This is a genomic window from Martinezella sp. CNPSo 3957 (genome assembly GCF_057784395.1).
On sequence record NZ_JBXSOU010000012.1, the window covers coordinates 57517 to 112694 of the forward strand.

A 55178-nucleotide genomic window follows, 5' to 3' on the forward strand; every position below is an offset into this window, starting at 1 on the left:
GTCGATTCGATCTCTGCAATTCCGCCTTCGCCGGTCCGCAGCACGCAGGCTGCCGCTCCATCGCCGAACAGCGCGGTGGCAATGATGTTGGGCCGTGTCAGTTCGTCCAGCCGAAAGGCAAGGGAGCAGAGTTCGATCGAGATAAAAAGGACGACGGCGCCCGGCCGGCTTCGTGCCATCTTCGTCGCGACCGCGAGACCGGATACGCCGGCTGCACAGCCGAGCCCGAAGACCGGCACACGCTCGATATCGGTACGGAAGCCCATCAAGCCGGCGAGCCGCGCGTCGAGGCTCGGCGTCGCAAGTCCGGTGGATGAGACTGTAACAACGCAGTCGACATGCCGGGCCTCAAGACCAGCGCGTTGCAGCGCCGCCGTTGCCGTCCGGCAGAAAAGCTCAGAGGCCACCTCCGTATAGGCAGCCATACGGTCCTGCCAGCCATGCGGCTGTTCGAACCAGGACAGAGGCCGCGCCACATGGCGCTTGCGAATGCCCGTGCTCTCGAAAACGCGGGCGAGATATTTGAAATCTTGAAAGCGGCTCGAGAAGAGGCGGCTCGCCGTCTCGGCGGCGTCAGTCTGGAGGATGATGTTATCGGGCGTTGCGACGGCAAGGCTTAGAAGTTTGACGGTATCGGTCACGAGTTTCTCCTGCGCCCTTGAGGGGCCTGGGATGGAAACACGTGGCGAGGGTGGTCTATTCGATGCCGGGGCGGTCACAAAAGAGTGACGGCGTCCCGGCTTGGGATGCGCCGAAAAAATTTTGCGCATCGTCCGAATAAAAGATGCCGATGGTGTGTTCTCCCCTCGCAACGTTCATTTTGCAAGGAGACATTCCATGACGACCAAAGCAATTCGCCTGGCTTCCATCGCTCTCGGCGCAAGCCTGACCCTCGGCGCTTTCGCCATCCCGGTCTTTGCTGCCGGCGACGATTCCAGCACGACGCCGACCTGCAAGAAGGGCGAGATCTACGACCAGAAGACGAAGAAGTGCGTCAAGCAGCAGGGCGCCAACGTCACGGACGAAAACCGCGCGGATTATGCCTACTCGCTCGCCAAGAAGGATCATCGCTACGAGGAAGCCCTGGCTGTGCTCGACACGATGAAGAATCCGAATACGGCAGAAGCGCTGAACTATCGCGGCTACGCCACCCGTAAGCTCGGCCGTACCGACGAAGGCATCTCCTATTACCAGAAGGCCGTCGCCATGGACCCGAAGTATACGCTGGTTCGCGAGTATCTCGGCGAAGCCTATGTCATCAAGGGCCAGATGGACCTCGCCAAGGATCAGTTGAGCACGATCAAGACGCTCTGCGGCAATACGAGCTGTGAGGAATATCGCGATCTCCACGCCGCGATCATGAATCCGTCCAGCCTGTGATCGCAGGTCAGCGCCGGAGATAAAGACGAGAAGCAGGGAGCTTTGCGAGGGATATGGGAGTGATGCCAGTCGCTCGTGGCGCAATTTCTGCTTATAGTCTGACGGCAGCGGAGCCGCCAAAAAGATCGGCGGCTCCCGGACATGCGAAAGTGGCGGAGGATGTCATAGCGAGCGAAGAGGATATCAGGGCGGGCCTGTCCCAACATCTGACGCGGCTGTGGCGCTATGGCGTGGTGCTATCGCGTCAGCGTGACGTGGCCGACGATCTCGTGCAGGCGACCTGCGTCAGGGCTCTGGAGCGAGCGGCTCAGTTCACATCGGGCACGCGGCTCGATCGCTGGCTCTTTGCCATCCTGCATTCGATCTGGCTGAACGAGGTCCGCTCGCGCCGAGTGCGTATGGGGCAGGGCTTTGTCGATGCCGACGACACGCTGGTTTTCGACGGTGCTCGGGAAACCGAAACGCATATTTTGGCTGGGCAGGTGTTGCAGCGCGTTCAGGCCCTGCCGGAGGCGCAGCGCACTGCGGTGTTCCTGGCCTATGTCGAAGGGCTTTCCTATCGCGAGGTGGCTGACGTTCTTGATGTGCCGATCGGAACGGTCATGAGCCGGCTGGCGGCGGCGCGGGCGAAACTCGCCGAGGGCATGGGAATGGCGGCTGACGGAAAATCGTCCGGAGGTGAGCGACTGGGGAATGGAAATGAGTGAATTGCATAAAGGACAGATGCCCTCGGACGAGCAGCTCACCGCCTTCATCGATGGCGAGCTGAATGCCTCCGAGCGCGAGCGGATCGAACGATTGATCGCCGACGACGAGCGCGTGGCGGAACGATTTGATTTTCTGTCGCGCAGCACCTTGCCCTTCGCAGAGGCATTCCAGCCGATGCTTGCCGAGGCTCCGGCTGCGAAGCTGGATGCCATGCTTGCCGGCATTCCCTCGAGAGAGGAGAGCAAAGCCAGCACTGCCGGCATCGGCCGCCGCGGTTTCCTTGCGGCCGTCGCCGCAAGTTTCGTCGCTGCCATTGCCGTCGACCGTGCCGTGATCGGCATCGGCCACCGGCTTTCGAAACCGGACGAAGATACAGAATGGCGTGCCGTAGTGGCGGAATATCTCTCGCTCTATACGGCGGATACGCTGAGCGCGCCGGCCGGTGATCAGGCGCAGCAGGTTGCGCAATTGAATGAAGTCGGCGCCAAATTGAATCTGTCGCTGGCGCCCGAAGCCGTCGCCATGCCGGGTATCGAGTTCAAGCGTGCTCAGATCCTGAATTATGACAGCAAGCCGTTGGCTCAAATCGCCTATCTCGATCCGGAAAGCGGTCCCATGGCGCTCTGCATCGTCCGATCCGCCAAGGGTGCGGCGGCGCCGGACACGGAAAATCGCAAGGGCATGAATGTCGTCTATTGGTCGAGCGCCACCCACGCCTTCATGCTGATCGGGCATGCGCCGATCGACCGGATGGAGCAACTTGCGGCTGATGTCAGGGCGCATCTGGTCGCCTGAGGGCTGTTTGGCGCGCGACTAAAATGGCGTGATTCAAAAAGAATTTGGCGAAAACCCATCCTGCTGGTATTCTTTGCCCAACGAAAATCGAACGAGCGCCAGCAGCATACCTTCAGGGGCCTTGCGCGGCGCGGTGGAAAAGATACGTGAGTGACCCCGACAGCGGCCTAGCGCCGCAGGCAGACGGGGCGTCGGCAGCAGAGCGCAGGAAGGGTAAATCCTCCCGGCGCGCGAAGCGTAAGCGCGGTCACGGCCGTCCGAACGCTCATTCTGCGGAGGCCGCCCAGGCAGGCAAGTCCAGCCAGGTGGCGCAACGCCCAGCAGAGGATGAGGCCGGCTTACCGGCCAAAAAGCGTAAGCGGCGGCGCCGTGCACGCGCAGCCCAAGGTGGCGCGCAGCCTGCTTCCCAGACACAGCAGCTTTCGGCACCGGCTGAGCATCGTGCCTCGCCGGATCATGGCCATCCGTCTTCGTATAAAAGCGGCAAGAACCGGCGCAAGCATCGCAGCAAGCGTGGCCTGCAGGGCCGGCCTCTGGTGCATGAGAAAGTGGCGCAGATCGTCGCTCCTGCCAATGCGCCTTCGAACGCGCATGCGTCAGTGGCCCATGACGAGCATCGCCAGATCAGGCAATCGCCGCCGCGCCGTGAAGGGCAGGGCCAACATCACCACTATGCCGACGCCGATTCCCGGCCACTCGACCTCTATGCGGCCCTTGACCTTGGCACCAACAATTGCCGCCTGCTGATCGCGCAGCCGACCCGCCCCGGCCAGTTCCGGGTGGTCGATGCATTTTCTCGCATCGTGCGCCTCGGTGAGGGGCTCGGTGCCAGCGGACGTCTGTCGAGCGATGCCATGGATCGGGCTGTGGAGGCGCTGCGCATCTGCGCGGCCAAGCTGAAGACACGCGAAATCCGGCGCATGCGGCTGATCGCGACCGAAGCCTGCCGCGCCGCCGACAATGGCGAGGCATTCCTTGCGCGCGTAACTGAAGAAACAGGACTCCAGCTCGAAATCATTGATCGCGAGACCGAGGCGCGGCTTGCCGTTTCCGGCTGCTCGTCGCTGGTGGGACCGGAGGCGCGCTCCGTCGTGCTGTTCGATATTGGCGGCGGCTCTTCCGAGATTGCCGTCATCCGTATCGGCGAGAATCGCTCAAGCCGGCTGGCCAATCACATCACCCATTGGACCTCGCTGCCAGTCGGTGTCGTCACACTCTCCGAGCGGCATGGCGGTCGCGACGTGACGCCTGAACTGTTCGAGACGATGGTGTGCGAAGTTCAGCGCATGCTCGAGCGTTTCGATTGCCCGCCGGTGCATGGCGCCGCACGCGACAGCGGCGACTTCCACCTGATCGGAACTTCGGGCACGGTGACGACGCTCGCCGGCGTTCACCTCGATCTTCCGCGCTACGACCGGCGCAGGGTCGACGGCGTCTGGCTGTCGGATGACGAGGTGAGTGCGATGCAGGCGAAGCTCTTGTCCTGGGATTTTGCCGGCCGCGCTGCCAATCCCTGCATCGGGCCGGATCGCGCCGATCTCGTGCTGGCAGGATGCGCCATTCTAGAGGCGATCCGCCGCCGTTGGCCGAGCCCGCGCATGCGCGTTGCCGATCGCGGCCTGCGCGAGGGATTGCTGACCGATATGATGGCAGACGATGGCGTTTGGCGGCGGGGCCGCTCGCGCCGGGGTCATCGACCGAGGGATATGAAGGGGCCGCAGACGTGACCAAGCCAACCATCGCCGGCAACCGCACGGGCCGCAAGCTCGGCCAGCGCGTCAAGAAAAAGAAGCTGAAGGCTTCGTCGCGCCAATGGCTGCAGCGCCATATCAACGATCCCTATGTGCAGCGCGCCCAGCTTGAAGGTTATCGCGCCCGCGCCGCGTTCAAGCTGCTGGAGATCGACGAGAAGCATCAGATCCTCAAGGGTGCTCGCCGCATCATCGATCTGGGTGCCGCTCCGGGCAGCTGGTCGCAGATCGCCGCCAAGGTGACCGATTCGACCGAGGAGGATATTCGCGTCGCCGCTATCGACTTCCTCGAAATGGCGCCGATCCCTGGCGTCAGCATCCTGCAGCTCGACTTTTTGGAGCCGGATGCGCCGCAGCTGCTGATCGATGCGGTCGGAGGTACGCCCGATCTGGTGCTGTCGGATATGGCCGCGCCGACGACCGGTCATCACCGGACCGACCATCTGCGCACGATGCATCTTTGCGAAGTCGCAGCGCATTTCGCCGTCGAGGTGCTGGCCGAAGGCGGGCATTTCCTCGCCAAGACCTTCCAGGGCGGCACGGAGCGAGACCTGCTGACCTTCCTCAAGCAGAATTTCCGTCAGGTCGTCCATGTAAAGCCCGGCGCATCCAGAGCCGAGTCGGTGGAAATGTTCCTGCTGGCGAAAGGCTTCAAGGGCCGGAAGCCGGAAGGCGAGACGGAAGAAGAGCAATCCGCCGCCGACCGCTGAATCCGGCGACCCTCAATCGCTAAACTGACGAAACCCTCATTGCGCTGCCGTTTAGCTGAAGCGCAAGGAGGGCTGGACCGTCACTTTGCGACCGTCTGCTCCACCTGCGGCTGTACCGCTGCGACACGCTTGAGGCCAGCCTTGTGGCCGGAAACCATGGCGCCGGCGCTGCGATCCATGCGGATGAAGGGGATGGTGGCGACCACGGTCAGGATCGAAATGCAGAAGAACGCGATATGGAAATCGCGAACCTGCAGCTGCGTGCCGCTAAAGAAGGTCGAGGCTTCCAGGATCATGGCGGCGACGGCAACGCCGAGCGCCAGGCTGATTTGCTGCATGACCGAGCTCATCGATGTCGCCTGGCTCGCCTGCTTGTCGGTGATATCGGCAAAGGCGAGTGCATTGATGCCGGTGAAGAAGAACGAGCGCGAGAAGCCGCCGATCAGCAGGATGCCGACGATGATGAGGTGCGGCGTCCACGGCTGGAAAAGACCGGTGCAGATCGTCGTCACTGTCGTGACGGCAGCAGCTGAAAGCAGCGCCGTTTTGAAGCCGACGGCGGTGAAGACGCGGCGCGCGATGAACTTGGTCGAGATCGCACCGATCGCGCCGGCAAAGGTGATGAGGCCGGACTGGAACGGATTAAGGCCGAAGCCGAGCTGCAGCATCAGCGGCGTCAGGAACGGCATGGCGCCGATGCAGATGCGGAACAGCGTGCCGCCCGTCACCGAGGCGCGGAAGGTGGTGTTCTTCAGCAGCGTGAGATCGAGGATCGGCGCCGGGTGTCGGCGCGCATGACCGACATAGAGGAAGCCGCAGACAAAGCCGATGATAACAGCCGAGATGCCGACATAGGGCGGCAGCGCCGGCAGGCTGATGACGGACATGCCGAAGACGACCCCGGAGGCGGCAAAGGACGTCAAAAGGAAACCGATGACATCGAGTTTCGGCGGCTTGGTCGCTTCCACCTCCGGCAGGAAGATTGACGCCAAGATCACGCCGAGGATGCCGACGGGAACGTTGATCAGGAAGATCCAGTGCCAGGAAGCATAGGTGGTGATGAAACCGCCGAGCGGCGGGCCGGCAAGCGGGCCGACGAGCGCCGGGATGGAAAGCAGCGCCATGGCCGAAACCAGGTCGCTTTTCTGCGTGGTGCGCACCAGCACAAGCCGCCCGACCGGAGTCATCATCGAGCCGCCGACGCCCTGCAGGAAGCGGGCGAAGACGAATTCCAGCAGGCCGCCCGAAAAGGCGCACATGATGGAACCGATGACGAAGACGCAGATGGCAACACGGAAGATGTTCTTCGCGCCGAAGCGATCCGCCATCCAGCCGCTGATCGGGATGAAGACGGCCAGCGACACCATGTAGGAGGTCAGGGCCAGCTTGAGCGTGATCGGGCCGACATGGAGATCGTTGGCGATGGCCGGCAGCGCTGTCGCGATGACGGTGGAATCCATCTGTTCCATGAAGAGTGCGACGGCGAGGATCAATGGAACGATGCGATTCATAGGCATCCGCCTTGATAGGTCTGTCTCGGTAAGGCTATCGCTGTTGGCGCGATCAGCCGCTCTGTAGTCCTATGCGAGGCCGCTGCCAATCCCGGATCTTGCTCCATGAATGCTTGGGGATCACGTCTTCGTGACGGCCGCCGTCGCTGGCGCAGAACACAGGGTTTGACATATGCTAAGAGCATGTAAATGCTAAACGCATAAAACATCGTTCGGTGTATTAGCGGATTCGGATCGTCTTGTCATGACCAATTTTCGGTCAAGCAGCATGTGTTCCAGGCCGTTGCTACCGACGACGTCGATAGGCGCAGCTTACGTTGCGCATCAGCACAAGGAGTAAGTTCATGACTGCCGTCCTGCCCCCGGATACGCATCAGTTCAAATTGGGATCCTGCACCGTAACAGTCGTCAAGGACGGCGCCAGCATCATGGATAATCCCTGGGAGACCTTTGGCTCGAACCAGGCCCCCGATACGGTTCGCAAATTGCTGGAGCAGAATTTCCTGCCGACGGAAAAGCTCGTGAACACCTATGCGCCCGCCATCATCGATACCGGTTCCGACGTGATCGTCGTCGATACCGGCTTTGGTGCAGCCGGACGCGCGCGTGGCCTTGGCCGTTTTCGCGAGGGGCTGAAGGCAGTCGGCTACACGCCGGAGCAGGTCACCGTCGTCGCGCTCACGCATCTGCATGGCGATCACATCAACGGACTGATGGAGGAGGGCGGCCCGGCCTTTCCGAATGCTCGCTATGTCAGCGGCGAGATCGAGTATGGGTTCTGGACCGATAAGGCGCGCGAGGGAACGCCGGCGGAAGGCGGTCACAAGGCCGTGCTCGCCAATGTCGCGCCCTTCGCCGAGAAGATGACCTTCTTGAAGGATGGTGACCAGATCGTCAGCGGGATGACCGCCATGCTGGCGCCGGGCCACACCCCCGGCCATCTCGTTTTTCACCTGGAATCCGGCGGCAGGCAGCTCGTCATCACCGGCGACACCGCCAACCATTATGTCCTGTCGCTCGGCCGCCCGGACTGGGACGTGCGTTTCGATCTGGACAAGCCGCAGGCGGCCAAGACCCGCCGCCGCATCTTCGACATGATCGCCGCCGACCGCATCCCCTTCCTCGGCTTCCACATGCCTTTCCCCGCCGTCGGCTTCGTCGAAAAGCAGCCGGAAGGTTTTCGCTATGTGCCGAAGTCCTACCAGTTCGATGTTTAGCGCGAGCTGGGGAAGATTACGGCCTATTTTCAAAGTAAGATCACAAGGCTGATCGGCAACGAATATGCGGATAGTTTCTGTCGTGAAAGTCAGTAGCGCAAATCGGGTTTTCGAGAGCAGGCTTGCGACAGAATTGTTCCTGACGTCTCATTATTGGTAGCTTGTCGCTGACTTTAGGAGTTTGGCGACAGCATCACCGCTGCTTGGAAAGCATCTGGTCGTGCTGCGAGATGCTTGGCCACGAAATCCACAAAGGCCCGGACCTTCGGGGACAATTGGCGATTGGACGGCCAGACGAGCGATAATGAGCCAAACGCGACCATATGTGAGGTCAGCACAGGAACAAGCGACCCTGCGCGGATATGTGCCGCCGCGACATAGATCGGCAGGTGGGCGATCCCCAAGCCGTCCAATGCTGCCCGCAAGCTCGCGTCTGTATTGTTGAAGATCAGGCTCCTCGGCAAGGTCAGCTTTTCGTTTGAAGGAGCAAAGGCCCAGGGTGCCAGCCGGCCGCTCGTTGGATATTTAAAATGGATGCACGCATGTAGGGCGAGGTCGGCCGGCGTCGTCGGAAGAATGTGGCGATCGAAATAGGCAGGGCTTCCACAAACAGCGAAATGCTGCTCCCCGAGGTGTCGGGCAATCAGACGGGTATCGGCGAGTTCGCCGCTGCGAACGGCGACATCCACTCCTTCCGTCACCAGATCGGTGACGTGGTCTTCAAAGTCGATTTCCAGCTCGATCTCGGGATATCGTGCGACAAAGGTCGGCAGTATGGGCATCAAGAGGTGATGACCGACGATATGCGGGACGCTGATGCGCAGGCGCCCCCTCGGGCGCATCCGGCTTTCTATAAGGCTGGCCTCCGCATCTTCGAGGTCGTCGATGATACGCTTGCAGCGTTCATAGAACGCTGAACCTTCCTCAGTCAGGCTGATGTTGCGCGTTGTCCTGTTGAACAACCGGACGCCAAGCCTGGCTTCGAGGCGTGCGATGGCCTTGCCGATGGCCGATGGCGACAGGCCGGCGACGCGAGCCGCCGCCACATAGCTGCGTTGCTCGGCAGCGCGAACGAAGGCGGCAAGACTACTGAAGCTATCCATAGCGATACCAATTGAAGACTTATTGTCCTTAATGAAAGTCCATTTCCCATAATTGATCAATATTCAAGACTGGATATCGTTTCTCCCACGGGAAGCCCAACCCCACCCTGCTTCCCCTAAGCCGGAGATACAAATGAAGTTGGTTAGGAAAGAGCCTCGCTGGGCAGGGGCCAATTCATCGCTCGCAGTGTTACTGACCGGAAATTTCGTCACCATCCTCGATCTTTTCATCGTCAACGTCGCGCTCCCGAATATTCAACGGGACTTGCACGCCTCGAACGCCGAGTTGCAGATGATCATGGTGGCTTACAGCGTCTCCTATGGCGCAATGCTGCTCAATGGCGCCCGGTTGGGCGATCTCTACGGCCGGCGGCGGATGTTTCTCTCCGGCATGGCCATCTTTGCGGTCGCATCTTTGCTGTGTGGCCTCGCTTCATCGCCCTGGAGCCTGATTGCTTCGCGAGCACTGCAGGGGATCGGCGCGGCGCTGCTCATGCCGCAGATCTATGCGTCGCTGCGATTGCTGTTCGATGGGGACGAGCGTCGCCGGGCGTTTGGGATGATGGGAGGGGTACAGGGCGCGGCCGGTGCCGCCTCGCAAGTGCTCGGCGGTGGCTTGATGGCGCTCGATATCGGCGATCTCGGCTGGCGCCTGATCTTCTTCGTCAATCTACCGGTTGCCGCCTACGCCATCATTGCCGGGAAGTGGTTCATCGTTGAAACCAAAGAAACTGCATCGGCGAGGCTCGATGTTGTCGGAGCATTCCTAGGGGCTTCCGCTCTCACGGCAATCCTCCTGCCAGCGATGATGGGGCGAGAGCAGCATTGGCCGTGGTGGACGATCATCGGCCTCTTGTCATCCGTGCCCTTGTTCGCCGCCTTCATCGCCTATGAAAACCGCCTGACGCGGCGAGGCGGTGTCCCGATTATTGATCCCCTGCTGTTCAAGAACGGCGGCTTCGCCTTCGGTATGCTGGCGTCGTTCCTGTTTTTCTCTGCGATCAGTTCCTTCTCGCTGTCGCTGACGATCTTTTTACAGGTCGGCCTCGGCAGGACCCCTTTGCAGGCGGCGATGCTGTTTCTCCCCTCCACGATCGCTTTCTTCGCGGGTTCCCTGGTTTCGGCCTTCTTGGCGAAGCGGATGGAGCATCAGGCGCCAATCTTCGGCATGGGCATCTTCAGCTTGGGCTTGCTAATCGCGGTTGCTGACGGCTTTCTCGGCGGAGAGACGTCGACCTTGACTATCTCGGTGATACTGCAAGGATTTGGGCAGGGAATTGTCATTCCGCTTTTGCTCAATATGGTTCTGAGCACCATTGCCGATTCGGAAGTCGGGATGGCGTCCGGCGTCTTCAGCGCCATTCAGGCGGCAGGTTCGGCCTTCGGCCTGACGATTGTCGGCATCATCTTGTTCGGCGTCATTGACGACAGCGGTGTGCAAGCAAACTCTATAGTCCCGGCCGCCGGCTATGGGGCGGCATTCGCAGTCGCGACGCTCTATAATTTGGCTGCCGTCACTCTAAGCCTTGTTCTCTTCCATACGTTACGTGGGCGAAGGAGATCATACGCATAAATCAAGGGGTTACGCAGTTTCGAAAACCCCGGTCAAAGCGTCCGTCTTGCATCTGATCTTTCTACTGTTTGCGAAACGGGCGTTTCCGGCGGGCTGCCTCTCGCACACCTTGTATGGAAATCTTTTCAAAGTTCCATCATGTCACAATGGGACGCCGTGAATGGCTTCGATCCTGATGCTGCAACCGAAGACAGGGTTTGGCATAGCTGCCCATCGCTTTTTGCTATTCCCTTCCTGTCATAGACGTGTTACCAGCCCTCGCCAACTTCCAAGCAACACTTGCAAGATCGCCCGGTAGACGATTCGTTCCGGGCTTTCCTGTTTTTCACAGACGAAGGAATTGGCCATGGCACGCATCATTGAAACGTCAACCGGGTTGGATGCTCTGACATTCGACGACGTGCTCCTGCAGCCGGGACACTCCGAGGTCATGCCGGGCCAGACGAATATCGCCACCCGCATCGCCCAGGACATCGAGCTCAATCTCCCGATCCTCTCCGCCGCCATGGACACTGTGACGGAAAGCCGCCTTGCGATCGCCATGGCCCAGGCCGGCGGCATGGGTGTTATCCACCGTAATCTGACGCCGGTTCAGCAGGCCGAAGAGGTCCGCCAGGTCAAGAAGTTCGAAAGCGGCATGGTGGTCAATCCCGTGACCATCGGTCCTGACGCCACACTTGCCGAAGCGCTTAGCCTGATGAAGGCGCATGGCATTTCCGGCATCCCGGTCGTCGAAAAGTCGCACCGCCTCGTCGGTATCCTCACCAACCGCGACGTCCGCTTCGCCTCCGATCCCGAGCAGAAGATCTACGAGTTGATGACCCGCGAGAATCTCGTGACGGTCAAGGACGGTGTTCAGCAGCATGAAGCCAAGCGCCTGCTGCACACGCACCGCATCGAAAAGCTACTTGTCGTCGATGGCGACAGCCGTCTCGTCGGCCTGATCACCGTCAAGGATATCGAGAAGTCGCAGCTGAACCCGCATGCTTCGAAGGATGCCCAGGGCCGTCTTCGCGCCGCAGCCGCCATTAGCGTCGGCGACGATGGTTATGAGCGGGCCGAGCGCCTGATTGACGCCGGCGTCGACCTTCTGGTCGTCGATACCGCCCATGGTCACTCGCAGCGCGTTCTCGATGCCGTCACCCGCGTCAAGAAGCTGTCCAACTCCGTCCGCATCATGGCCGGCAACGTCGCGACCTATGACGGCACCCGCGCGCTGATCGATGCAGGTGCGGATGCCGTCAAGGTTGGTATCGGCCCCGGCTCCATCTGCACGACCCGTATCGTCGCCGGCGTCGGCGTGCCGCAGCTGGCCGCCATCATGTCGGCTGTGCAGGCCGCGCAGGATCAGAACATCCCTGTCATCGCCGATGGCGGCATCAAGTTCTCCGGCGACCTTGCAAAGGCGATCGCCGCCGGCGCATCCGCTGCGATGATCGGTTCGCTGCTCGCCGGCACGGATGAAAGCCCGGGCGAGGTCTATCTCTATCAGGGTCGCTCCTTCAAGGCCTATCGCGGCATGGGCTCCGTTGGGGCCATGGCGCGCGGTTCGGCGGACCGTTACTTCCAAGCCGAGGTCCGCGACACGCTGAAGCTTGTGCCGGAAGGCATCGAAGGCCAGGTTCCCTATAAGGGGCCTGTCTCTGGCGTGCTGCATCAGCTCGCAGGCGGCCTCAAGGCCGCCATGGGCTATGTCGGCGGCGCCGATCTCAAGGATTTCCAGGAGCGCGCCACCTTCGTGCGAATCTCCGGCGCGGGTCTGCGCGAAAGCCATGCCCATGACGTGACGATCACCCGCGAAAGCCCGAATTATCCGGGCGCAGGCGGCTGATCGATGACAGATCGCGCTTTGGACAACGCCAGGTCCTTACTGCATAATTCCTTAAATCGTGATCGATTTAAGGAAAAAATTATGCAGCAGATTAAAAGTGCTACAGCGACCTTTGCGTGTCACATATGACACGCGGCGCTGTAGAGGGCCTGGCGGCGATCCTTGCGGCTCTTTCCCTCGCACTTTTTGCCTGGATTCAGGCTGGCTTCGTAAGGGTATTCAGCGATGCCGCAGCCGGCCAGCAGATGCTCGATGCGCGTATCGGCGGCTATGAGCGCGAAGACGTCGTCGCCATGCTGCGCTATCTCAGGGATCATCCCGATCCGGCCGCGATCCTGCATTCCATGTATCTCGGGCCGGAGCTGATCTTCCCGCTGGTATTGGGCGGCTTGTTGTTCTGCCTGATGCGGCTGGTCGGCCCCGGCGGCTTTTTCTTCGGCCGGCCGATTCCACCCGGCGCGACCGCAGTCATCTTCTGCCTGCCGATCTTCTACACGCTTGTCGATTATGCCGAGAATATCGCCGGCCTGATGCTCTATCCGCCGGCAACGCCCTCCGATGCCACAATATCGCTGCTGGGGGCCTTGCTGCCGATCATCGTGCGGCTGAAATTCCTGACGCTGGTTGTGACGGTTATTCTACTGGCCCGTTTTGCGATTTTTCGCTACCTCTCGCCGGACGGTACGCGGTCGTCCTGATTGTCCCTATCCGCTTTCGAAAGTTCCAAAGGAGTTGGCGGCGTGACTGGCTATGAAATGTTCTGGCCCATGATGGCGCATGCGGTACTGGTCTTCATCCTCTATGCGCTCCTCGGATGGCGCCGCCGCGTGCTGGTGAAGGCCGGCCGCATCCAGCCAGCGCAATTCCGCGAAAACCATACAGCCGACGAACCGGCGGAAAGCCTGGTGGTGCGAAACAGCCTCGCCAATCAGTTCGAGCTGCCCTTGCTCTTCCATGTCGGCTGTATCGTCCTCTACACCGCTCAAGCGGATAATCTGCCGGCCGTAATCCTCGCCTGGATCTTCGTTGCCACGCGCTACGCTCATGCCTTCGTGCATGTGACCAGCAACGATCTGCGCTATCGCAGCCCGCTCTTCACTCTCGGCTTTGCAGCCCTGGTCTGCATGTGGGGCTGGCTTGGCATCTGGCTCGCCTTCTCCTGAGGCTGCCTGCATTCCGCAAGCCGCAACCTGCGGTAACGCGTTTGTGTTTTTCCTTTGCCGTTGCGCTGAGACCCACTGACCTATCTTGTCAGCGGGTGGCCGGTCGTTTGTTGCCCGCTGCCGGGGAAACAGGGAGAAGAGGATTATGAGCACGGAAAAGCCGGTCGTGACGCAGGCGATGATCAACGCCTATGACGAATACACGCATCTGACGCTCGATCGTCGGGGCTTCATGGAAAAGCTGACCAAGCTCGCAGGTTCGGCCGGTGCCGCCGCTGCCATCGCGCCGCTGCTCGCCGCCAACAAGGCAAGCGCCGAGATCATTGCCGCCGATGACAGCAGGCTGGACGCAAGGGATGTGACGTTCGCCGGCAGCAAAGGCGAGATGAAGGGCTATCTCGTCCGCCCGAAGGACGCGGCCGGCAAGCTCGGCGGTGTCATCGTCATCCACGAGAATCGCGGCCTCAATCCGCATATCCGCGATGTCGCCCGCCGCATGGCGCTGGAAGGCTTCGTGGTGCTGGCGCCCGACTTCCTCTCCCCGCTCGGCGGCACGCCCGAGGATGAGGACAAGGCGCGCGACATGTTCACCAATCTCGATCCGGCATTGACGGCCGCTAACGCCGAGGCGAGCCTGACCTATCTCGCCAAGACGGATGGCGCCAACGGCAAGGTCGGCGCGGTCGGCTTCTGCTGGGGCGGCGGCCTCGTCAACCGTTTCGCGACCATCTCGCCGGAGCTGAAGGCGGGCGTTGCCTATTATGGTGTGCAGCCGCCGGCGGACGACGTGCCTGACATCAAGGCTGCCCTCTTGTTGCACTATGCCGGGTTGGACGATCGCATCAACGCCGGCATCGAGGCCTATCGCAAGGAGCTGCAGTCAGCCGGCAAGACCTTCGAGATCTTCGTCTATGAAGGCGTCAATCATGCCTTCAACAACGATACCTCGGCTGCGCGCTACGACAAGAAGGCGGCCGATCTTGCCTGGGGCAGAACCATCGATTTCCTGAGGAAATACCTGTCCTAGAACGGCACAGGTTCAGGAGGCGGGCTTACCGATTACGAGGGCCGAAACCATGTTTTGGCCCTCGTTCCGGAGTTCGCGCCGGCTCCTAAGTGATGATTAAAATTGGACTTTTCCCGTTTACGCGCATTGAACCCGCCAAGTGTCATAGCGTCGAGCGCACTGGCGCGCCGTTCAGTGTGAGAATGAAACGGGAAGAGCATGAATCCGGATAATCCCGACCGCATTACGCTCCGAAAGAGGCCACAGCAGGAGCGAAGCATCCAGCGTGTCGATGCCATCCTGTCGGTTGCGGCCGCGCTGATCGCCGAGAAGGGGGTGAGCGCAATGAAGATGACCGAGCTGGCTACGGTTGCCGCAATCCCGATCGGCTCCGTCTATCAGTATTTTCCGGACAAGGCGGCGATCGTCCGCGCCTTGCTCGAACGGCATTCCAGCCGCATCCGGCAAAAGGTTGGAGAGGCTTTTGCCTTCGTGGCATCGCTCGATCATGCTATCGAGCTCGTCTGCACCATGATCGACTGGTATTATCGCGAGTTTCGCGGCGATCCCGCCTATATCGGCGTCTGGCTCGGCACGGATATCGACAGGGATATCCTCCAGCTCAACATTCAGCACAGCAATCGTGTCGCCGAAATTTTTCTAGAGAGCATCCGGCCTTTCCTGCCCGCTGAAAGTCGCATCGACCTTGAAGCACGCACGCAACTGTTCAGCCATCTGATCGGCGCATCCATCCGCTTCGCCATCGTGAGCGAGGACGAGATGGCGCTACGTATGCTGTATGAATTGAAGCAGGTGATCCGCGCTACCTTGCTGGCAGAGCCGGCGCAGTAACGATTCCCGAAGGCGATTGGCTGGTGATCCCCGAGCTCACCAGCCCGGCAGAATGTGCCCGGCGCGCAGTCGCGGATAGAAGCGCGTATAAGTTTTCACCTCGCCATCGAGATCGTCATCCACCGCAGCCGGCGTGATGTTGTCCAGGCAGGCCGAGATATGGGCGGTGATGGCGTTCATCAGCGACACGGATAGGCCGGCCCGCTTCATGATGCCGATCTGCACCGGCGGCAGCGGTGGGAAGCCATCGGCCTGGGTCAGCACCTTCATGCCGGTCCTGAGCGCTGATTCCGGCATGACCGAGACTGCCATGCCCGCGAGCACGGCCGCGGCAACGACGGTGCAGGACCAGCTGGTGAACAGGATCTGATAGTCGCGGCCGCCGGCATCGAGAGCCGAACAGGCGAGTTGGCGCCACTGACAGTCGCGACGGCCGACGGCGAGCGGAATGGGCGCATCGTCGCGCAACGGATGATTGGCCGAGCCGACCCAGCAGAGCGGCTCCGTTCGCACGACATCGGACATGCGTTCGCGCGGATTGTGGGTGACGAGCGCGATATCGAGCTCGCCGCGATGCATGCGCTCGGCGAGATCGACCGAGGGTTCGCAGACGATGTAGAGCTCGACATTCGGGTGCGTCTTGGCAAAACGGCCGATGATTTCGGGCATGTAGCGATCGGCATAATCGTCCGGCGTGCCGATGCGCAGCGTACCCTCGAGCCGATTGTCGTCGAAAGCCGCCATCGCCTCATTGTTCAGGCGAATGATGCGGCGCGCATAGTTCAGCAGCTTGTCGCCTTCCGCCGTCAGGCGGTTGCCGCGGCCATCCTTGATAAAGAGTTGCTTGCCGACGCGCTCTTCCAGCCGCCGCATCTGCATGGAGACGGCCGATTGCGTCTTGAACACGCGGTCGGCTGCCTTGGTGAAGCTTCCCGAATCCACGATTGCGATGAAGGTCTGCAACTGATCGATATCAAGCGGCGCGGACATGGGTTCACCTATAAAGGAGTTTGATAGTTATCATTAGAAACATTCGTTGGACTGATCAATAGGGCTTTGGCATCTTGAATGCAATTCAGCATACCAATCGAACAGAAACACCTGTCGAACTCCTCCCGGCCTACGCCCCTTTTCCGGATCATCGGAAAGGGGCTGGGCTCGCGTGTGCCCAAAGAAAGGAACACGGAAATGCGCACGACAGATCGGACCCTTGACCTCGGCCTAGCAACGCCATCGCTGTCGCTGACGGCACGCGTGGGGCTTGCTTTGAGCAATGTCGCATCGATCTGGCGCGCAATCCGAAATCGTAACGAAATCGAATATCTGAATGAGCTGAACGACAGTCAGTTGAGCGACATCGGCCTCACCAGGCAGGATTTGAACGCCGCGCTGACCACCTCGACCTTCTTTGGGGATCCGTCCGGCCATCTTACCAATTCCGCGCGGCGCTGCGCGCGCCTCTCCGCCTTCAGCAGCTTTAGAGGCTGATCGCGGACATAGTTTCCCCGCAGGGTGATAGCCAATAAGCCCTGCCTCTTTCCCGGTGTTCGGCCCAAGGGCCAACACCGGGTTTTTTCTTTCTGAAGACCGGGTTTTCGTCATGGATCACGCGGGCAAGTTGCCTCCTGCAGCAACTGTCTTATCTAACGACCTGATCCGAACACCAGGGAAGCGATGATGGCAACGGTGATCTTCTTCCACTCCGTCTATGGTCTGCGGTCGCTCGAGCATGAGGCAGTGGAGCGCGTGCAGGCCATGGGACACAAGGCCTTCGCGCCGGATCTCTATGATGGGCTGATCGCCCGATCGATCGAAGAAGGGTTCGAATTCAAGGACGAGATTGGCTGGGAAACGATCTGCGAGCGCGCCGAATGGGCGTTGGCCGGTCTGCCGGCCTCGACCGTATTGGCCGGGTTTTCAATGGGGGCCGGCGTTATCTCCAGCCTCTGGCCGAAACGGGAAAAGACGGCCGGCATCCTTTTACTGCATGGCGTCGCCCCGATCGCTGAGAACGCGCGCAAGGGTCTGCCCTTGCAGCTGCATCTGGCCGAACCGGACCCGTTTGAACCGGAGGAAGATGTTGCCGCCTGGCGGCAGGCCGTCGAGCGCTCCGGAACCGCGGCAGAGATTTTTCGATATCCGGGCGGCGGCCATCTCTACACCGATGCCAGCCTGCCCGATTATGACGCCAGGGCTGCCGATCTTACCTGGAAGCGGGTCATCGACTTCCTTGACGCCATCGATGCCAACGCGTGAAATGCTTGCATCTTCACTCGCAGGACTTGAACTGAAGATACTGCTCGCCTAATTTATGAGCATCGTTGATACCAACAGGATGTGTGCAGCAATGGATTCCACCTCGACCGCAATGCCGTTCAGCCTTGCCATCGAGGACATTCTTGCTCATGCCCATATCCATCGTTCTATCCAATCTTTCGTGGTCCACGCCTGACGGCCGGCCGCTTCTTTCCAATCTCGATCTGAGCTTCGGCGCCGAGCGCACCGGCCTTGTCGGACGCAACGGCGTCGGCAAAACGACGCTGATCAAGCTCATCTCCGGCGAGCTGCAGCCGCAATCCGGGAGCATCTCGTTCAACGGACGATTGGGGATCCTGCGCCAGAGCGTGCAGGTGGAGGCGGACGAAACCGTTGCCGATCTTTTTGGCGCAAGCAAAGCCCTTGCCGTCCTGAAGCGGGCGGAGGCCGGCGAGGCGACTAATGATGAACTCGCTTCAGCGGACTGGACGCTCGAGTCGCGCATCGCCGCGGCCCTTGATCGCGTCGGGCTCGACGTCACCCCGGAAACGCGTCTCGTGACACTGTCGGGAGGACAGCGCACCCGTTGTGGTCTTGCTGCCCTCATTGTCGACGATCCCGATTTCCTCATTCTCGACGAACCCACCAACAATCTCGATCGCGACGGTCGCGCCGCTGTCATCGATCTGCTTGCGGGCTGGAGGGCAGGCGCCATCGTCATCAGCCATGACCGCGAGCTGCTCGACACCATGGATGCGATCGTCGAACTGACCTCGCTCGGCGCCTCGCGCTATGGCGGCAACTGGAGCCAATATCGCGAACGCAAGGCGCTAGAGCTTTCCGCGGCCGAGCACGATTTCGCCGAGGCGGAGAAGCGTGTCGCCGAAGTGGAGAGAAGCGCACAGGCCGCCGTCGAGCGGCAGGCGAGGCGGGACAAAGCCGGCCGGAAGATGGCGGCCAAGGGCGGTATTCCGCGCATCATGCTCGGCGGTTTGAAGGAGCGGGCCGAAATGACGAGCGCCGAAAAGACGCGGCTTGCCGAACGGCGTCGTGGCCAGGCCTTAGAGGATGCCGCCGCCGCTCGCGAGAAGATCGAGATCCTGCAGCCCCTGACCGTGAAGCTGCCGACATCGGGATTGCCGGCAAACAGGATCGTCCTCAGGATGGAGGGCGTCACCTCTGGCTACGAGCCAGAACGACCGATCCTGCGCGACTTCAATTTCGTCATGACGGGGCCGGAGCGTGTTGCCGTTACCGGGCCGAACGGCTCAGGCAAGACGGCACTGCTGGCGCTGGTCTCCGGCACGCTAAAACCTTGGAGCGGCACGGTGCGGGTCCTCCATTCCGCCCTGCTGGATCAGCGAGTGAGCCTGCTTGATCCATCGCTGTCAATTCGCGACAATTTCCGGCGGATCAATCCGGAGGCTGACGAAAATGCCTGCCGAGCCGCCCTGGCGCGCTTCATGTTTCGGGCTGATGCCGCGCTGCAGATTGTCTCCAGCCTGAGCGGCGGCCAGCTTTTGCGGGCTGGACTTGCTTGTGTCCTCGGCGGCGCGGTGCCGCCTTCGTTGCTGATCCTCGATGAACCAACCAACCATCTGGATATCGACTCCATCGCCGCGGTTGAAGCCGGGCTGCGGGCCTATGACGGCGCGCTACTGGTTGTCAGCCACGACGAGGTGTTTCTCAACAATATCGGTATCGAGAGACGGCTCGAGCTCTCTGCCCGAGCCGTCTCGGATCGGTGAGGAGGCGCCTCAGGCGTGGCTGGTGTTGGCGATGCGATCGAGTTCTGCGATCGCATCCTCCGGCAGCTTGAGTTCAGCGGCCGCGATATTTTGCCTGAGGTGAGCAAGCGACGAGGTGCCTGGGATGAGCAGGATATTCGGCGCGCGCTGCAGCAGCCAGGCAAGCGCCACCTGCATTGGCGTGGCGTTCAGGCGCGCGGCCACATCGGAAAGCGCCGATGATTGCAGCGGTGTGAACCCACCGAGCGGGAAGAAGGGCACATAGGCGATGCCGTCGCGTTCCAGTTCATCGACCAGTGCGTCATCCGTGCGCTGCGCCAGATTGTAGAGGTTCTGCACGCAGACGATCTCGGTAATCCTGCGCCCTTCGGCGATCTGGTCTCGCGTGACGTTGCTAAGCCCGATGTGACGCACCAGACCCTGCTGCTTGAGCTCCGCAAGGGCGGTCAGCGGTGCCTCGATCGAACCCTCGGTCGGGTGATGCGGATTGATCATGACGCGAAGGTTGACGACATCGAGCACGTCGAGTTGCAGATTGCGCAGATTGTCGTGCACCGCCTGCTTCAGCTCATCGGCGGAAAAGGCCGGCAGCCAGGAGGCGTCAGCGCCGCGCCGCGCACCGATTTTGGTGACGATAACGAGATCGTCGCGATAGGGATGGAGCGCTTCCCGGATCAGCTGGTTGGTCACATGCGGGCCGTAAAAGTCGCTGGTGTCGATGTGGTTGATGCCGGATGCGATTGCTTCGCGCAGGACTGTGAGCGCCGTGTTATGGTCCTTCGGCGGGCCGAATACGCCGGGGCCTGCAAGCTGCATGGCGCCGTAGCCGAGCCGTTTGACCTTGCGGTCGCCAAGGGTAAAGCTGCCGGATTGATCGATGCTGGACATGGCTATCTCCTTTTCAAGATGAAATAAGAAATAGGCTCAGTCTTAGTGTGTGATAATCGGGTGCAATCCGCACGGCCTGTACGGAACAGCGAACAATGGAACGGAACACGACCAGCCGCGCCTCACTTCCGTTCCGGCGCTGGCTTATCCTCGGTCTTCAAATAGCTGTCGAAGATCGCTTCCATGTTCTTTTGATAATTCTTCTGCACTTCGAGACCGCTGTCGAACATGGCGTTGAACATCTCGGTATAAGCGGCCATGTCGATGCCGGGGGCAGGCTTGGCCTTCGGCTCTTCCTTCGGCGGCTCTGCCGGCATGGGGAAGTTCTTCATCATGTCCTGAAAGGCCTTGGCGAAGGGATTGTCGAGGAAAGGGTTGGTCGGCGCCGGCTTCTCGCGCTTGACCGCATCGGCGCCGAACATCAGCTCCATCGCCTGCGTGAAGGGGTTGTCGAAGATGCTCGCCTGCGGTGTTGGCTGCTGCTTGGGCGCAAAGCCGATGCTCTGCAGCCAGCCTTGCATCATCTCGCCCATATCGGTGTTGAGGAAGGGATTGGCCATCTGCGGGATCTGGCCGCTTGTTTCCTTGAAGAGACCGCCCATCAGCGTATCGGCCATGACGGGCAGCATGCGCTTGTAGATTTCCTGCCCGATGCCGGTCATCTGCGCTGCCTGCGCCGCGATCGCCCGGGAAACGTCTTTGGAACCGAACAGCCGTCCGAGCACCGCATTGCCGTCGGCAATGCCCTCGGGCGTAAAGGCCTTGGTCATGTCTTCGAAATATTTGGCGTAGTTGCCGGAACTGATGTCCTGCATCACGCCCATGAAATTATAGGGATCGGTGGCGCTGCGCTTGAAGCCGGAGGAAAAGGCCGGCATCAGCGCGGCCATCGCCTTCGCCGCCTGCTCCTGCGCAAGACTGAACTGCTTGGCCATGGCCTCCGTGGCGGCGCCATTCTGTGCCTGCATCATCATGTCGAAGAGTGGCAGCATCGAAGTCCCTTTCCCCGCTAGAGCGTGATGCCGAAAAGTGTAGGCGGTTTTCGGATGACATCACGCTCTACTTCTTTGATTCTAGAGCGGATTCAGATTTTAGGTCGATTCGACCTAAAATCATCCTGCTCTAGGAGGCCGCTTCGGAATCAGGCGGCGCTTGATTCCAATAGTATAGCGGAAAAAAGAGGGCGCATACCGGTTTCTGCCGTGAACTCGCCAGGCCGCGACGGCAGATAACCGCCTATCAGTATTGATACTCCTCGAAGATCGGTTCGACAGACTGGTTCCAGCGGCCATTGTAGAGCATCAGCAGATCGTCGGCGAGAGTACCCTTCTTGGCAAGCACTTCGTCAAGCGGCGAAAGGAAGACGGTTTCGTCTTGGCCGTCGCCATTCAAGCGATTGCGGTTCTTCAGGCCAAGGCGCGAAATGCCGACCACTTCGCGTGCAATATCAAGCAGACCGTGGCCCTTGATGGAAGCCTTTAGGCTCTGCGCCGGCACCGCATCACGCAGTGCGTTGACCTCCTGAAAGTTCCAATCCTTGGTCAGCTCGTCGGCCGCCGTCAGCGCCTCGTCGTCATAGAGCAGGCCGACCCAGAAGGCCGGCAACGCGCAGATGCGGCGCCACGGGCCACCATCTGCGCCGCGCATTTCGAGGAAGCGCTTGAGGCGAACATCCGGGAAGAGGGTGGAGAGATGGTTCGTCCAATCGCCCATCGTCGGTTGCCAATCGGCGATTTCGCCCTTCAGCGCTCCATCCATGAATTGACGGAAAGTGACATGCGTACAGTCGTGATAACGGCCGTCGCGAACGACGAAATACATGGGAACGTCGAGCGCCCACTTCACATAGTCTTCGAAGCCGAAATCGTCGCGGAACGTGAAATCGAGCAGGCCGCCGCGGCGGTTGTCAGTATCTTTCCAGATTTCGCCGCGCCAGGAGGAAAGCCCGTTCGGCTTGCCCTCGGTGAAGGGAGAGGAGGCAAAGAGCGCCGTTGCCAGCGACTGCAGTTTCATCGACACGCGCATCTTGCGGCGCATATCCGCTTCCGAGGAAAAGTCGAGATTCACCTGGATCGTGCAGGTGCGATACATCATATCGAGACCCATGGTGCCGACCTTCGGCATGTAGCGAGTCATGATGTCGTAGCGCGATTTCGGCATGCGCGGCGTTTCGGCAAGGGTCCACTTCGGGCTGCCGCCGACACCGAGGAAACGGATGCCCATCGGTTCGGCGATCTCGCGCACCGTTGCCAGATGATTGTTGGATTCCTTGCAGGTCTGGTGGATGGTTTCGAGCGGCGCGCCGGAAAGCTCGAACTGACCGCCCGGCTCGATCGAGATCGCGCCCATGCCTGTAGGTTCGCCGAGCCCGATAATGTTGTCGCCGTCCATGATCGGATCCCAGCCGCTCTTCTTCTGCAGTCCCGTGAGGAGCGCGGAAATGCTGGCTTCGCCGAAATAGGGGACCGGGCTGTTGTCGGCGCGGAAAAACACGAATTTCTCGTGCTCGGTGCCGATACGGAATTTCTCCCTCGGTTTGTTGCCGGCGGCCAGATAGGCCGTCATTTCCGAGACCGAGGAGAGCGGAGTCTGGTCGGTGGTATCGCGCGCCATGGTATTACCTTAGATCTCGGAGCAGAGCCCGCGTCAGTCGCAGGTCAATTGGAGGGTGATTGACGCGGATTGACGTACGGCGCAAGTGAATTTCTTTCAAGGGTCGTTCAAAAAAATAGGATTTTATGTCTCGCAAGGGCATCACGCCAGTGGCAGGCACAAGCATATTTGCACAAGCGTTCAAGACGCCTCTCTATTCACGCCGCTAGTTTTGCTTCCACTGACATCAAGTGGAGCACATCGATGAACGGTCCGAACGCCCTTTACTATTCCATACTGACACTGCTACTTGCTTCGGTGGTCATCATGGGCAGCCCAGGCCCGTCCACGATCAGCGCGACGGCGATGGGCGCCGCCTACGGTTTCAGGCGGTCGCTCGCTTACGTTTCCGGTCTCATCGCAGGCACCGTAGCGGTCTTGCTGGCCGTCGCCGCCGGCGTCGTTGCGATTCTGCTGTCCGTGCCCCACGGCGCATTGCTGCTGACGGTGGTTTCCGCCGTCTATATCCTCTACCTCGCCTTCAAGATCGCCACGGCGCCGCCGCTGTCTCGCCGCGACGATCAGGTCGCGGCGCCTGCCTTTTCTGGCGGTTTCCTGCTCGCCGTCGCCAATCCCAAGGCCTATCTGGCGATCGCGGCCGTCTTTGCCACTGTCAGCCTCTTTCAGGATCGGCGGCTGCTCGACGTCGCTGTCAAGATCGCGCTGCTGACGGCGATGATCGTTGCCATTCACATGGTTTGGCTGCTCGTCGGTGCTTCGCTATCCCGTTTCCTCCGAGATCCGAAGATCTCGCGGATCGTCAACATCTCGCTCGCAATCCTGCTGGTCGTTGCGACCATCGTTGCCGTCTTGGAGTAAAGGGTCAGTTCCAGTCGCCGATCGCGGCCTGGATTACCGCCATGGCGGCAACGGCGGCCGTATCGGCGCGCAGGATGCGCGGCCCGAGCGGAATGGCGGTGACGAAATCGAGGCTGCGCAGGAGGGCACGCTCCTCTTCCGAAAAGCCGCCTTCGGGGCCGACCAGCAGCGCCAGATGTTTCTCCTTCACTTTGGTCAGCAGTGGCAGCGGATTCTGGCCGGCATCGCCCTCGTCGCAATAGATGATGCGGCGCTCGCGCGGCCAGCTTGCCAGCAGATCGGTAAGCTTGACCGGCTCGGCGACGTCGGGAATGCCAAGAATGCCGCATTGCTCGGCAGCCTCGATGACATTGGCCCTGACCTTGTCGAGATTGGTGATCTTGCCTTGCACATGCTGTGTCATGACCGGCTGCAGAAGGCCGGCACCCATCTCCACCGCCTTTTGAACGAGGTAGTCGAGGCGCCCGACCTTCAGCGGCGCGAAGAGATAATGCAAATCGGACCGGGCAGGCTGAGGCCGCGTTTCCTCCAGCGGCGTCAGCAGGATGCGCTTGCGAGAGGGGAAGGAGACGCCGGCTTTCCATTCGCCATCGCGGCCGTTGAAGATCAGGAGTTCGGCGCCATCGTCCATGCGCAGCACATTGGCGAGATAGTTGAATTGATCATGATCCGTCTCGATGGCGGCACCTGCCTTGATGTCGGACGTCACATACAGCCTCTGCATGCGGAAATTGGCGCGCATGGATGATCCCCGGAATTACCTAGAACAATGAGATAGAGCGGTTCGGAGGGATCGAACCGCTCTAAATGAAGAGCGCGACCATAACCCAATATACGACGGCAGCAAGCAGAGCTGCGACCGGCACGGTGATTGCCCAGGCGGCGATGATGGTCATGAAATGCGAGCGGCGCACGAGCCTGCGGCGATGAACCTCATCGGGATTGCGCTCGTCGGTGGCTTCCGGCTCACTCCAGGGTATGCCCGCCGCCTCGGCCTTTTTGCGCATGTACTCGAATCGCCGCTTGGAACGGACGGTGGACCACTCGCGAAAGAAGCCGACGCCGAAGACTGCGCCAACGGTAATGTGGGTCGAGCTCACCGGGAAACCGAACCAGGCGGCCACGATGACGGTGAGGGCCGCAGACACGGCGACGCAATAGGCCCGCATCGGATTGAGTTTGGTGATCTGCTCGCCGAGAAGACGAATGAGCCGTGGCCCGTAGAGGAGAACGCCGACAGAGATGCCGCAGCCGCCGATCATGACCACCCAGAAGGGAGCCTTCTGCGTCGTCGTTTCAGCGAAGACGTTCAACGAGCCGCCAAGCCCGATATCGCGGACGATCGCGGCCAGTGGCCCGATCGCGTTGGCGACGTCGTTGGCGCCATGCGCAAAGGACATCAGGGCTGCCGAACAGATCAGCGGCAGGCGGAAAAGCTTGCGCAGCGAGCTGTTCTTGTTTTCCAGCCCGACCGATTGCATCTTGACCAGCGGCCGCGCGCCAAGCCAGGCGATGATGCCGACCCCGAGGCCGATCGCCAGATTGAGGATATTGGGTATCGCGCCTTTAGGTTCGAGCTGGACCACGAGATAGCCCGAGAAGGCACCAGCCATCAGCCCGATCAGGATGGGAATCCAGTATCTGGCGGCGGCAATCTTGTCGTCGCGATAGATGATGCATGTCTCGATGAAATAGAGGATGCCGGCGGCGATGGCACCGCCGAGAAAGGGAGTTACAACCCAGCCTGCGGAAATGGCCGCCAGCGTGTTCCAGTTCACGAGCTCGGGGCCGACGGCGGCTGAACCTGCGCCGACAACGGCGCCGACGATCGTATGCGTGGTCGAAACGGGCGCTTTCAGCCAGGTGGCGAAATTGATCCAAAGGGCTGCGGCGAGAAGGGCTGCCATCATCAGCCAGGCAAGCTTGCCGACACTGATGATGCGGTTGGTGTCGACGATATGGGTCGAGATCGTGTTGATGACCGGACCGCCGGCGATCGTCGCGCCGAGAATCTCAAAAATCGCCGCCATGACGAGCGCCTGCGCCATGGTGATCGCCCGCGCACCGACGGCGGCGCCGACATTGTTGGCGACGTCCTTGGCGCCGATGTTCATGGCCATGTAGCCGGCAAGCGCCACCGCAGCAAAGATCAGCGTCGCCCCCGGCTGGTCGAGCACATAGATGCCGGCAAAGACCATGGCGAGACCGAGGAAGATCAGGCCGATGCCCGGCGCCACCAGACGCCTCGTGACGTGATGCGTCGCGTCCTCGACATAGGTGAATTTGTCGAGGTCCTTGTCGAGCGTCCTTTTTATAGGTGTGGCCGGTCGGTCGGGCATGCAATTCCCTGAATCAAAACTCTCGTATTGCGGTGACCGATGAGGCGCGCAATATCCACCATGCACACTGGCACAGTTTTTTGTGCCGAATGTGGCTTATTTCGCTTGGATCGCAGCGGAAGGTGCCGTCACCCGCTGAGCGAAGGCAAGAATGAGATCGTGCAGCTCCGGTTCGCGAACACGTTCGGCGGCTTCCTCGAAGGACACCCACTCCATGGAGCGCTCGCCCTTTTCCTTGAAGTTCTTGACGAGTTCGCTGACTTCGAGGGCATAGACCTGCACCCGGCACGGCACCTGAATGCCGTCCTTCAGCAGCTTGTCATAGCCGAACGAGCCGAGCGGCTCGGTTTCCACCACACCGCGCACACCTGCCTCTTCATAGGCTTCGCGGGCGGCGACCTCGTGGGAGAGCTTGCCCGGCATCGGCCATCCCTTGGGAATGACCCAGCGACCGGTGTCGCGGCTGGTCAGCAACAACATCTCAAGATGACCGGTTTTCTTCTTCACTCGATAGCAGAGCGCAGCATATTGCTGTCGCGGCGGACGCCGAAACATGAGTTGCACATCATTTGCTATACGGCTGAGAAAGGCCAATTGTCGGTTCACCTTTAGGAGTTGGAGTGACAGCTTGATTCTATATTATCACTTTGGGGAAAAATTTTGCGTTCCACAGAACGCTATATGGTATTTCCCCACATATTTATTGAGTGCTACGTAGATAAAAATACAAAGTTTTGCCTTCTGATATTCGCCAACGCTTATGCTGAAAGCGACATTCCACAGCGTTTCCGTGCCGCATATGGCGCAATTGCTTGGATGTGGCTGCTATCGTTTTGGAAAGAGAGAAAAAATTTATTATGTCCGGACGCATCCCGCCTCGACGCTTTGCCGCCTTTGAACGCGCTGCGTGCCTTCGATGCGGTGGCGCGCTGCGGCAGCATTCTGAAGGCGGCTGATGAGCTTGGCGTCGTGCGCGGGGCTATCAGACAGCAGCTGAACCTGCTGGAGGCACATTTTGGCGTACCCCTGTTCGACCGGGAGAATGGCCGGCTGGTGCTGACAGCGAAGGGCCGGGCATTCGCCGATTCCGTTGGCGTCGCCTTTGGCATCCTGACGCGGGCCTCCGCCGAACTTTCCGTTGGCCAACGGCGGTCGATCCGGCTCGGCGTTCCCTCGGCCTTTGCCGTCTGGTGGCTGATGCCGCGTCTCGCGGCGCTTCAGGCGGCACTTCAGGATATCGATATCGACATCGTGCCGATGGTTACGGTCGAGCCGCTTGCCAAGCGCGCCGACCTGGAAGCGGTCATCATGGGCGGCGAATACCGGCCGATGCGCGATATCACGGCCATTCGTTTCATGGAGGATGAGTTCGGTCCCGTCACAACGCCGGATATCGCCGATCGCCTCGGGCTTGCCAGTGGGGTTTCGGCACTTGCCGGAGCCGTCGGCCTTGCCAGCCGTTCCGCCCCGAGCCTGTGGGAGGATTGGTTTGCTGAAAGCGGTCGCGCGCCCATCCCCTTTGCCGTCGATCGCGAATTCGAGGATTTGCTGCTTGCGATCGGCGCCGCCCGCTCGGGCCTCGGGGTCGCCATCGCCCCACGCACCGCCATTGGCGAGGATATCGATCGCGGTACTCTGGTCGCCCCCTTCGGCTTCATCCGCAGGCCGGCGGGCTACAGCCTCAGCATTCGCAGCGGCGACGTGAAGGACCCGGCGTTGGTACGATTGGCGGATTGGCTAAGCGAGATAGGGGCCGAACCGGCTTAGCAAAACATCAAAACGAAGCACATCGACATGGCAGATTTTCTGCCATGCAGCGCATTGCAATGTCCATCGACACCTCCTTTGCGATCATGCCAGATCGCGGCATCGAACCAACCGGCAAGAGCGCATCATGGATCAGTCTTCTTCTCTTTCGCGTATCGACTGGGTGGCGCGCAGCTGCCGGCTGCTGGCCGCAACGGCCGCGGAATTCCGCGACACAAAACCCTTTGCTGGCCTCACCATCGGCACGGGTATCCATCTAGAGCCGAAGACGGTTGCGCTGCTGATGACGCTGCGTGCCGGCGGCGCCGATCTCGTCTGCACTGGCAATCTCAACAGCACCCAGCCGGAAACGGTGGACTATCTGCGCGCTCAGGGCATCAAGGTTTTTGCGACGCAGACCCGCGACGCAAAGGAGCATGGTGCAAGCCTCGATGCGATCCTGGCGGAAAAGCCTGACCTGCTGCTCGACAATGGCGGCGATCTCTTCGCGCGCGCGGCCGACAGGCCCCGTGCCAACCTGCTTGGCGGCACCGAGGAAACCACATCCGGCCGCACCCGCCTGATGCCGATGCGCGACAAGCTCAACATGCCGATCCTCGTCATCAACGACAGCCCGATCAAGCAGTTCGCCGAAAACCGGCATGCCGTCGGGCAAAGTCTGTTCGAGAGCTATCTGCGCTTCACCAACCGTTCCACCAACGGTAAACGCGTGACCGTCTTCGGCTACGGCGCTTGTGGCAAGGGCACGGCGGCGTGCTTCCGCAACGCATTCGCCGCCGTCAGCGTCGTCGATATCGATCCGGTGACCACACTCGAAGCTCATCTCGATGGCTTCACAACGCCGCTGCGTGAATCAGCGATCCGCTCTGCCGATGTGCTGGTCACCGTGACGGGCTATCCGGACATCATCACGGTTGCCGACCTGCCCTCGATCAAGGACGGTGCGATCCTGATGAATGGCGGCCACTTTCCGCATGAGATCAATGTCGAAGGCTTCCGCAGCAGTCCCGATGTTGTTGGCGTCGATGGTTACGAAGCTGAGCAGATCGAGACTGTTCGCATGCGAGACGGCCGAGCCTTCCACATTCTCGGCGGCGGCCACATGGCCAATCTGGCCGGTCCGCGTCCGCTGGGGAATACCGTCGAATCCATGGATCTCGGCTTCGCCCTGCAGGCGCGATGCCTGGAGCGGGTCGCCAAGGGCGGCCTTGGCAAGGAGGCCTGCGTCATCCCCGTTCCCACGGATATCGATGCCCTCGTCGCCTCCGCCTATCTCGATCTGGCGCGATAGGCATCAGGCTCGGGATAGCGCCTGCGGCAGCAATTCGTCGTAGAGTGCCGCCGTCTCGTCGCCGAAGCAGCAGAAGATGATTTCATCGAAGGCACCATCCTTGCTCTCGGCAAGGGTGGTGCGGATCGCAATCCTAGCCGCCGGCTCGGCGGGAAAGCGATAAACGCCGGTGGAGATAGCCGGGAAGGCAATGGTCTTCAGACCGTGTTGCCGGGCAAGGCCGAGGCTGTTGCGATAGCAGTCAGCAAGCAGCTCCTCTTCGCCGCCGTTTCCGCCATTCCAGACGGGGCCGACCGTATGGATCACATGCTTTGCCGGCAGGCGATATCCGCCGGTCATCTTCGCCTGGCCGGTCTTGCAACCATTCAGCGTCCGGCATTCGGTGAGGAGATCCGGCCCAGCGGCGCGATGGATCGCCCCGTCTACGCCACCGCCGCCGAGCAGGCTGCTATTGGCGGCATTGACGATGGCATCGACCTTGAGCTTCGTGATGTCGCCAAGCGCCACGGTGAAGTGTGTCTTCGAATTCGAGATGAGATCGGAACGGATGGTTTCAGGCGCGGACATGGCGGTCTCCTCAAGCCTCCAGGTGGCTTTATCGCTCCCAATCGGGAACAGGCCCGTAAAGTTCCGCCAGAAAATCGATGAAGACGCGCACTTTTGCCGGCAGGAACTGTCGGCTGGGATAAACGGCCGAAAGCGTGACGTTGTGCGAGCCTTCATAGGCCGGGAGCACCTGCACGAGGCGGCCGTCGCGCAATTCCCTCCCGATGTCCCAGGTCGAGCGCAGCGCAATGCCGAGGCCGGCAATGACGGCTTCGCGCACGACTTCGCTGGAATTGGTGATGAGCCTGCCCTCGGGCCGAAAGATCAGGCTGCCTTTCGGCCCCTCCAGCCGCCACGGATCGAGATTGTGCGCGGGCAGGCAGATATGCCGGCGCAGATCGTCGATATCCTCGGGCATGCCATGGGCGTCGATATAGGCAGGCGAGGCGCAGAGCACGCGGCGCACCGGCGCCAGCCTGCGCGCGACAAGGCTGGAATCCGTCAGCTCGGCAATGCGGATGGCAAGATCGAAGCCGCCGCCGACGATATCGACGAATTCGTCGCTGAGAACGAGGTTAAGCGCCAGTTCGGGATGGGCCTGCATGAAGGATTTCAGATGCGGCGCGATGTGGAGGCGGCCGAAGGACGTCGGGGCGGAGATTTTCAGTGTGCCGTGCATCTGTGAGGAACGCCCGGCAATATAGGCTTCCGCCTCTTCCAGCCCGGCGAGGATGGCGAGCACACGGTCGTAGAAGCCCTGGCCCGCCTCCGTCAGCGAAATCTGCCGTGTGGTGCGCTGCAGGAGCCGGGTGCCGAGCCTGTCTTCAAGGCGCTTGATGCGCTTCGAAATGACGGCGGGCGAAAAGCCGAGCGCGCGGCCGCTCAAAGACATGCTGCCGGTCGCCACGACGCTGGCGAAGATTTCGAGATCTCCCAAATTGGTCATGCAGAATTATTTCCTGTTTTGGAATAAGTGCTTATCATTTGCTCCAAACTTGGGAAAGCGCTAAGCCTTTAATGCACCTAGAGCCGGATGATTTTAGGTCTATTCGACCTAAAATCTGAATCCGCTCTAGTATCAAAAAGTAGAGCATGATGTCGTCCGAAAACCGATCACACTTTTCGGCATCATGCTCTAAAAGGGGCTGTATCCGAAAGCGGATGCAGGAGGAGGACGGCATGGGCGAGGCCATTTCATTTCTGGAGCCGCGTGCGGATGTTCTGGCGCGCCGGAGCGAGATCGTTGCCGATCTCGCCGATCTCCTGGCTCCCGAATGTTTGATCCATGAGGCGCGCGAGCTCGTGCCTTTCGAAACCGATGCCTTCGTGTCCTATCGCCGTCTGCCGCTCGCCGTCGCCCTGCCGCGCTCGACGGCGGAAGTTGCGGCCGTCATGAAATATTGCCATCGCTACGGCATTCCCGTCGTGCCGCGCGGCGCCGGCACCTCGCTTTCCGGGGGCGCGATACCACAGGAGGATGCCGTCGTCCTCGGCCTCTCCAAGATGAACCGCATCCTCGATATCGATTATGCCAATCGCACCGCGACCGTGCAGGCAGGGGTGACGAACCTCCACGTTTCCGAAAGCGTCTCGGCTGACGGTTTCTTCTATGCGCCCGACCCGAGTTCGCAGCTTGCCTGCACCATCGGCGGCAATATCGGCATGAATTCCGGCGGCGCCCACTGTCTGAAATATGGCGTCACGACCAACAATCTCCTCGGCGCCAAGCTGGTGCTGACCGACGGCACCGTCATCGATCTCGGCGGCAAGGCACTGGATGCGGCGGGCTATGATCTGCTCGGCCTCGTCTGTGGCTCTGAAGGCCAGCTTGGCATCGTCACCGAGGCGACGGTGCGGCTCATCGCCAAGCCCGAGGGCGCCCGGCCGGTGCTCTTTGGCTTCGACAGTTCCGAAGAGGCGGGCGCCTGCGTTGCCGACGTCATCGCCGCCGGCATCGTGCCTGTCGCCATCGAATTCATGGACAAGCCGGCAATCGAGATTTGCGAAGCCTTCGCCAAGGCCGGCTATCCGCTGGATGTCGAGGCTTTGCTGATCGTCGAGGTCGAGGGGTCGGAGGCAGAAATGGACGACATGCTGGCTAGCATCGTTGCCATCGCTCGCACTCACAAGGTCAAAACGGTGCGCGAATGCCAGTCGGCAACGGAAGCGGCCTTGATCTGGAAAGGCCGGAAGTCGGCCTTCGGCGCTACGGGACGCATCGCCGATTACATCTGCATGGACGGCACCGTGCCGCTCAGTCAGCTCTCTTACGTGCTGAAGAAGACAAGCGAGATTGTCGATCGTTATGGTCTGCGCGTCGCCAATGTCTTCCATGCCGGCGATGGCAACATGCACCCGCTGATCCTCTTCAATGCCAATGACCCCGATGAGGCCGCCAAGGCGGAAGCGGCCGGCAACGATATCTTGCGCCTCTGCGTCGATGCCGGCGGTTGTCTCACCGGCGAGCATGGCGTCGGCATCGAGAAGCGCGACCTGATGCGGCACCAATATGCCGATGTCGATCTTGCCCAGATGATGTCGGTTCGATCAGCCTTCGACCCCGGCTGGATACTCAATCCATCCAAGGTCTTCCCGCTCGACGGACGCAACGCCGCATGACCGAGTTTCATCCGAGAAGCGAGGATGAAGCGGCCTCCATCATCGGCGATCATGCGGCGCGCGGCGCGGCCCTTGCAATCGTCGGCGGCAACACGCGATCCGGCTTCGGCAATGCCGTCAGTTCCGATGCGGTGCTCTCGTCACGTGGCCTGACCGGCATCGTCGCCTACAATCCGGGTGAGATGGTGATGACGGCCCGCGCCGGCACGCCGGCCGCCGAGATCGAGGCCGCTCTTGCCGAGGCCGGCCAGATGATGGCCTTCGAGCCGATGGATCACAGGCCGCTGATGGCAACCGAAGGTGAGCCGACGATCGGCGGCATTTTCGCCGCCAATGTCTCCGGCCCGCGCCGCTTCGTCAGTGGTGCGGCGCGCGATAGCCTGCTCGGCGTCCGTTTCGTCAATGGCAAGGGCGAGATCGTCAAGGCCGGGGGGCGGGTGATGAAGAATGTCACCGGTCTTGATCTGGTCAAGCTGATGGCCGGCTCGCACGGAACGCTCGGCCTTCTGACCGAAGTAACGTTCCGTGTGCCGCCGAAGCCAAAGACCGAGGAGACGATTATCCTCTCCGGTCTCAACGATGCGGAAGCCGCCAACGCGATGGCCGCCGCCATGGCCCTGCCGCTCGAAGTATCGGGCGCCGCGCATCTGCCGCTAACGGTCGCCTGGTCCTTTCTCGACGGTAAGCTGCCGCAAGGCGAGGCGACGGTGCTGCGCATCGAAGGTCTTCCAGGCTCTGTTTCGGTCCGCGGCGAAAAGCTTGCCGCCGCCATGGGCCGGCTCGGGTCGGTGAAACGTCTTGAGGGGGATGACAGCCGCAGGCTCTGGCGTGAGATCCGCAATGTGAAGCCCTATGCCGATGGCACTTCGCGTCCTGTCTGGCGTGTCTCGGTCGCCCCCGGCACCGGCCACCGGCTTGTCGCCGCCCTTCGACTGGAGGAGGGTGTGGATGCTTATTACGATTGGCAGGGTGGGCTCGTCTGGATGCGCATGGAAGCCGAGCCCGAGGGCGACATGCTGAGGCGCTACATTCATGCTTTGGGCGGCGGGCACGCGACCTTGATGCGAGCTACCCCGGCCCACCGCGCAATGACACCGGCCTTCCAGCCGCAGCCCGAAGCGGTGGCGCTGCTGTCGGCGCGCGTAAAGGAAAAGTTCGATCCGGCGGGGATTTTCAATCCGGGGAAGATGGGGTGATGCGGATGGTGTCCTGTCTACGATTGCTCCTCACCCTAACCCTCTCCCCGCGGGCGGGGAGAGGGGACGACCTCTTTTACTCGGCAGCATCGGATGTAACAAAGCTGAGGGACGACGGAGGCTGCGTCAATCCTCTTCTCCCCGTTAAAACGGGGAGAAGGTGGCCGATAGGCCGGATGAGGGGCGGGGTCTTGCTCAAACGGGGACATGTGTAAATGCAAACCAATTTCACGCCCGAACAGCTTGCCGATCCGCATATAGCCGAGTCTGAGGCTATCCTGCGCAAATGCGTGCATTGCGGCTTCTGCACCGCCACCTGTCCCACCTATGTCACGCTTGGCAACGAGCTCGATAGCCCGCGCGGCCGCATCTACCTCATCAAGGACATGCTGGAAAACGGCCGGCCCGCCGATGCCGAGGTGGTGACGCATATCGATCGCTGTCTCTCCTGCCTTGCCTGCACGACGACCTGTCCGTCCGGTGTCGACTATATGCACCTGATCGACCATGCGCGCGTCCATGTCGAGAACACCTACAAGCGCCCGCTGATGGATTGGCTGACCCGCAATGTGCTGGCAGCCGTGTTGCCTTATCCCGGCCGTTTCCGGCTGGCCTTGCGGCTTGCAAACCTCGGCCGGCCGTTCAAGGGTCTCTTGAAGCGCATCCCGGCTCTGAAGGCTTTTGCCGCCATGCTCGATCTTGCGCCGCGCAGCATTCCCGCGCCTTCGCCTTTTGCAAAGCCAGGGCTGCATGCAGCGCAGGCCGAGCGCCGCGGTCGCGTGGCGATCCTGACGGGCTGCGCCCAGCCGGTGCTCGATCCCGAAATCAACGCAGCCACCATCCGCCTGCTGACGCGTCTCGGTGTGGAGGTCGTGGCGCCGGAAGGGGAGGTCTGCTGCGGCTCGCTGGTCCATCACATGGGCCGCGAGGAACAGGCGCTCGCCGCTGCCCGCGCCAATGTCGATGTGTGGCTGCGCGAGGTTGACGCCGGAGGGCTGGACGCCATCATCATCACCGCGTCGGGCTGCGGCACGACAATCAAGGACTATGGGCATATGCTGCGCCTCGATCCGGCCTATGCGGAAAAGGCTGCGCGGATTTCAGCTCTCGCCAAGGACATCACGGAATATCTCGCAAGCCTGGATCTCCCATCGCATATGCCGCGCGGCATCGCGGTCGCCTATCATTCCGCCTGCTCCATGCAGCACGGGCAGAAGATCACCATGGCGCCGAAGCTCTTGCTGAAAGCCGCGGGTTTTACGGTGCGCGACCCGGCTGAAGGGCATCTGTGTTGTGGTTCGGCCGGCACCTACAACATCATGCAGCCGGAAATTTCGGCCGAGTTGAGGGCGCGCAAGGTCAGGAACATCGAGGCGACGAAAGCCGATATCATCGCGACGGGCAACATCGGCTGCATCACGCAGATCGCGACGGGAACGGGCATTCCCATCCTGCATACGGTGGAGCTACTGGACTGGGCTTATGGCGGCGAGATGCCGACGAAACTGAAAGGCCTGCAGCCGGCGGCTGCTTAGAGCATTTCCGGGAAAGTGAAGAGCGGTTTCCGTCCGGAATTGCGTATTAATGCAGCTTGTCCGGCGCGGGCAGGCGATGAGCCTGCCATTCGACTTCGAACCGATCGGCGGCAATGCGCGTCATGCTGATGCGATCCTGCCCTTCCTCGAAGAAAATGCCATCCACCAGGCCGGTAATGCCATCGTAAAACGAGCCTTCGACGAGGCTGGTGATCTCCAGCATGTCACGTCCCACTGCAGTAAAATCGACAACCGACATGCATTGCCGGCGACCATCGGCAAACACATCGATCAGCCGCGGAACATCACCGGCGATATCGACCTCATAATAAACGATGACCGGCTCCTCGTTTTCCGGATGGATCCAGTCGCAGCGATAGTAAGAGAAGCTCATGCGCTGGATCATAGCACAAGACCCCCCCATGCCTGAACCGGTTTGAGGGATCGATTGCGACTTCAGCCTGAGGAACGTCAGAAGTTGAACGAAACGCCGAAGTTGAGAGCGTGGGTGAAAACCCTGGTCTTCAGCGTGTCGCCGCTGTCGATCGAGACGTTGTTCACGAAGTTGTAGTTGCCCTTGTATTCTACGAAGGTCGACCAGTGCTTGGCGAATTGGTAGCTGACGCCCGCCTGCGCCTGCAGCGAAGCGCCGCCGAACTGGTAGTCGAAAGTCGTGCCCGACGAGCGGGTGACTTCGACGTGCGGCACGTTGATGCCGGCACCGAGACCGACATAGGGTGTCCAGTTGCGGCTCGAATCCTGGAAGCGGTAGAGCGCATTCAGCGTCAGCATGTTCAGGCCGTCGGTGAATTCGAAATGCGACCAGCCTGGCGTATTGCCGAGATCGCCGTAGACCTTCGCATGGGTATAATCGAGCGACACGCCCCAGTTCGGCTTGTCGAACTGGTCAAGCCACCAGATGCCGCGGAAGCCGAAATAGGGCGGCATCTTGAAGGATTTTCCGGACCAGTTGGGGTCGAAATCAGCGCCGTCCGACGTGGTCACATTGCTGCCTGTCGCGCCCTGTATGCCGCCGTAAGCGGAAAATTGCATCTCCGCCGAGGCAGAGCTTGCTGCAAATATGAATGCGGAAGTCGCAAGCGCGGCGAATGCCGGCTGCTTGATGCGAAATGCACGATGCATATGAAATCCCCGGATGCCAAAGTGCCGCCATCTAAACGCGCTTCCATGACACTTCTATTGCAGTCATGGGTAGGCAAGTACGGCTTAGGCGGGAAAACTGACGGTAAACTGAAGGCGACGAGCCATTTTTCGGCGATGCAGCGTGATAAGTTTCAGGCTGTAACACTGGCGCAACAGTGTCTCCATCCGCGCCTGCACCCAATAAACTATTGCAAGCGATACGGGCGCCTTCCCCGGCGTGAATGATGTCACGCGAGGGAAGAGCGCCCGTTATGTTGGTGCCTGATTCGGGTCGGATTCTATCAGCCGCCGAACAGCGTCCTCAACACATCGACGCCGCGATCCTGATAGCTGACTTCGCCCTGCTTGTTGCCGGGGCCAACGACGATGACCTTGGTGCCCACAGGAACGCGATCATAGAGATCCATGACGTCCTTGTTCATCATGCGGATGCAGCCGGAGGACATGTTGAGGCCGATGCTCCAGGGCTGGTTGGTGCCATGGATGCGGAAGGCCGTGTCGTTGCCGTTACGGTAGAGATACATGGCGCGCGCGCCGAGCGGATTGTCCTCGCCACCTTCCTGGTAGGCTGGCAGTTTGTGGCCCTTCTTGGCTTCGCGCACGATCATTTCCGGCGGCGGCGTCCAGCCGGGCCATTCCGCCTTGCGACCGACCTTGACGACGCCGGACCAGCCGAAACCATCGCGGCCGACGCCGATGCCATAGCGTCTCGCGCGGTTATTGCCTTCGACAAGGTAAAGATACTTGTTATTGGTGTCGACGATGACGGTGCCCGGCTCCTCGTTCGTCGCCAGCCGCACCATCCGCCGCTGGAACTGCGGCTTCACCTGGCCCTGCGGCTCCATTGCGACCCGGATCACGTCGGTGCGGGCGACCGGCGCCGTAATAGGTGTCGAAGCGGTGAAGGCTGCTGCGTTCGACGCTGTAAGAAGACACGCCGCGACGACACCTGCCGTCACGATCGACAATGCTGCTTTCATAATTGGCATTCCCCTCGTTTAATCCGGTAGGAAATTACCGGAACCAACGAAGGGATCAAGGTCAAAATGACCAATGTTGGGTACGTTCAGGAAGAACTGCCCTCTTGTCTGTCGCCGATCAGACTATAGTCTGAACTATAGTGGAGGGTTTTCCCATGCGGCGAATACTGCCCCTCCAATGGAGTAGTATCGCCGCGCAGGACGGGACTTTTTTCGAGATTACATGACGGTGACGCGGGTGCCGACCTTTACGCGGTTGTAGAGATCGATGACATCCTCGTTGCGAAGGCGGATGCAGCCGGAGGAGACGGCACTGCCGATCGTCCAGGGGGCGTTGGTGCCATGGATGCGATAGAGGGTTGACCCCAGATACATGGCGCGGGCGCCGAGCGGATTGCCTTCCCCGCCTTCCATGTGAGCGGGCAGATAGTGACCCTTGGCGGCTTCGCGCGAGATCATCTCGGCCGGCGGCGTCCAGTCCGGCCATTCCTGCTTGCGGGTGACGGTATGGGCGCCGGCCCATTCGAAGCCCGGCTTGCCGACGCCGACGCCATAGCGCCGCGCCTTGCCGTCATCCATCACCAGATAAAGAAAGCGGTTGTTGGTATCGATGACGATGCTGCCGGGCTTTTCCTTGGTCTGGTAGTCGACGATCTGCGGCAGGAACTGCGGATCGATCTGGCCTCGGACTGCCGGATATTGCGGGCGGGCCATGGCGACCTGCTGCACGGCCGGCCGTGCGAACAGACCGCGCGGCTGCACGACCTGACGCACCCGCGGATTGGCCTGCTGCTCCATTCTGGGATCGGCGGCGCGCCGCGTCATTGGGCGGGGATAGACGACCGGCTGCACGTTACCGCCACCGAGCTGCATCACCCAGGGGGCGGTCAGATCGGGACTGACGATGACGGGCGGGCGCGACTGATAGCGATCGTCGGCAAAGGCGGTGGAGGCAAGCAGGCTCAGGGCGCCGGCGGCACACAGAACGGCATGTTTCATCATCGGACAAACTCTCTACACATGGGCCGAAGAGGGGCACAAAAGCGCCCGGTCGAAACAATGGTGCCACTTGCACGCGAGCGAATGGTAAACATCTATTCATCAAAATGCCGCGAAGCCGATAAAGCTTTGTCAGGGTTACCGCATGGTTTGGAAAGATGGTTTGCAAGTGGTAAATCATGAATCGGAATGCGCGGTCGTCGAAGTCAGTCTATGAATTTAAGCATTTGATTGATCTCAATTTATCCGATAGTGGCTTACCGGTTTCCGGTAGCGCGTGCTGAAATAGGGGACGAATCGCGAAAATGGCCGAAACGGGCATCATCACCGGCGAAGATGGCAAGGACCGCTGCTTCTGGCACGGCAATCTGCCGGAGTATCAGCGCTATCACGACGAGGAATGGGGCCGTCCGGTCGTCAATGACGTCAGGCTGTTCGAGAAGATTTGCCTCGAAGGCTTCCAGTCGGGCCTGTCCTGGCTGACGATTCTGCGCAAGCGCGAGAATTTCCGCGCCGCTTTTGCCGGCTTCGATTTCGAGAAGGTCGCCAAGTTCGGCGAAGCGGATATCGAGCGTTGCCTAGCCGATGCCGGCATCATCCGCCATCGCGGCAAGATCGTCTCCACCATCAACAATGCCAATCGCGCCATCGAGCTGCGCGACGAATTCGGTTCGCTCGCCCGTTATTTCTGGAGCCACGAACCGGGCGCTTCGGAGCGCCCCGAAGTCTTCGATCTTGCCCATCTGCGCGCCAATCCGACGACGGCGGCTTCGGTGCGAATTTCGAAGGATCTGAAGAAGCGCGGCTGGACCTTTGTCGGTCCGACCACAGTTTATGCTTTCATGCAGGCCATGGGCCTCGTCAACGATCACATCGAAGGCTGCTACTGCCGGAAAGAGGTGGAGGCGATGCGTTGCGCATTGGTGCGGCCGTGAGGGATGCGCTTCTTGGTCTTTCGCTGACGATGATTGCGCTGTTCGGCGCCGCAGCCGCCTATGCTCAAAGTGATACCCAGCAACAGCAGCTGCCGCAGCTCGATCGTGGCGAAAAGCTCGAGAAGATCGCCCTGCCGGCCGTCCTCGAGAGGCTGACGGGCTGGACGAAGTTCGGCAAGGGCAAGGTCTACACGCTGCCGCTGAAGAAAGGCCAGCATGTGCGGATCACCTTCAGCTCGAAGAGCAAATACGCCTATATGGCGATCTTCGATCTCTCGTCGAGCGAGGATGAATCTTTCTTCGGCACGGATGAAGATGGCAATACCGCCGACGTCACCGTCAACGAAGATACGACCTGGCTGATCAAGCCCTATTATTCGCGCGTCACGCGCCGGCGCGGTCTCGGTGCCCCCTACGAAATTCTCATCGATCCCAATCCGCCGGCTGCGCAGCAGGCGCCGGCCGATCAGCAGAAGGACCAGGGACCGATGCTGTTTCCCCCACGCTCAAAGCAGGGACAGTAAGGATTACTGCAACGCTTCGATCACACCATGCAGCTCGCCGAGATGGCCGATCTTGCGGAAACGCGGTGCGTCTGTCGGTTCCTCGACATGCTCGAACGACCATGTGAGCTCGTGCGGCACGAAGACGCCGTAGCTGCCGGCAGCGAGCGCCGGCACGATGTCCGATTTCAGTGAGTTGCCGATCATCATCGCCCGTTCCGGCCCGTCGCCCACTTTGGAAAAGATGCGGCGATAGGTTGAGGCATTCTTGTCCGAGACGATCTCGACGGCATCGAAGAGATCGCCGAGCCCGGATTGCGCAAGCTTGCGCTCCTGATCGAAAAGATCGCCCTTGGTGATCAGCACCAGCAGATATTTTCCCGAGAGGGCCTCCAGCGTCTGGCGCACATGCGGCAGTGTCTCGACGGGATGGGCAAGGAGATCGCGGCCGATATCGAGGATTTGGGCGATGACGGTCGATGGCACCTCGCCCTCGGTGATCTCAATGGCCGTCTCGATCATGGAGAGGGTAAAGCCCTTTATTCCGAAGCCGTAGTGACGAAGATTGCGCTTCTCCGCCTCCAACAGGCGTGCGGAGATGACGTCGCTTGGGGCGTGATCGGCGAGTAGTTCGGTAAACTGCAGTTCCGTCAGCCGGTAGAACTGTTCGTTCTGCCAGAGCGTGTCGTCGGCGTCGAAGCCGATTGTCGTTAGGGGGCGTTGCGTCATCGGTGTGTCCGTTTTGCGCATCAAATAAAAACCGGAGTCTAGTCCGCGCGCGCCCGGACGCAAGAGCATGCGTCGGTCACCGCATCGTGATCGGCCCGAGGTCTCGCGTTGAAAATGGTTTCGGGTGCATTATGTGCTTGTTGTCTCGATTGCCGCGGAGCTTGAGTCCGGCCTCGACGACCGTCTTATGACCTCCCCAGGGCAGCCCCGACTGCGGCTGTCGTGCCGAGGCCAATTCATAGCGAAAAGATAGCGTTCACCGGTCGGGAGAGTCTTCCGGCTGACCACAAGGGAATTTCTCCTATGCGTTACAATCAACTCGGCAATACCGGCCTGTTCGTCTCCGAACTCTGCCTGGGCACGATGACCTTCGGCGAAGCCAATCCCAACACTCCCTGGGGCTCGATCGCCGATGTCGACCAGGCGCTAGCCGACAAGATCGTCGAAGGCTCGCTTGCTGCCGGCGTCAATTTCATCGACACCGCCGACGTCTATTCCTTCGGCAATTCCGAAAAGCTGCTCGGCCAGGCCCTGAAGAACCTCGGCATTCCGCGCAAGGATGTCGTCATCGCCACCAAGGTCTATGGCGTCATGGGCGACAAGCCCAACGATCGCGGCGCCTCGCGCGGCCATATCATGGACTCGGTGCAGGCCAGCCTTGACCGTCTGCAGACCGATCATATCGATCTCTATCAGATCCATGGCACGGATATCGTGACGCCGATCGACGAGACGTTGCGGGCGCTGGATGATCTCGTTTCGCGCGGTATGGTTCGCTATATCGGCGTTTCCAATTGGCAGGCATGGCGCATCGCCAAGGCGCTCGGCATTTCCGAACGCCGCGGCTTTGCCCGCTTCGAAACGGTGCAGGCCTATTATTCCATCGCAGGCCGCGATCTGGAGCGCGAAATCGTGCCTGTCATGGCTGAGGAAAAGCTCGGGCTCATGGTCTGGTCGCCGCTGGCAGGTGGTCTGCTCTCGGGCAAGTATGGTCCGGGCGCTCCCGGCAATGGCGAGGGACGGCGTGCGAGCTTCGATTTCCCGCCTGTCGACAAGGACCGTACGTGGGCCTGCGTCGCCGCCATGCGCGAAGTGGCGGAGAAGCATGGCTCCAGCGTCGCAACAGTGGCGCTTGCCTGGATCCTGGCGAAGCCTTTTGTCACCAGCATCATCATCGGCGCCAAGCGTCTCGACCAGCTCGACCAGAATCTGGCCGCTGTCAAGCTGAAGCTCGATGCCGACGATATGGCCAAGCTCGATGAAGTCAGCGCGCTAGCGCCCGAATATCCCGGCTGGATGCTCGCACGCCAGGGCGCACAGCGCGTGCCGCAGCCCTTCGAGCCGAAGGGCTGATATCATAGGTCGGGCCGCCAGCTTTTCGCAGCGGCCCGGCTTCACGTTAGAGCTCGATGACGATCTTGCCGAAGGGGCCCCGATCGAGATGATCGAAGGCGGCGGATGCCTCGCCGAGGGCATAGCGATGGTCGATGACGGGCTTCAGGCCGATGCTGTCGACGGCACGCACGAAATCTTCGAGCGAGCGGCGGTGGCCCACGCTGATGCCTTGCACGGTGGGAGATTTCAACAGCAGCGGTGCCACCGGACCGGAGATGTCGAAGCCCTCAAGGACGCCGATGACGGAAATGCGGCCCTGCGGCGCCACCGCCTTCAGCGATTGGGCGAAATTCGGCCCGCCGGCTATTTCGAAAATATGATCGATGCCCCGATCGTTGGTGAGGCGATAGACCTCTTCCACCCAATCGCTTTTATTGCGGTCGATGCCGTGATGAGCGCCCAAAGCTTTAGCCCGTTCGAGCTTTTCCTGTCCGGAGGAGGTCACGAACACCTCGGCGCCCTGGGCCGCGGCGATCTGCAAGCCGAACAGCGCCACGCCGCCCGTTCCCTGCACCAGCACGCTATCGCCAGGCTTGACCTTGCCGCGCTCCACCAGCGCAAACCAGGCCGTCAGGCCAGCGCAGGGCAAGGTGCTTGCCTCGGCATAGTCGAGGCTCTTCGGTGCCGATACGAACCAACTCTCCGGCATGGCAACATATTCCGAGAGCACACCGGGATAGAACCCGCCAAGCGTCTTGTAAGGAGGTGTGCGGGCATCGCCGAGCGGCTTGCCGTCGATCCAGCCGGGATGGAAGGTCGAAATGACCCGATCTCCAGCGGCAAATCTGGTGACATCGTCTCCCACCGCTTCGATGACGCCTGCCATATCGGACGCCGGTACGAAGGGAAATTGGATCGGCAGGCCCATGCCGGTTTCGCGGACGAGCTTGTCGCGATAGTTCAGTGAAACGGCCTTCACCCGCACGAGCACTTCGCCGCGCGCCGGCGAGGGAATTGCCGTTTCCGTCAGATTCAAGGGCGCCCCGACGGCGATCGTCTCGAGGGTCCAACGCTTCATGGTCTTCGTCATCATGATCTCCTGAGAGGAATTGAAAGCAATGGATGGAGCATATCGTTGCTTTCTGATCGCCAGTGGCGATATTATTTCCGCTAACTGGTTCCTTGGAGGAAGCAATCATCATGAACGACATGCTCAACGGCATTCCCGAATTCGTGGAGGCGGTCGAGGCCGGCGGCTTTTCGGCAGCGGCGGCGCGCATGAATCTCTCGCGCTCGGCGATCGGCAAGACGATCGCGAAGCTGGAGGGACGCCTGAATGTGCGCCTGTTTCACCGCACCACCCGCATGCAGAGTCTGACGGATGAGGGGCAAGCTTTCTACGAGCGCTGCCGCCGAGCGCTGGACGAGATACAGTCCGGCGAGGCCATGCTGGAATCGGGTAAGCGCGAAGTTACCGGACGTCTGCGCATCTCCATGCCGGTTCTCTTCGGTCGCCGCTGTGCTGCACCGCTGCTGCTGGAACTGGCACGTGTCCATCCCAAACTTGAACTCGACCTTTCCTTCAGTGATCGCGTGGTCGACCTCTTCGACGAGGGCTTCGATCTCGCCATTCGCAATGGCGTCTTGCGGGACGAAGCCGGCCTCGCTGCCCGCAAGATCGCCCTCCATCGCATGACGCTATGCGCCTCGCCGGATTATCTCGCTGCTAGAGGTACGCCGCAGACCATTGCCGATCTCGATAGCCACGATCTCGTCGTCTATGCGAGATCGGGGGAAGCCAAGAGATGGACCTTCCTGCAGGACGACGGTGCGGCCGTCGACTATTTTCCGCAGACGCGATTGCGTCTGGATGACCTGGAGGTCATTGCGGATGCCGCCGCCGCCGGAATGGGCATTACGTGGCTACCCTGCTGGCTGGTACGGGGCTATGTGCATGCGGGCAAGCTCATGCCGGTGCTCAATGTCTCCAGCCGGCCCGTCAACGTCTACGCCGTCTGGCCGCAGGTGCCGCAGCTTTCGCTGAAGATGCGCGTGATCATCGACCTGCTCGCTGAGCGCCTGCCTGGAATCATGGGTTGAGCTGGTAGCGATACCCCGATCAAAGAAGTGCGCTCTCCGCAAATACCCGGTTCCAGATGAAGACCTGCACGGATTTGCGTAGACCTGCCGCCCAGAATGGATCTTCCTTCACCAGACGGTCGACTGTATCGGCAGTCTCAGCTTCGACAAGCCACAGGCCACCGGCAAAAGTGTCACCCTCGCGGCTGAGCGGTCCGGCCGTTCGGATGGACGCGGCATTCGCCTTCAGGAAGGCGAAATGGCGCGGCAGATACTCCTTGCGGATCGTGGCGGCGTTTTGCTGTTCGTCCTCGAACAGAACTGCGAACAGGGTCATCGTCATCTCCTTGCTGGATATTTCCAGTCTAAGGCTGCAATAGTGCTGATACACGCAGTAAGTTTGCCGTCAGGAGCTGCAAAATTGCACGACATCGACTGGAACGATCTGCGCCACGTTCTGGCGCTTGCGCGTGGTGGGTCCTTCGCTGCTGCCGGCAGGGTGCTTGGCACGGATGCGACGACGGTCGGTCGCCGTCTGCGTATTCTGGAAAACCGCCTCGGCACGGCGCTGTTCTCGCGCGATGCAGGTGGCACCCTGTCGCCGACGCCGACGGGCGAGATCGCGGTCGCGAAGGCCGAGGCGATCGAGGCCGAAGTTATGGCGCTGTCGGGCGCATTGGATGCGGCCGATCCCATGGCACTCGGCAAGGTACGCCTCACGGCGGCGCCATCCTTCATCAGTCGGCTGTTGATCCCCTCGCTGCCTAGTCTGCTGAAGCAACATTCCGGCCTGCAATTGGAACTCATCGGCGATTCCAGAAATCTCAATCTGACCCGGCGCGAGGCGGACATGGCACTGCGCCTCGCAAGACCTGCCGATATGACAAACGGCAAAGTCGTCGCCAGGCGGATCGCGACGTTGGACTATACTGTCTATGTCGCTACCGGGCAGGAGAGGCGTGCGGAAGATTTGCCCTGGATCATCTATGAAGAGGCAATGGCGCATCTGCCGCATGCCCGCTGGATTGCCGCACAGGCGGAAAAGTCAGGTCGTTCCAGCCAGCTTGCGGTCAATGATGCCGAGGCTCTGCTGCAGGCCGCAGCTGCAGGATTAGGGCGCGCGTTGCTGCCGAAAATCCTGGCCGAGAATGTGGGGGGTCTTTGTCGCGTCGATAGCGGCGACAGCAATCTGCCGGTGCGAGAGATGTGGCTGCTGATGCATGCCGAGCTTCGTCCGCTCGTGCGTATTCGCGCCGTTTCCGATTGGTTGGATGGGATCTTCCGCCGTCCGCATCTGGAGCAGTGAGAGAGACGGCACGAATGCCGCCTCTTATTTGCCAGATAATTTACTTGCCGTGCTTCTTCAGCCAGGCTTTCATTTCCTTGATCTCGGCTTCCTGCGCGGTGATGATGCCCTCCGCCATTTTGCGCAGTTCGGGATCCTTGCCGTATTTCAGCTCGATCTTGGCCATGTCGATCGCGCCTTGATGATGCGGGATCATGCCGCGGACGAAATCTGCGTCCGCATCGCCGCTGTAGTGGATCATCATGTCCTTGTGCATCTTGCTCATGACGTCGTTGAAAGCCTTGCTAGAAGCACCTCGGTCTTCCATCGGCTTGCTCATATCCATGCCCTTCATGTCGTCGGCAAAGGCAGGAAGGCTGATGGCAAGGACGAATGCGCCGGCCAGCATCAGCGATTTTGAGGTGGACATAGGTATTTTCTCCGTTTCTGAACGGTATCTGGATTTGAGCGGATGAGCGCTCGTCGATTGAATACAGATGATCGTCAGGCGAGACGGGGAGGGGGTGCTGTCGGTTGTGGTCGGGAGTCGGCAAGACGCTGTCCGGGCTCCGGTGCCGGATAGGAGAAGGCCTGTTTGCCTTCTTCCGCCATAAGCGTCGATGTCAGGGCGAGGCAGGCGGCGCAGGACGCCACATGCGCCATGCCACCGGCACAAGGGTTTTGCGGCTTCTTCTCCTGATGCTGCGCCATATCGCCATGGCTGGCCATGCCCGGCATATCAGCCATGGTCGCATGCATGCTCATGTTTGATGCGGCGGGCATTGCGCCGACAGAATCACAAATCGGACAGCTCGCCAGTACCGGCATGGCACCGTAGAGCAGCCAAGCAATTACCATCGAGAGGATCGCAAGCAAGCGCATGAAGGGGAACCTAGCGGCGCCGGCCGCGAAGGCAAGCGCAAATTCAACCGCGGAGGACACTGGGAAGGCGATCAAGACGGCAGTTTGACTTCCTGCAGGATTTCGATCGGCGGAAAGGTGATGCAATCCACCACGTCGAATGTGAGCGTGAACTTCGCAGGCGTCGCCTTTGCCCATGTTAGCGCCTCTTCTCTCGCGCCTGTGGGGATCTTCATCGCAATGGTGCAATGCGGCTGCCAGCAATCGGGGCGGGAATGCTCGTGGCAGAGGGCAGGGTCGATCTCGTCGTGAATGGCTCGGTGTATCCGTCTGAGCACATGATCATCGACAGGGCGTGCCCAGAGCACCAGCATCTCGTTGGGAAAATGGCCGATCCCGGAGAATTCGACCGATATGGGCGGCACACCCGCGAAAGCCTTTTTGGCCGCTGTGAAAAGTGAAGGCAGGGCGATATCCTGATAGACCGCGAAGGTCAGATGCGGCGGATAGTTCAGTGCTTGCATCGATGGCGCGGTTTCGAAGCGGCTCGCCTCCCGCCAAAGATCCAGAACCGGCGTGGCCGTTTCATCCGTGCATTTCAAGACGATCGCGTATGGCATGGTTCCTATGCCGCCTTCTCTGGCTTTTGTCGGTTTTGTCGGCCGTTAACTTATAACAATCCTTGCCGCATTCAGCCCAATCCGCTAGTTAACCGCGACTGTTCCCATACCGGATTACCCTAGAGATGAGCGACAAACAAAAGAAACCACAGAAGCTCAAGGCCCGCCTGCCGCGTGGCTTTGTCGATCGTTCGGCCAGCGACATTCGCGCCGTCAACGAGATGACCTCCAAGATCCGGGCCGTATATGAGCATTATGGTTTCGATCCTGTCGAAACGCCGCTGTTCGAATATACCGATGCGCTCGGCAAGTTCCTACCCGATAGCGACCGGCCGAATGAAGGCGTGTTCTCGCTTCAGGATGATGATGAGCAGTGGATGTCGCTGCGCTATGACCTGACGGCGCCGCTTGCCCGTCACGTCGCCGAGAATTTCAACGAGATCCAGCTTCCCTACCGCACCTATCGTGCCGGCTATGTCTTCCGCAACGAGAAGCCAGGCCCGGGCCGCTTCCGCCAGTTCATGCAGTTCGACGCCGATACCGTCGGCGCGCCGGGCGTGCAGGCGGATGCCGAGATGTGCATGATGATGGCTGATACGCTGGAGGCCTTGGGCATCAACCGTGGCGACTATGTGATCCGCGTCAACAACCGCAAGGTTCTCGACGGCGTGTTGGAAGCGATCGGCCTCGGCGGCGACGACAAAGTCGCACAGCGCCTCAACGTGTTGCGTGCCATCGACAAGCTCGACAAGTTCGGCCCCGAAGGCGTGGCACTGCTGCTCGGCCCCGGCCGCAAGGACGAGTCCGGCGACTTCACCAAGGGTGCCGGCCTCAACGCCGATCAGATCGAGAAGGTGCTCTTCTTCGTCGGCATCAAGGACTACGCCGAAAGTGCCGCCCAGCTTGCCGAGCTTGTCGCCGGTACGTCCAAAGGCGGCGAAGGCGTCGAGGAACTGAATTTCATCGGCGGCCTCGTCACCAGCGCGGGCTATCAGTCGGATCGTATCAAGATCGATCCTTCCGTCGTGCGCGGCCTCGAATACTACACCGGCCCGGTCTACGAAGCCGAGCTCACATTCGACGTCACCAACGAGAAGGGCGAAAAGGTCGTCTTCGGCTCGGTCGGTGGCGGCGGTCGTTATGACGGGCTCGTCTCGCGCTTCATGGGCCAGCCGGTGCCGGCCGCCGGTATTTCCATTGGTGTGTCGCGCCTGATGACCGCGTTGAAGAACCTCGGCAAGCTCGGCATGGACGAAGTGATCGAGCCTGTGCTTGTCACCGTCATGGATGGCGATGTCGACGCCATGGGGCGCTACCAACGTTTCACGCAGCAGCTGCGCGCTGCCGGCATCCGCGCCGAGATGTTCCAGGGCAATTGGAAGAAGTTCGGCAATCAGCTGAAATACGCCGACCGTCGCGGCTGCCCGATCGCCATCATCCAGGGCGGCGACGAGCGTGCACAGGGCGTCGTCCAGATCAAGGATCTGATCGAAGGCAAACGCCTTTCCGGCGAGATCGAGGACAATGCCAGCTGGCGTGAGGCTCGCGTGGCGCAGGAAACGGCGCCGGAGGCCGAACTGGTCGAGAAGGTCAAGGCTATCTTGGCGGCACAGGCGGATGACCGGAAGAGGGCGGGCTGATGCCCCTGATCAACCTTCCGGATTTTGCCAGCGATCTGCTGCACGAATTCTCCGTCCGCGGGACGGAGCGGGTGGATACGCCCATCATCCAGCCGGCCGAACCCTTTCTCGATATGGCCGGCGAAGATCTTCGCCGGCGCATCTTCATGACCGAAAGCGACACCGGCGCCAGCCTTTGCCTGCGTCCGGAGTTCACCATTCCGGTCTGCCTGCGCCATATCGAAACCGCCACAGGCACGCCGAAGCGCTATTCCTATCTCGGCGAGATCTTCCGCCAGCGCCGCGAGGGCGGCCATGAGTTTTATCAGGCCGGTATCGAGGATCTGGGCGATAATGAAACGGCAGGCGCTGACGCTCGCGCCATCGGCGATGCCATCGATATCCTGAGCCGGCTGGTGCCGGGTAAGGCACTTTCGGTGACCCTGGGCGATCAGGCCGTATTCGAGGCGGTGGTGCAGGCGCTCGGCCTGCCGTCGGGCTGGCAGAAGCGGCTGATCCATGCCTTCGGCAACATGATGCAGCTAGAAACCCTGCTGGCGCGGCTCGCAAGCCCGCAGCCGGTCACCGGGCTCGATACGCACGTACTCGATTTCCTCAATCGCGGCGATGAGCAGGGGCTGATCAAGCATATCGACGCCACAATGCATGCGACCGGCTATTCCACCAATGCCAGCCGTTTGCCGCAGGAAATCGCCCGGCGCCTTCGCGAGAAGCTGGTCCTGTCCGAAACGCGGCTCGACGATGCGGCCTTCCGCGTGCTGGAGGAGTTCTTGTCCCTGAGCGTGCCGCTCTCGGATGCTTCCGCGGCGCTGGCAGGTTTTGCCGACGCCGCAGGGCTGAAGCTCGGGAGCGCATTGAAGAGCTTCGATGCCCGTGTGGCGGCACTAGCCAAAGCCGGCGCCGACGTTTCGAAGATTGATTATCGCGCCGCTTTTGGCCGTCCGCTTGATTACTATACCGGCCTTGTCTTCGAAGTGACGGTGGAGGGATCGAGCGCGGTGCTGGCCGGTGGTGGCCGCTTCGATCGGCTGATGACCCTGCTCGGAGCCAAGGATCATATCCCAGCTGTCGGCTTCGCGCTCTGGCTCGACCGTATCGAAACCGCGAGGGCAGCCTGATGACCATCACCATAGCGCTTCCCTCCAAGGGCCGGATGAAGGAGGATTGCGCCGCGATCTTCGAGCGTGCCGGAATGCCGATCGTCGCCGTCGGTAACGATCGCTCCTATCGCGGCCGTGTCGAAGGTTGGGACGGGGTCGAGATCGCCTTCCTGTCAGCCTCGGAAATCTCGCGTGAGATCGGCAATGGCGGCGTCGATTTCGGCATCACCGGCGAAGACCTCGTGCGTGAGGGCATGGCGGAGGTCGATCGCCGCGTCGAATTCTGCGCTAGGCTCGGCTTCGGTCACGCCGATGTCGTCGTCGCCGTGCCGGAAATCTGGCTCGACGTCGATACCATGGCCGATCTCGGTGATGTCGCCGCCGATTTCCGCGCCCGTCATGGCCACCGGCTGACGGTCGCCACCAAATACTGGCGGCTGACGCAGCAGTTCTTCTCCAGCCAGCACGGCATCCAGCTCTATCGTATCGTCGAAAGTCTCGGTGCGACGGAGGGGGCACCCGCTGCCGGCTCGGCCGATATCATCGTCGACATCACCTCCACCGGCTCGACTCTGAGAGCGAACCATCTGAAGGTCCTGTCTGATGGCATCATCCTGCGCTCGGAGGCTTGTCTGGTGCGGGCACGCAAGGAAAGCCACGAGGGTGATCCGATGGTTCAGCGCATCATCTCGGCCGTTCGCAGCGCGCTCTGATTTTTCAGTTTCCTGTTCATGCAAAAAACCCGCCGGAATTCCGGCGGATTTTTTGTCTTGGAAACTATGCAGCGCTTACGCGGCTGCGTAGGCACCGCGGCGAGCGTCAACCGAGTAGACGCCTGCACCGTTGGTGGCGAGCATGATGTAAGCGCCGGCCAGCGTGACGTTCTTCAGGAAGTTCACGAAGTTCAGGCCGTTGATCCAACCATTGGCGGCAGCCGGGAAGTCCGGAACATTGACCGTCGGCAGGTGGAAGACGATGCCGGTGAAGACACAGAAGAGGGCGAGCAGCCAGCCGACGATGCGGACCTGGAAGCCGATGAGGACGCAGACGCCGGTGACGAATTCAAACGCGCCGGCAAGATAGGTGAGCAGCGTTGCGGCCGGCATACCGGCTCCGGCGATCATGCCGGCCGTACCTGCAGGATCGGTCAGCTTGCCGAAACCGGCAAAGATGAACATGAAGGCGAGCAGGATGCGCGCCACCAGAATGATGATGTTGTTGCTATTGGACATGAGGGTCTCCAGTAAATTCGCTTGGGATCACGTGGCAGTTATTCTCTGGAGATGGATATTCGTGATTTTTGAGGAGTTGGAAAGATAAACAACTGCGCACAATTAGTTCACAATCATTGAACAATGGTTCACAGAGATAACTCTTCCCATACAAGCCCCATCGGCTATTGTGGCGGCAAATCAGTTGTCAAATCAGACCCTTCAGGAACAAGCCCATGGCCGATCTGTCATCCTTTCCGATCACGAAGCGCTGGCCTGCCAGCAATCCGGATATTATCCAACTCTATTCTCTGCCGACGCCGAACGGCGTAAAGGTCTCGATTGCGCTGGAGGAGCTTGGCCTGCCCTATGAGCCGCATCTGATCTCCTTCGGCACCAATGATCAGAAATCGCCGGAATTCGTTTCGCTGAACCCGAATGGCCGCATTCCGGCAATCATCGATCCCAATGGCCCCGACGGCAAACCGATCGGCCTGTTCGAATCCGGCGCGATCCTGGTCTATCTGGCGGAAAAGACCGGCAAGCTCATGCCGAGCGATGCTGCCAGGCGCTATGAGACCCTCGAATGGGTCTTCTTCCAGATGGCAGGCGTCGGTCCGATGTTCGGCCAGTTTGGTCATTTCTTCAAATTCGCCGCCGAGAAGGTCGCCAATAACTCCTATCCGGTCGAGCGTTATCGCGATGAGGCCAAGCGCCTCCTCAGTGTGTTGGAGAGCCGCCTGCGGGGACGCGAATGGATCATGGGCGATGAATACACCATCGCCGACATCACCACCTTTCCCTGGGTTCGCGGCGTCGACGTCTTCTATGGCGGCCGCGAGGTGCTGGAGTTCGAAAGCTTCCCCTCCGTGATGGCTTGGCTGGACCGCGCGCTCGCGCGCCCGGCAAGCCAGCGCGGCCTCAGCATTCCCAAGCGGGATTGATTGTTCTTTCCGCCTTGGCAGGTCAGGCAAACCCTTCTCCGATGCGCCTATGTGCCTGGCCCCTCACCCCAGCCCTCTCCCGTAAACGGGGCGAGGGGGTAGGCTCAGGCATTGCAACGGATTTTGCGTGCAGCAGCGAAGGTGTTGATGTTGAAAAAGGAAACTCCCTCTCCCCGCAGGTGGGGAGAGGGTTGGGGTGAGGGGCCAGGTCTTGAGTGCGGCTAACGGCGAACTCGCTTGACCATCATCGGCAGCCGTTTACTGCCGGGTGGCGAGTTGGCTGCCCGGCTCCAGCTTGAAGCGCGGAAACAGGAAAACGCCGACCATGCTGCCGGCATGTTGCTTATCCGCGGCAACGGACTCGCCGACACAGAAGACCGGCCGGCGATGACCACCTGCGCCGAGCGTGGTCGTTGAATAGCAGAAGCAGGAATTGGCCGTGGCCGCCTGCTCGAAAAGATCGAGGATACGGGCCCGATCCTGCAGATCATAGCAATGCATGAGGCTCAGCAGGCCGCATTCCGAAGAACTCAGCCCATGCAGCATTGTGCCCCACTGCCCGAGTTTGATGATGCCGCTTGAAAGATCGCCCGTCCATCCCTCGGAAACACAGAACTGAGCCAGAAGATCGGGGTCATGACCCTCGAACTCCAGCGAGCCCGGCGCAAACGGTGCGGAAAAATTGGCCTTGGCAATCTTGAACAAGATGATCCCCATTTGAGCGCCAGGTCCCCCCCTTGCGCTCTATTCAAATTCCCCTGCGTCTTCCGGATTGAATGTCTTCCCGCATGCCGCATCCGATGAAAAGCAGAGCATTCGGCTCTGCTGCTTCCATTTTCCGCCATGCTTGGTCCGACTTGGCGATCCAAGCTATGAAGTCATTTCAAGTAAAAAATCCGCGCGCCCCTCAATCCTTAAGATCATAGCCACGTGCAGACGCCGATTAATCGTGCCGAATATAAGTAAAATTTGCGTGCATTGCAGCTAACCCTCCAAAATCGCTGCGCCGCGATTTATAAGAGCTTTTTCGAAAACGGCAATGGGGCAATTTGCGTAAATTTGCGCTACCAGAAACTTGCCGGTCTGCATCGAAACTATAGGCCACAAACAAAAAGGGCGACCCGAGGGCCGCCCTTTCGTCAATTCCGGATGTCGGATTGAACAGTCGTAACAGGCCGCTGGCCTATCACATCATGTCCATGCCGCCACTTCAGGCCGCTTGGCGGCCTGAAGCACTAAAGTGCATGGGCGAAGCTTTATGGACATTCCTGTGATGAGGCCGTTGGCCTATCACATCATGTCCATGCCGCCACTTCAGGCCGCTTGGCGGCCTGAAGCACTAAAAGCGCATGGGCGAAGCTTTATGGACATTCCTGCGATTAGGCCGCTGGCCTATCACATCATGTCCATGCCGCCCATGCCGCCCATGCCGCCCGGCATGCCAGCAGGGGCATCCTTCTTCGGCAGTTCGGCGATCATGGCTTCGGTGGTGATCAGCAGCGAAGCAACCGAAGCTGCGTTCTGCAGAGCCGTACGAACAACCTTGACCGGGTCGACGATGCCCATAGCGATCATGTCGCCGAATTCGGACGTCTGGGCGTTGTAGCCGTAGTTGTCTTCGTTCTTGTCGAGAACCTTGCCGACAACGATCGAAGCTTCGTCACCAGCGTTTTCAGCGATCTGGCGAACCAGCGACTGCAGGGCACGGCGAACGATGTTGACGCCGGCTTCCTGATCCTGGTTTTCACCCTTGGCAGTGATCTTCGTGGAAGAACGCAGGAGCGCGATACCGCCGCCCGGTACGATACCTTCCTGAACAGCAGCGCGCGTCGCGTTGAGAGCGTCGTCGATGCGGTCCTTCTTTTCCTTCACTTCGACTTCCGTCGAGCCGCCAACGCGGATCACGGCAACGCCGCCAGCGAGTTTGGCAAGACGTTCCTGCAGCTTCTCGCGGTCGTAGTCGGAGGTGGTTTCTTCGATCTGAGCCTTGATCTGGGCAACGCGGCCTTCGATGTCGGACTTGGCGCCAGCGCCGTCGACGATCGTGGTGTTTTCCTTGGAGATCGAAACCTTCTTGGAACGGCCGAGCATGTCGAGGGTGACGGACTCAAGCTTGATGCCGAGGTCTTCGGAGATGACAGTGCCGCCCGTCAGGATGGCGATGTCTTCCAGCATGGCCTTGCGGCGATCGCCGAAGCCCGGAGCCTTGACAGCAGCGATCTTCAGGCCGCCGCGCAGCTTGTTGACGACGAGGGTCGCAAGAGCTTCGCCTTCGACGTCTTCAGCGATGATGAGGAGCGGCTTGCCGGTCTGAACGACGGCTTCGAGAACCGGAAGCATGGCCTGCAGGTTCGAGAGCTTCTTCTCGTGCAGCAGGATGAACGCGTCTTCGAGGTCGGCGATCATCTTTTCCGGGTTGGTTACGAAGTAGGGGCTGAGGTAGCCGCGGTCGAACTGCATGCCTTCGACGACTTCGAGTTCGGTTTCGGCGGTCTTGGCTTCTTCAACCGTGATGACGCCTTCATTGCCGACCTTCTGCATGGCTTCAGCAATATCGAGACCGATCTGCTTTTCGCCGTTTGCGGAGATCGTGCCGACCTGGGCAACTTCTTCCGAAGTGTTGATCTTCTTGGCCTTGGCCTGGAGATCCTTGACGACTTCTGCAACAGCGAGGTCGATACCGCGCTTCAGGTCCATCGGGTTCATGCCGGCTGCAACAGCCTTGGCGCCTTCGCGAACGATCGCCTGGGCCAGAACGGTTGCAGTGGTGGTGCCGTCACCGGCGACGTCGTTGGTCTTCGAAGCGACTTCGCGGACCATCTGGGCGCCCATGTTTTCGAACTTGTCTTCGAGTTCGATTTCCTTGGCGACGGAAACGCCGTCCTTGGTGATGCGCGGAGCGCCGAAGGACTTGTCGATAACGACGTTACGACCCTTCGGGCCGAGCGTGACCTTCACTGCGTCAGCGAGGATATCGACGCCACGAAGCATCTTTTCGCGGGCGCTGCGGCCGAATTTTACTTCTTTAGCTGCCATGTTTGAAACTCCTGAATTCGCGTTTTCGGGGCTTTAGGGCCCGTCAGCTTTATCGGAAAAGGGAACCGGCTGATTAGCCGATGATGCCCATGATGTCGGCTTCCTTCATGATCAGAAGGTCTTCGCCGTTGAGCTTGACTTCAGTGCCCGACCACTTGCCGAACAGAACGCGATCGCCGACCTTGACGTCGAGTGCTACGACCTTGCCGGCCTCATCACGAGCGCCAGAACCGACGGCGACGATTTCGCCTTCCTGCGGCTTTTCCTTGGCGGTGTCGGGAATGATGATCCCACCCTTGGTCTTTTCTTCCGACTCGACGCGACGAACGACGACGCGGTCATGAAGGGGGCGGAAATTGGTGCTTGCCATTGTCTAATCCCTCGATCAAATGACATTCACGGATCAGCGGGGATCCGTATGGATTTTGTTAGCACTCATCCTCTGAGAGTGCTAGCGACGGTGATTTAGGGGTGGCTTCCGGACGAGTCAAGGACAGCACT

The 55178-nt window shown here is 60.5% G+C and carries 57 protein-coding genes (1 of these 57 running past the window's edge); 30 read left to right on the forward strand and 27 right to left on the reverse strand.

Annotated features, from left to right (window positions below):
* Window positions 1-641 carry the 5' portion of a type III polyketide synthase gene (locus tag AC13QE_RS24100; protein WP_488485558.1) on the reverse strand. Its footprint begins 412 nt before the window's first position, so only the first 641 of its 1053 coding nucleotides appear in the window; the start codon lies at window positions 639-641; its stop codon lies beyond the left edge, outside the window.
* A 196-nt stretch (window positions 642-837) separates the two neighbouring features.
* Between AC13QE_RS24100 and AC13QE_RS24105 the strand changes: the two genes are divergently transcribed.
* The 5 genes from AC13QE_RS24105 to AC13QE_RS24125 all read left to right on the forward strand — a co-directional run bounded on the left by AC13QE_RS24105 (window position 838) and on the right by AC13QE_RS24125 (window position 5344).
* The gene (locus tag AC13QE_RS24105; RefSeq protein ID WP_132715887.1) at window positions 838-1380 is read left to right on the forward strand and encodes a tetratricopeptide repeat protein; all 543 of its coding nucleotides are present in this window, start codon (window positions 838-840) and stop codon (window positions 1378-1380) included.
* Between the two features lie 62 nt (window positions 1381-1442).
* Window positions 1443-2087, forward strand: a complete 645-nt coding sequence (locus AC13QE_RS24110) for an RNA polymerase sigma factor (RefSeq protein ID WP_488485637.1) — start codon at window positions 1443-1445, stop codon at window positions 2085-2087.
* Window positions 2080-2883: an anti-sigma factor family protein gene (locus AC13QE_RS24115; RefSeq protein ID WP_488485559.1), complete on the forward strand. Its 804-nt coding sequence runs from the start codon at window positions 2080-2082 to the stop codon at window positions 2881-2883. The genes AC13QE_RS24110 and AC13QE_RS24115 overlap by 8 nt, the downstream gene beginning before the upstream one ends.
* A gap of 146 nt (window positions 2884-3029) precedes the next feature.
* Window positions 3030-4610 carry a Ppx/GppA phosphatase family protein gene (locus tag AC13QE_RS24120; protein ID WP_488485560.1) on the forward strand — a complete coding sequence of 527 codons (1581 nt, stop codon included), beginning with the start codon at window positions 3030-3032 and terminating at the stop codon, window positions 4608-4610.
* A complete protein-coding gene (locus AC13QE_RS24125; RefSeq protein ID WP_488485561.1) occupies window positions 4607-5344 on the forward strand; it encodes an RlmE family RNA methyltransferase in 738 nt (245 codons plus the stop codon). The genes AC13QE_RS24120 and AC13QE_RS24125 overlap by 4 nt, the downstream gene beginning before the upstream one ends.
* 80 nt (window positions 5345-5424) lie before the next feature.
* On the opposite strand, the gene AC13QE_RS24130 is transcribed toward AC13QE_RS24125, so the two are convergent.
* Entirely contained in the window at window positions 5425-6855 is a 1431-nt protein-coding gene (locus AC13QE_RS24130; protein WP_488485562.1) for an MFS transporter, read from the reverse strand.
* 344 nt (window positions 6856-7199) lie between these two features.
* Here AC13QE_RS24130 and AC13QE_RS24135 point away from each other — a divergent pair, with 344 nt between their 5' ends.
* Window positions 7200-8072 carry an MBL fold metallo-hydrolase gene (locus tag AC13QE_RS24135; RefSeq protein ID WP_488485563.1) on the forward strand — a complete coding sequence of 291 codons (873 nt, stop codon included), beginning with the start codon at window positions 7200-7202 and terminating at the stop codon, window positions 8070-8072.
* Between the two features lie 173 nt (window positions 8073-8245).
* Here the strand turns inward: AC13QE_RS24135 and AC13QE_RS24140 are convergent, their stop codons facing one another.
* Complete coding sequence (locus tag AC13QE_RS24140) at window positions 8246-9175, reverse strand: LysR family transcriptional regulator (RefSeq protein ID WP_488485564.1); 930 nt, start codon at window positions 9173-9175, stop codon at window positions 8246-8248.
* A gap of 133 nt (window positions 9176-9308) precedes the next feature.
* Between AC13QE_RS24140 and AC13QE_RS24145 the strand changes: the two genes are divergently transcribed.
* From AC13QE_RS24145 to AC13QE_RS24170, 6 genes are all read left to right on the forward strand, one after another.
* On the forward strand, window positions 9309-10748 hold the full coding sequence (locus AC13QE_RS24145) for an MFS transporter (RefSeq protein WP_488485565.1): 1440 nt from the start codon (window positions 9309-9311) through the stop codon (window positions 10746-10748).
* 346 nt (window positions 10749-11094) lie between these two features.
* Window positions 11095-12579: an IMP dehydrogenase gene (gene guaB, locus AC13QE_RS24150; protein ID WP_488485566.1), complete on the forward strand. Its 1485-nt coding sequence runs from the start codon at window positions 11095-11097 to the stop codon at window positions 12577-12579.
* A 125-nt stretch (window positions 12580-12704) separates the two neighbouring features.
* Window positions 12705-13277, forward strand: a complete 573-nt coding sequence (locus AC13QE_RS24155; RefSeq protein WP_488485638.1) for a hypothetical protein — start codon at window positions 12705-12707, stop codon at window positions 13275-13277.
* Window positions 13278-13319: 42 nt separating this feature from the next.
* Window positions 13320-13742: an MAPEG family protein gene (locus AC13QE_RS24160; protein ID WP_183711024.1), complete on the forward strand. Its 423-nt coding sequence runs from the start codon at window positions 13320-13322 to the stop codon at window positions 13740-13742.
* 145 nt (window positions 13743-13887) lie between these two features.
* The gene (locus AC13QE_RS24165) at window positions 13888-14769 is read left to right on the forward strand and encodes a dienelactone hydrolase family protein (RefSeq protein WP_132715894.1); all 882 of its coding nucleotides are present in this window, start codon (window positions 13888-13890) and stop codon (window positions 14767-14769) included.
* Window positions 14770-14967: 198 nt separating this feature from the next.
* Window positions 14968-15600, forward strand: a complete 633-nt coding sequence (locus tag AC13QE_RS24170; protein WP_488485567.1) for a TetR/AcrR family transcriptional regulator — start codon at window positions 14968-14970, stop codon at window positions 15598-15600.
* A 36-nt stretch (window positions 15601-15636) separates the two neighbouring features.
* On the opposite strand, the gene AC13QE_RS24175 is transcribed toward AC13QE_RS24170, so the two are convergent.
* The gene (locus AC13QE_RS24175; RefSeq protein ID WP_015338895.1) at window positions 15637-16590 is read right to left on the reverse strand and encodes a LysR substrate-binding domain-containing protein; all 954 of its coding nucleotides are present in this window, start codon (window positions 16588-16590) and stop codon (window positions 15637-15639) included.
* Between the two features lie 198 nt (window positions 16591-16788).
* Between AC13QE_RS24175 and AC13QE_RS24180 the strand changes: the two genes are divergently transcribed.
* Together AC13QE_RS24180 and AC13QE_RS24185 are read left to right on the forward strand one after the other, a co-directional pair.
* The gene (locus AC13QE_RS24180; RefSeq protein ID WP_488485568.1) at window positions 16789-17088 is read left to right on the forward strand and encodes a DUF1127 domain-containing protein; all 300 of its coding nucleotides are present in this window, start codon (window positions 16789-16791) and stop codon (window positions 17086-17088) included.
* 189 nt (window positions 17089-17277) lie between these two features.
* Window positions 17278-17856 (forward strand): dienelactone hydrolase family protein, encoded by a 579-nt coding sequence (locus AC13QE_RS24185; RefSeq protein ID WP_488485569.1) that lies wholly within the window; start codon window positions 17278-17280, stop codon window positions 17854-17856.
* A 13-nt stretch (window positions 17857-17869) separates the two neighbouring features.
* On the opposite strand, the gene AC13QE_RS24190 is transcribed toward AC13QE_RS24185, so the two are convergent.
* Complete coding sequence (locus tag AC13QE_RS24190) at window positions 17870-18007, reverse strand: hypothetical protein (RefSeq protein WP_488485570.1); 138 nt, start codon at window positions 18005-18007, stop codon at window positions 17870-17872.
* On the opposite strand from AC13QE_RS24190, the gene AC13QE_RS24195 reads away from it, so the two are divergent.
* Window positions 18006-19604 (forward strand): ABC-F family ATP-binding cassette domain-containing protein, encoded by a 1599-nt coding sequence (locus AC13QE_RS24195; RefSeq protein WP_488485571.1) that lies wholly within the window; start codon window positions 18006-18008, stop codon window positions 19602-19604. The genes AC13QE_RS24190 and AC13QE_RS24195 overlap by 2 nt on opposite strands.
* Window positions 19605-19613: 9 nt before the next feature.
* On the opposite strand, the gene AC13QE_RS24200 is transcribed toward AC13QE_RS24195, so the two are convergent.
* From AC13QE_RS24200 to AC13QE_RS24210, 3 genes are all read right to left on the reverse strand, one after another.
* Window positions 19614-20492 carry an aldo/keto reductase family oxidoreductase gene (locus AC13QE_RS24200; RefSeq protein ID WP_488485572.1) on the reverse strand — a complete coding sequence of 293 codons (879 nt, stop codon included), beginning with the start codon at window positions 20490-20492 and terminating at the stop codon, window positions 19614-19616.
* 122 nt (window positions 20493-20614) lie between these two features.
* Window positions 20615-21484 carry a DUF937 domain-containing protein gene (locus tag AC13QE_RS24205; protein ID WP_488485573.1) on the reverse strand — a complete coding sequence of 290 codons (870 nt, stop codon included), beginning with the start codon at window positions 21482-21484 and terminating at the stop codon, window positions 20615-20617.
* Window positions 21485-21731: 247 nt separating this feature from the next.
* Window positions 21732-23105, reverse strand: coding sequence for a glutamate--cysteine ligase (locus tag AC13QE_RS24210; protein ID WP_488485574.1), 1374 nt, complete (start codon window positions 23103-23105; stop codon window positions 21732-21734).
* A 243-nt stretch (window positions 23106-23348) separates the two neighbouring features.
* Between AC13QE_RS24210 and AC13QE_RS24215 the strand changes: the two genes are divergently transcribed.
* A complete protein-coding gene (locus tag AC13QE_RS24215) occupies window positions 23349-23963 on the forward strand; it encodes a LysE family translocator (protein WP_488485575.1) in 615 nt (204 codons plus the stop codon).
* 4 nt (window positions 23964-23967) lie between these two features.
* On the opposite strand, the gene AC13QE_RS24220 is transcribed toward AC13QE_RS24215, so the two are convergent.
* The 3 genes from AC13QE_RS24220 to AC13QE_RS24230 all read right to left on the reverse strand — a co-directional run bounded on the left by AC13QE_RS24220 (window position 23968) and on the right by AC13QE_RS24230 (window position 26896).
* The gene (locus tag AC13QE_RS24220; RefSeq protein ID WP_488485576.1) at window positions 23968-24705 is read right to left on the reverse strand and encodes a 16S rRNA (uracil(1498)-N(3))-methyltransferase; all 738 of its coding nucleotides are present in this window, start codon (window positions 24703-24705) and stop codon (window positions 23968-23970) included.
* A gap of 61 nt (window positions 24706-24766) precedes the next feature.
* Window positions 24767-26302 carry an inorganic phosphate transporter gene (locus AC13QE_RS24225; protein WP_488485577.1) on the reverse strand — a complete coding sequence of 512 codons (1536 nt, stop codon included), beginning with the start codon at window positions 26300-26302 and terminating at the stop codon, window positions 24767-24769.
* Window positions 26303-26398: 96 nt separating this feature from the next.
* Entirely contained in the window at window positions 26399-26896 is a 498-nt protein-coding gene (locus tag AC13QE_RS24230) for an NUDIX hydrolase (protein WP_488485578.1), read from the reverse strand.
* 300 nt (window positions 26897-27196) lie between these two features.
* Here AC13QE_RS24230 and AC13QE_RS24235 point away from each other — a divergent pair, with 300 nt between their 5' ends.
* Window positions 27197-28069 carry a LysR substrate-binding domain-containing protein gene (locus AC13QE_RS24235; RefSeq protein ID WP_488485579.1) on the forward strand — a complete coding sequence of 291 codons (873 nt, stop codon included), beginning with the start codon at window positions 27197-27199 and terminating at the stop codon, window positions 28067-28069.
* 127 nt (window positions 28070-28196) lie between these two features.
* Complete coding sequence (locus tag AC13QE_RS24240; protein ID WP_488485580.1) at window positions 28197-29360, forward strand: adenosylhomocysteinase; 1164 nt, start codon at window positions 28197-28199, stop codon at window positions 29358-29360.
* A gap of 3 nt (window positions 29361-29363) precedes the next feature.
* On the opposite strand, the gene AC13QE_RS24245 is transcribed toward AC13QE_RS24240, so the two are convergent.
* Window positions 29364-29927, reverse strand: coding sequence for an O-acetyl-ADP-ribose deacetylase (locus AC13QE_RS24245; protein WP_488485581.1), 564 nt, complete (start codon window positions 29925-29927; stop codon window positions 29364-29366).
* Between the two features lie 28 nt (window positions 29928-29955).
* On the reverse strand, window positions 29956-30852 hold the full coding sequence (locus AC13QE_RS24250; protein ID WP_488485582.1) for a LysR family transcriptional regulator: 897 nt from the start codon (window positions 30850-30852) through the stop codon (window positions 29956-29958).
* Window positions 30853-31085: 233 nt separating this feature from the next.
* On the opposite strand from AC13QE_RS24250, the gene AC13QE_RS24255 reads away from it, so the two are divergent.
* The 3 genes from AC13QE_RS24255 to glcF all read left to right on the forward strand — a co-directional run bounded on the left by AC13QE_RS24255 (window position 31086) and on the right by glcF (window position 35256).
* Window positions 31086-32525, forward strand: coding sequence for an FAD-binding oxidoreductase (locus AC13QE_RS24255; protein ID WP_488485583.1), 1440 nt, complete (start codon window positions 31086-31088; stop codon window positions 32523-32525).
* The gene (locus AC13QE_RS24260; protein ID WP_488485584.1) at window positions 32522-33721 is read left to right on the forward strand and encodes an FAD-binding protein; all 1200 of its coding nucleotides are present in this window, start codon (window positions 32522-32524) and stop codon (window positions 33719-33721) included. The genes AC13QE_RS24255 and AC13QE_RS24260 overlap by 4 nt, the downstream gene beginning before the upstream one ends.
* Window positions 33722-33936: 215 nt before the next feature.
* A complete protein-coding gene (gene glcF, locus AC13QE_RS24265; RefSeq protein ID WP_488485585.1) occupies window positions 33937-35256 on the forward strand; it encodes a glycolate oxidase subunit GlcF in 1320 nt (439 codons plus the stop codon).
* 46 nt (window positions 35257-35302) lie between these two features.
* Here the strand turns inward: glcF and AC13QE_RS24270 are convergent, their stop codons facing one another.
* The 4 genes from AC13QE_RS24270 to AC13QE_RS24285 form a co-directional block, all read right to left on the reverse strand.
* The gene (locus tag AC13QE_RS24270; protein ID WP_112335377.1) at window positions 35303-35650 is read right to left on the reverse strand and encodes a DUF6881 domain-containing protein; all 348 of its coding nucleotides are present in this window, start codon (window positions 35648-35650) and stop codon (window positions 35303-35305) included.
* Between the two features lie 77 nt (window positions 35651-35727).
* Window positions 35728-36399, reverse strand: coding sequence for a porin family protein (locus AC13QE_RS24275; protein ID WP_132715912.1), 672 nt, complete (start codon window positions 36397-36399; stop codon window positions 35728-35730).
* Between the two features lie 302 nt (window positions 36400-36701).
* Window positions 36702-37400 (reverse strand): L,D-transpeptidase, encoded by a 699-nt coding sequence (locus AC13QE_RS24280; RefSeq protein ID WP_132715913.1) that lies wholly within the window; start codon window positions 37398-37400, stop codon window positions 36702-36704.
* A 219-nt stretch (window positions 37401-37619) separates the two neighbouring features.
* On the reverse strand, window positions 37620-38402 hold the full coding sequence (locus AC13QE_RS24285; RefSeq protein WP_488485586.1) for a L,D-transpeptidase: 783 nt from the start codon (window positions 38400-38402) through the stop codon (window positions 37620-37622).
* Between the two features lie 302 nt (window positions 38403-38704).
* Here AC13QE_RS24285 and AC13QE_RS24290 point away from each other — a divergent pair, with 302 nt between their 5' ends.
* Both AC13QE_RS24290 and AC13QE_RS24295 read left to right on the forward strand, forming a co-directional pair.
* Entirely contained in the window at window positions 38705-39334 is a 630-nt protein-coding gene (locus AC13QE_RS24290; protein WP_488485587.1) for a DNA-3-methyladenine glycosylase I, read from the forward strand.
* Between the two features lie 29 nt (window positions 39335-39363).
* A complete protein-coding gene (locus AC13QE_RS24295) occupies window positions 39364-39858 on the forward strand; it encodes a hypothetical protein (protein WP_488485639.1) in 495 nt (164 codons plus the stop codon).
* Between the two features lie 3 nt (window positions 39859-39861).
* Here AC13QE_RS24295 and AC13QE_RS24300 read toward each other — a convergent pair whose 3' ends face one another.
* Window positions 39862-40566 (reverse strand): HAD family hydrolase, encoded by a 705-nt coding sequence (locus tag AC13QE_RS24300; protein WP_132715916.1) that lies wholly within the window; start codon window positions 40564-40566, stop codon window positions 39862-39864.
* A 303-nt stretch (window positions 40567-40869) separates the two neighbouring features.
* Here AC13QE_RS24300 and AC13QE_RS24305 point away from each other — a divergent pair, with 303 nt between their 5' ends.
* Window positions 40870-41919, forward strand: coding sequence for an aldo/keto reductase (locus AC13QE_RS24305; RefSeq protein WP_488485588.1), 1050 nt, complete (start codon window positions 40870-40872; stop codon window positions 41917-41919).
* Window positions 41920-41965: 46 nt separating this feature from the next.
* Here the strand turns inward: AC13QE_RS24305 and AC13QE_RS24310 are convergent, their stop codons facing one another.
* Window positions 41966-42991, reverse strand: coding sequence for a zinc-dependent alcohol dehydrogenase family protein (locus tag AC13QE_RS24310; RefSeq protein WP_488485589.1), 1026 nt, complete (start codon window positions 42989-42991; stop codon window positions 41966-41968).
* A 110-nt stretch (window positions 42992-43101) separates the two neighbouring features.
* On the opposite strand from AC13QE_RS24310, the gene AC13QE_RS24315 reads away from it, so the two are divergent.
* Window positions 43102-44001, forward strand: coding sequence for a LysR family transcriptional regulator (locus AC13QE_RS24315; protein WP_488485590.1), 900 nt, complete (start codon window positions 43102-43104; stop codon window positions 43999-44001).
* A 19-nt stretch (window positions 44002-44020) separates the two neighbouring features.
* Here AC13QE_RS24315 and AC13QE_RS24320 read toward each other — a convergent pair whose 3' ends face one another.
* Window positions 44021-44317 carry a YciI family protein gene (locus AC13QE_RS24320; protein ID WP_488485591.1) on the reverse strand — a complete coding sequence of 99 codons (297 nt, stop codon included), beginning with the start codon at window positions 44315-44317 and terminating at the stop codon, window positions 44021-44023.
* Between the two features lie 84 nt (window positions 44318-44401).
* Between AC13QE_RS24320 and AC13QE_RS24325 the strand changes: the two genes are divergently transcribed.
* Window positions 44402-45286, forward strand: a complete 885-nt coding sequence (locus tag AC13QE_RS24325; RefSeq protein WP_488485592.1) for a LysR family transcriptional regulator — start codon at window positions 44402-44404, stop codon at window positions 45284-45286.
* A gap of 40 nt (window positions 45287-45326) precedes the next feature.
* Here the strand turns inward: AC13QE_RS24325 and copM are convergent, their stop codons facing one another.
* The 3 genes from copM to AC13QE_RS24340 form a co-directional block, all read right to left on the reverse strand.
* Window positions 45327-45695: a CopM family metallochaperone gene (copM, locus tag AC13QE_RS24330; RefSeq protein WP_488485593.1), complete on the reverse strand. Its 369-nt coding sequence runs from the start codon at window positions 45693-45695 to the stop codon at window positions 45327-45329.
* 74 nt (window positions 45696-45769) lie between these two features.
* The gene (locus tag AC13QE_RS24335) at window positions 45770-46207 is read right to left on the reverse strand and encodes a hypothetical protein (protein ID WP_488485594.1); all 438 of its coding nucleotides are present in this window, start codon (window positions 46205-46207) and stop codon (window positions 45770-45772) included.
* An 11-nt stretch (window positions 46208-46218) separates the two neighbouring features.
* On the reverse strand, window positions 46219-46746 hold the full coding sequence (locus AC13QE_RS24340; RefSeq protein WP_488485595.1) for a 2'-5' RNA ligase family protein: 528 nt from the start codon (window positions 46744-46746) through the stop codon (window positions 46219-46221).
* Between the two features lie 125 nt (window positions 46747-46871).
* Here AC13QE_RS24340 and hisS point away from each other — a divergent pair, with 125 nt between their 5' ends.
* Genes hisS through hisG form a run of 3 tightly spaced genes read left to right on the forward strand, consistent with a single transcriptional unit; the run spans window position 46872 to window position 50199 of the window.
* Window positions 46872-48386: a histidine--tRNA ligase gene (hisS, locus tag AC13QE_RS24345; RefSeq protein ID WP_488485596.1), complete on the forward strand. Its 1515-nt coding sequence runs from the start codon at window positions 46872-46874 to the stop codon at window positions 48384-48386.
* Window positions 48386-49504, forward strand: a complete 1119-nt coding sequence (locus tag AC13QE_RS24350) for an ATP phosphoribosyltransferase regulatory subunit (RefSeq protein ID WP_488485597.1) — start codon at window positions 48386-48388, stop codon at window positions 49502-49504. Before hisS ends, AC13QE_RS24350 begins: the two co-directional genes overlap by 1 nt.
* Window positions 49504-50199: an ATP phosphoribosyltransferase gene (gene hisG, locus AC13QE_RS24355; protein WP_488485598.1), complete on the forward strand. Its 696-nt coding sequence runs from the start codon at window positions 49504-49506 to the stop codon at window positions 50197-50199. Before AC13QE_RS24350 ends, hisG begins: the two co-directional genes overlap by 1 nt.
* Before the next feature lie 75 nt (window positions 50200-50274).
* On the opposite strand, the gene AC13QE_RS24360 is transcribed toward hisG, so the two are convergent.
* A complete protein-coding gene (locus tag AC13QE_RS24360; RefSeq protein ID WP_488485599.1) occupies window positions 50275-50718 on the reverse strand; it encodes a DoxX family protein in 444 nt (147 codons plus the stop codon).
* A gap of 215 nt (window positions 50719-50933) precedes the next feature.
* Between AC13QE_RS24360 and AC13QE_RS24365 the strand changes: the two genes are divergently transcribed.
* Window positions 50934-51641 (forward strand): glutathione binding-like protein, encoded by a 708-nt coding sequence (locus tag AC13QE_RS24365; protein WP_488485600.1) that lies wholly within the window; start codon window positions 50934-50936, stop codon window positions 51639-51641.
* 258 nt (window positions 51642-51899) lie between these two features.
* Here AC13QE_RS24365 and AC13QE_RS24370 read toward each other — a convergent pair whose 3' ends face one another.
* From AC13QE_RS24370 to groES, 3 genes are all read right to left on the reverse strand, one after another.
* Window positions 51900-52358, reverse strand: a complete 459-nt coding sequence (locus tag AC13QE_RS24370; protein WP_132715926.1) for a hypothetical protein — start codon at window positions 52356-52358, stop codon at window positions 51900-51902.
* A 678-nt stretch (window positions 52359-53036) separates the two neighbouring features.
* Window positions 53037-54677: a chaperonin GroEL gene (gene groL / locus AC13QE_RS24375; RefSeq protein ID WP_132715927.1), complete on the reverse strand. Its 1641-nt coding sequence runs from the start codon at window positions 54675-54677 to the stop codon at window positions 53037-53039.
* A 73-nt stretch (window positions 54678-54750) separates the two neighbouring features.
* The gene (gene groES, locus AC13QE_RS24380; RefSeq protein ID WP_015338933.1) at window positions 54751-55047 is read right to left on the reverse strand and encodes a co-chaperone GroES; all 297 of its coding nucleotides are present in this window, start codon (window positions 55045-55047) and stop codon (window positions 54751-54753) included.
* Window positions 55048-55178 lie beyond the last annotated feature (131 nt).

Bases quoted from the DNA above. Each gene is read 5' to 3' on its own strand.
- AC13QE_RS24130 (WP_488485562.1), bottom strand. From the start codon at position 6,855: ATGAATCGCATCGTTCCATTGATCCTCGCCGTCGCACTCTTCATGGAA.
- AC13QE_RS24245 (WP_488485581.1), bottom strand. From the start codon at position 29,927: ATGTCCGCGCCTGAAACCATCCGTTCCGATCTCATCTCGAATTCGAAG.
- AC13QE_RS24240 (WP_488485580.1), top strand. From the start codon at position 28,197: ATGGATCAGTCTTCTTCTCTTTCGCGTATCGACTGGGTGGCGCGCAGC.
- AC13QE_RS24140 (WP_488485564.1), bottom strand. From the start codon at position 9,175: ATGGATAGCTTCAGTAGTCTTGCCGCCTTCGTTCGCGCTGCCGAGCAA.
- AC13QE_RS24225 (WP_488485577.1), bottom strand. From the start codon at position 26,302: ATGCCCGACCGACCGGCCACACCTATAAAAAGGACGCTCGACAAGGAC.
- AC13QE_RS24190 (WP_488485570.1), bottom strand. From the start codon at position 18,007: ATGAGCAAGAATGTCCTCGATGGCAAGGCTGAACGGCATTGCGGTCGA.
- AC13QE_RS24165 (WP_132715894.1), top strand. From the start codon at position 13,888: ATGAGCACGGAAAAGCCGGTCGTGACGCAGGCGATGATCAACGCCTAT.
- AC13QE_RS24370 (WP_132715926.1), bottom strand. From the start codon at position 52,358: ATGGGGATCATCTTGTTCAAGATTGCCAAGGCCAATTTTTCCGCACCG.
- AC13QE_RS24105 (WP_132715887.1), top strand. From the start codon at position 838: ATGACGACCAAAGCAATTCGCCTGGCTTCCATCGCTCTCGGCGCAAGC.
- AC13QE_RS24260 (WP_488485584.1), top strand. From the start codon at position 32,522: ATGACCGAGTTTCATCCGAGAAGCGAGGATGAAGCGGCCTCCATCATC.
- AC13QE_RS24360 (WP_488485599.1), bottom strand. From the start codon at position 50,718: ATGTCCAATAGCAACAACATCATCATTCTGGTGGCGCGCATCCTGCTC.
- AC13QE_RS24305 (WP_488485588.1), top strand. From the start codon at position 40,870: ATGCGTTACAATCAACTCGGCAATACCGGCCTGTTCGTCTCCGAACTC.
- AC13QE_RS24340 (WP_488485595.1), bottom strand. From the start codon at position 46,746: ATGCCATACGCGATCGTCTTGAAATGCACGGATGAAACGGCCACGCCG.
- AC13QE_RS24280 (WP_132715913.1), bottom strand. From the start codon at position 37,400: ATGAAAGCAGCATTGTCGATCGTGACGGCAGGTGTCGTCGCGGCGTGT.
- AC13QE_RS24315 (WP_488485590.1), top strand. From the start codon at position 43,102: ATGAACGACATGCTCAACGGCATTCCCGAATTCGTGGAGGCGGTCGAG.
- AC13QE_RS24185 (WP_488485569.1), top strand. From the start codon at position 17,278: ATGGCAACGGTGATCTTCTTCCACTCCGTCTATGGTCTGCGGTCGCTC.
- AC13QE_RS24110 (WP_488485637.1), top strand. From the start codon at position 1,443: ATGCCAGTCGCTCGTGGCGCAATTTCTGCTTATAGTCTGACGGCAGCG.
- AC13QE_RS24115 (WP_488485559.1), top strand. From the start codon at position 2,080: ATGAGTGAATTGCATAAAGGACAGATGCCCTCGGACGAGCAGCTCACC.
- AC13QE_RS24200 (WP_488485572.1), bottom strand. From the start codon at position 20,492: ATGTCCAGCATCGATCAATCCGGCAGCTTTACCCTTGGCGACCGCAAG.
- AC13QE_RS24180 (WP_488485568.1), top strand. From the start codon at position 16,789: ATGCGCACGACAGATCGGACCCTTGACCTCGGCCTAGCAACGCCATCG.
- AC13QE_RS24145 (WP_488485565.1), top strand. From the start codon at position 9,309: ATGAAGTTGGTTAGGAAAGAGCCTCGCTGGGCAGGGGCCAATTCATCG.
- AC13QE_RS24300 (WP_132715916.1), bottom strand. From the start codon at position 40,566: ATGACGCAACGCCCCCTAACGACAATCGGCTTCGACGCCGACGACACG.
- AC13QE_RS24170 (WP_488485567.1), top strand. From the start codon at position 14,968: ATGAATCCGGATAATCCCGACCGCATTACGCTCCGAAAGAGGCCACAG.
- AC13QE_RS24255 (WP_488485583.1), top strand. From the start codon at position 31,086: ATGGGCGAGGCCATTTCATTTCTGGAGCCGCGTGCGGATGTTCTGGCG.
- AC13QE_RS24250 (WP_488485582.1), bottom strand. From the start codon at position 30,852: ATGACCAATTTGGGAGATCTCGAAATCTTCGCCAGCGTCGTGGCGACC.
- AC13QE_RS24320 (WP_488485591.1), bottom strand. From the start codon at position 44,317: ATGACCCTGTTCGCAGTTCTGTTCGAGGACGAACAGCAAAACGCCGCC.
- copM (WP_488485593.1), bottom strand. From the start codon at position 45,695: ATGTCCACCTCAAAATCGCTGATGCTGGCCGGCGCATTCGTCCTTGCC.
- AC13QE_RS24275 (WP_132715912.1), bottom strand. From the start codon at position 36,399: ATGCATCGTGCATTTCGCATCAAGCAGCCGGCATTCGCCGCGCTTGCG.
- guaB (WP_488485566.1), top strand. From the start codon at position 11,095: ATGGCACGCATCATTGAAACGTCAACCGGGTTGGATGCTCTGACATTC.
- AC13QE_RS24365 (WP_488485600.1), top strand. From the start codon at position 50,934: ATGGCCGATCTGTCATCCTTTCCGATCACGAAGCGCTGGCCTGCCAGC.
- AC13QE_RS24290 (WP_488485587.1), top strand. From the start codon at position 38,705: ATGGCCGAAACGGGCATCATCACCGGCGAAGATGGCAAGGACCGCTGC.
- AC13QE_RS24295 (WP_488485639.1), top strand. From the start codon at position 39,364: ATGATTGCGCTGTTCGGCGCCGCAGCCGCCTATGCTCAAAGTGATACC.
- AC13QE_RS24350 (WP_488485597.1), top strand. From the start codon at position 48,386: ATGCCCCTGATCAACCTTCCGGATTTTGCCAGCGATCTGCTGCACGAA.
- AC13QE_RS24175 (WP_015338895.1), bottom strand. From the start codon at position 16,590: ATGTCCGCGCCGCTTGATATCGATCAGTTGCAGACCTTCATCGCAATC.
- AC13QE_RS24195 (WP_488485571.1), top strand. From the start codon at position 18,006: ATGCCCATATCCATCGTTCTATCCAATCTTTCGTGGTCCACGCCTGAC.
- hisG (WP_488485598.1), top strand. From the start codon at position 49,504: ATGACCATCACCATAGCGCTTCCCTCCAAGGGCCGGATGAAGGAGGAT.
- groES (WP_015338933.1), bottom strand. From the start codon at position 55,047: ATGGCAAGCACCAATTTCCGCCCCCTTCATGACCGCGTCGTCGTTCGT.
- AC13QE_RS24210 (WP_488485574.1), bottom strand. From the start codon at position 23,105: ATGGCGCGCGATACCACCGACCAGACTCCGCTCTCCTCGGTCTCGGAA.
- AC13QE_RS24310 (WP_488485589.1), bottom strand. From the start codon at position 42,991: ATGACGAAGACCATGAAGCGTTGGACCCTCGAGACGATCGCCGTCGGG.
- AC13QE_RS24205 (WP_488485573.1), bottom strand. From the start codon at position 21,484: ATGCTGCCACTCTTCGACATGATGATGCAGGCACAGAATGGCGCCGCC.
- AC13QE_RS24220 (WP_488485576.1), bottom strand. From the start codon at position 24,705: ATGCGCGCCAATTTCCGCATGCAGAGGCTGTATGTGACGTCCGACATC.
- glcF (WP_488485585.1), top strand. From the start codon at position 33,937: ATGCAAACCAATTTCACGCCCGAACAGCTTGCCGATCCGCATATAGCC.
- AC13QE_RS24270 (WP_112335377.1), bottom strand. From the start codon at position 35,650: ATGAGCTTCTCTTACTATCGCTGCGACTGGATCCATCCGGAAAACGAG.
- AC13QE_RS24215 (WP_488485575.1), top strand. From the start codon at position 23,349: ATGAACGGTCCGAACGCCCTTTACTATTCCATACTGACACTGCTACTT.
- AC13QE_RS24155 (WP_488485638.1), top strand. From the start codon at position 12,705: ATGACACGCGGCGCTGTAGAGGGCCTGGCGGCGATCCTTGCGGCTCTT.
- AC13QE_RS24285 (WP_488485586.1), bottom strand. From the start codon at position 38,402: ATGATGAAACATGCCGTTCTGTGTGCCGCCGGCGCCCTGAGCCTGCTT.
- hisS (WP_488485596.1), top strand. From the start codon at position 46,872: ATGAGCGACAAACAAAAGAAACCACAGAAGCTCAAGGCCCGCCTGCCG.
- AC13QE_RS24135 (WP_488485563.1), top strand. From the start codon at position 7,200: ATGACTGCCGTCCTGCCCCCGGATACGCATCAGTTCAAATTGGGATCC.
- groL (WP_132715927.1), bottom strand. From the start codon at position 54,677: ATGGCAGCTAAAGAAGTAAAATTCGGCCGCAGCGCCCGCGAAAAGATG.